General features: G+C 60.8%; 40 protein-coding genes and 1 pseudogene. 17 read left to right on the forward strand and 24 right to left on the reverse strand.

All coding sequences use genetic code 11. From position 1 onward, the window contains the following. From GSQ93_RS27800 to GSQ93_RS27835, 8 genes are all read right to left on the reverse strand, one after another. Window positions 1-825 (reverse strand): proline/glycine betaine ABC transporter permease (locus GSQ93_RS27800; protein WP_158939049.1); only part of this gene is annotated, 825 nt, incomplete at its 3' end. Further along, window positions 818-2,002 (reverse strand): glycine betaine/L-proline ABC transporter ATP-binding protein, encoded by a 1,185-nt coding sequence (locus GSQ93_RS27805; RefSeq protein WP_158938865.1) that lies wholly within the window; start codon window positions 2,000-2,002, stop codon window positions 818-820. The genes GSQ93_RS27800 and GSQ93_RS27805, both read right to left, overlap by 8 nt. Continuing rightward, window positions 1,999-2,355: an NIPSNAP family protein gene (locus tag GSQ93_RS27810; RefSeq protein ID WP_158938866.1), complete on the reverse strand. Its 357-nt coding sequence runs from the start codon at window positions 2,353-2,355 to the stop codon at window positions 1,999-2,001. Before GSQ93_RS27810 ends, GSQ93_RS27805 begins: the two co-directional genes overlap by 4 nt. After that, window positions 2,352-3,221: an alpha/beta fold hydrolase gene (locus tag GSQ93_RS27815; protein ID WP_158938867.1), complete on the reverse strand. Its 870-nt coding sequence runs from the start codon at window positions 3,219-3,221 to the stop codon at window positions 2,352-2,354. Before GSQ93_RS27815 ends, GSQ93_RS27810 begins: the two co-directional genes overlap by 4 nt. Before the next feature lie 3 nt (window positions 3,222-3,224). After that, window positions 3,225-4,325 carry an LLM class flavin-dependent oxidoreductase gene (locus GSQ93_RS27820; RefSeq protein ID WP_158938868.1) on the reverse strand — a complete coding sequence of 367 codons (1,101 nt, stop codon included), beginning with the start codon at window positions 4,323-4,325 and terminating at the stop codon, window positions 3,225-3,227. A 39-nt stretch (window positions 4,326-4,364) separates the two neighbouring features. Further along, the gene (locus GSQ93_RS27825; RefSeq protein WP_158939050.1) at window positions 4,365-5,876 is read right to left on the reverse strand and encodes an aldehyde dehydrogenase; all 1,512 of its coding nucleotides are present in this window, start codon (window positions 5,874-5,876) and stop codon (window positions 4,365-4,367) included. 16 nt (window positions 5,877-5,892) lie between these two features. Next, entirely contained in the window at window positions 5,893-6,873 is a 981-nt protein-coding gene (locus tag GSQ93_RS27830) for a flavin reductase family protein (RefSeq protein ID WP_158938869.1), read from the reverse strand. A 92-nt stretch (window positions 6,874-6,965) separates the two neighbouring features. Beyond that, window positions 6,966-8,795, reverse strand: coding sequence for a helix-turn-helix domain-containing protein (locus tag GSQ93_RS27835; RefSeq protein ID WP_158938870.1), 1,830 nt, complete (start codon window positions 8,793-8,795; stop codon window positions 6,966-6,968). Between the two features lie 167 nt (window positions 8,796-8,962). Here GSQ93_RS27835 and GSQ93_RS27840 point away from each other — a divergent pair, with 167 nt between their 5' ends. From GSQ93_RS27840 to proX, 5 genes are all read left to right on the forward strand, one after another. Beyond that, window positions 8,963-9,553, forward strand: coding sequence for an amino acid synthesis family protein (locus GSQ93_RS27840; RefSeq protein WP_158938871.1), 591 nt, complete (start codon window positions 8,963-8,965; stop codon window positions 9,551-9,553). 91 nt (window positions 9,554-9,644) lie between these two features. Then, entirely contained in the window at window positions 9,645-10,589 is a 945-nt protein-coding gene (locus GSQ93_RS27845; RefSeq protein WP_158938872.1) for a glyoxylate/hydroxypyruvate reductase A, read from the forward strand. A 29-nt stretch (window positions 10,590-10,618) separates the two neighbouring features. Then, window positions 10,619-10,765, forward strand: a complete 147-nt coding sequence (locus GSQ93_RS27850) for a hypothetical protein (RefSeq protein ID WP_158938873.1) — start codon at window positions 10,619-10,621, stop codon at window positions 10,763-10,765. Between the two features lie 2 nt (window positions 10,766-10,767). Next, window positions 10,768-11,238, forward strand: a complete 471-nt coding sequence (locus GSQ93_RS27855; protein WP_158938874.1) for an Lrp/AsnC family transcriptional regulator — start codon at window positions 10,768-10,770, stop codon at window positions 11,236-11,238. Window positions 11,239-11,651: 413 nt separating this feature from the next. Next, window positions 11,652-12,680 carry a glycine betaine/L-proline ABC transporter substrate-binding protein ProX gene (gene proX, locus GSQ93_RS27860; protein WP_158938875.1) on the forward strand — a complete coding sequence of 343 codons (1,029 nt, stop codon included), beginning with the start codon at window positions 11,652-11,654 and terminating at the stop codon, window positions 12,678-12,680. A 215-nt stretch (window positions 12,681-12,895) separates the two neighbouring features. Here proX and GSQ93_RS27865 read toward each other — a convergent pair whose 3' ends face one another. The 11 genes from GSQ93_RS27865 to GSQ93_RS27915 form a co-directional block, all read right to left on the reverse strand. Further along, window positions 12,896-13,315, reverse strand: coding sequence for a helix-turn-helix domain-containing protein (locus GSQ93_RS27865; protein ID WP_158938876.1), 420 nt, complete (start codon window positions 13,313-13,315; stop codon window positions 12,896-12,898). Next, window positions 13,312-14,502, reverse strand: a complete 1,191-nt coding sequence (locus GSQ93_RS27870; RefSeq protein ID WP_158938877.1) for an FAD-binding oxidoreductase — start codon at window positions 14,500-14,502, stop codon at window positions 13,312-13,314. Before GSQ93_RS27870 ends, GSQ93_RS27865 begins: the two co-directional genes overlap by 4 nt. Beyond that, entirely contained in the window at window positions 14,499-15,881 is a 1,383-nt protein-coding gene (locus tag GSQ93_RS27875; RefSeq protein WP_158938878.1) for an NAD(P)/FAD-dependent oxidoreductase, read from the reverse strand. The genes GSQ93_RS27870 and GSQ93_RS27875 overlap by 4 nt, the downstream gene beginning before the upstream one ends. Continuing rightward, a complete protein-coding gene (locus GSQ93_RS27880) occupies window positions 15,866-16,180 on the reverse strand; it encodes a (2Fe-2S)-binding protein (RefSeq protein WP_158938879.1) in 315 nt (104 codons plus the stop codon). Before GSQ93_RS27880 ends, GSQ93_RS27875 begins: the two co-directional genes overlap by 16 nt. Next, complete coding sequence (locus GSQ93_RS27885) at window positions 16,177-18,027, reverse strand: ABC transporter ATP-binding protein (protein ID WP_158938880.1); 1,851 nt, start codon at window positions 18,025-18,027, stop codon at window positions 16,177-16,179. The genes GSQ93_RS27880 and GSQ93_RS27885 overlap by 4 nt, the downstream gene beginning before the upstream one ends. Beyond that, entirely contained in the window at window positions 18,024-18,980 is a 957-nt protein-coding gene (locus GSQ93_RS27890) for an ABC transporter permease (protein WP_174254685.1), read from the reverse strand. The genes GSQ93_RS27885 and GSQ93_RS27890 overlap by 4 nt, the downstream gene beginning before the upstream one ends. Further along, on the reverse strand, window positions 18,977-19,933 hold the full coding sequence (locus GSQ93_RS27895) for an ABC transporter permease (RefSeq protein WP_158938881.1): 957 nt from the start codon (window positions 19,931-19,933) through the stop codon (window positions 18,977-18,979). The genes GSQ93_RS27890 and GSQ93_RS27895 overlap by 4 nt, the downstream gene beginning before the upstream one ends. Before the next feature lie 90 nt (window positions 19,934-20,023). After that, window positions 20,024-21,649: an ABC transporter substrate-binding protein gene (locus GSQ93_RS27900; RefSeq protein WP_158938882.1), complete on the reverse strand. Its 1,626-nt coding sequence runs from the start codon at window positions 21,647-21,649 to the stop codon at window positions 20,024-20,026. Window positions 21,650-21,709: 60 nt separating this feature from the next. Continuing rightward, the gene (locus GSQ93_RS27905) at window positions 21,710-22,987 is read right to left on the reverse strand and encodes an FAD-binding oxidoreductase (protein ID WP_158938883.1); all 1,278 of its coding nucleotides are present in this window, start codon (window positions 22,985-22,987) and stop codon (window positions 21,710-21,712) included. Window positions 22,988-23,042: 55 nt separating this feature from the next. Then, on the reverse strand, window positions 23,043-23,711 hold the full coding sequence (locus GSQ93_RS27910; protein WP_158938884.1) for a haloacid dehalogenase type II: 669 nt from the start codon (window positions 23,709-23,711) through the stop codon (window positions 23,043-23,045). 266 nt (window positions 23,712-23,977) lie between these two features. Further along, window positions 23,978-25,456, reverse strand: coding sequence for an aldehyde dehydrogenase (locus GSQ93_RS27915; RefSeq protein ID WP_158938885.1), 1,479 nt, complete (start codon window positions 25,454-25,456; stop codon window positions 23,978-23,980). A gap of 360 nt (window positions 25,457-25,816) precedes the next feature. On the opposite strand from GSQ93_RS27915, the gene GSQ93_RS27920 reads away from it, so the two are divergent. The 4 genes from GSQ93_RS27920 (at window position 25,817) to GSQ93_RS27935 (ending at window position 30,966) form a co-directional block, all read left to right on the forward strand. After that, window positions 25,817-26,692, forward strand: a complete 876-nt coding sequence (locus GSQ93_RS27920) for a GNAT family N-acetyltransferase (RefSeq protein WP_158939052.1) — start codon at window positions 25,817-25,819, stop codon at window positions 26,690-26,692. 1,164 nt (window positions 26,693-27,856) lie between these two features. After that, window positions 27,857-28,783, forward strand: a complete 927-nt coding sequence (locus GSQ93_RS27925; RefSeq protein ID WP_158938886.1) for a glyoxylate/hydroxypyruvate reductase A — start codon at window positions 27,857-27,859, stop codon at window positions 28,781-28,783. Between the two features lie 189 nt (window positions 28,784-28,972). Beyond that, the gene (locus GSQ93_RS27930) at window positions 28,973-30,412 is read left to right on the forward strand and encodes an aspartate aminotransferase family protein (protein ID WP_158938887.1); all 1,440 of its coding nucleotides are present in this window, start codon (window positions 28,973-28,975) and stop codon (window positions 30,410-30,412) included. Between the two features lie 56 nt (window positions 30,413-30,468). Continuing rightward, window positions 30,469-30,966 (forward strand): Lrp/AsnC family transcriptional regulator, encoded by a 498-nt coding sequence (locus GSQ93_RS27935; protein WP_062089182.1) that lies wholly within the window; start codon window positions 30,469-30,471, stop codon window positions 30,964-30,966. Window positions 30,967-30,974: 8 nt separating this feature from the next. Here the strand turns inward: GSQ93_RS27935 and GSQ93_RS27940 are convergent, their stop codons facing one another. Next, window positions 30,975-31,895 carry a LysR substrate-binding domain-containing protein gene (locus tag GSQ93_RS27940; protein WP_158939053.1) on the reverse strand — a complete coding sequence of 307 codons (921 nt, stop codon included), beginning with the start codon at window positions 31,893-31,895 and terminating at the stop codon, window positions 30,975-30,977. Between the two features lie 553 nt (window positions 31,896-32,448). Here GSQ93_RS27940 and GSQ93_RS27945 point away from each other — a divergent pair. From GSQ93_RS27945 to GSQ93_RS27965, 5 genes are all read left to right on the forward strand, one after another. Next, window positions 32,449-33,531, forward strand: coding sequence for a tartrate dehydrogenase (locus tag GSQ93_RS27945; protein WP_158938888.1), 1,083 nt, complete (start codon window positions 32,449-32,451; stop codon window positions 33,529-33,531). A 72-nt stretch (window positions 33,532-33,603) separates the two neighbouring features. Then, window positions 33,604-35,076, forward strand: coding sequence for an NAD-dependent succinate-semialdehyde dehydrogenase (locus GSQ93_RS27950; RefSeq protein WP_158938889.1), 1,473 nt, complete (start codon window positions 33,604-33,606; stop codon window positions 35,074-35,076). Next, complete coding sequence (locus GSQ93_RS27955; RefSeq protein ID WP_158938890.1) at window positions 35,073-36,062, forward strand: succinylglutamate desuccinylase/aspartoacylase family protein; 990 nt, start codon at window positions 35,073-35,075, stop codon at window positions 36,060-36,062. The genes GSQ93_RS27950 and GSQ93_RS27955 overlap by 4 nt, the downstream gene beginning before the upstream one ends. A gap of 30 nt (window positions 36,063-36,092) precedes the next feature. Further along, window positions 36,093-36,437: a cupin domain-containing protein gene (locus GSQ93_RS27960; RefSeq protein WP_158938891.1), complete on the forward strand. Its 345-nt coding sequence runs from the start codon at window positions 36,093-36,095 to the stop codon at window positions 36,435-36,437. A gap of 396 nt (window positions 36,438-36,833) precedes the next feature. Further along, window positions 36,834-37,061 carry a DUF2934 domain-containing protein gene (locus tag GSQ93_RS27965; protein WP_158938892.1) on the forward strand — a complete coding sequence of 76 codons (228 nt, stop codon included), beginning with the start codon at window positions 36,834-36,836 and terminating at the stop codon, window positions 37,059-37,061. 856 nt (window positions 37,062-37,917) lie between these two features. Here GSQ93_RS27965 and GSQ93_RS27970 read toward each other — a convergent pair. Beyond that, entirely contained in the window at window positions 37,918-38,223 is a 306-nt protein-coding gene (locus GSQ93_RS27970) for a DUF4148 domain-containing protein (protein ID WP_158938893.1), read from the reverse strand. A 379-nt stretch (window positions 38,224-38,602) separates the two neighbouring features. Between GSQ93_RS27970 and GSQ93_RS27975 the strand changes: the two genes are divergently transcribed. Continuing rightward, complete coding sequence (locus GSQ93_RS27975; RefSeq protein ID WP_158938894.1) at window positions 38,603-39,199, forward strand: undecaprenyl-diphosphatase; 597 nt, start codon at window positions 38,603-38,605, stop codon at window positions 39,197-39,199. A 319-nt stretch (window positions 39,200-39,518) separates the two neighbouring features. After that, the gene (locus GSQ93_RS27980) at window positions 39,519-39,800 is read left to right on the forward strand and encodes a hypothetical protein (protein WP_158938895.1); all 282 of its coding nucleotides are present in this window, start codon (window positions 39,519-39,521) and stop codon (window positions 39,798-39,800) included. A gap of 60 nt (window positions 39,801-39,860) precedes the next feature. On the opposite strand, the gene GSQ93_RS27985 is transcribed toward GSQ93_RS27980, so the two are convergent. From GSQ93_RS27985 to GSQ93_RS27995, 3 genes are all read right to left on the reverse strand, one after another. After that, window positions 39,861-40,406, reverse strand: coding sequence for a cytochrome b (locus GSQ93_RS27985; protein ID WP_158939054.1), 546 nt, complete (start codon window positions 40,404-40,406; stop codon window positions 39,861-39,863). A 187-nt stretch (window positions 40,407-40,593) separates the two neighbouring features. Beyond that, on the reverse strand, window positions 40,594-41,919 hold the full coding sequence (locus GSQ93_RS27990) for an ATP-binding protein (protein WP_158938896.1): 1,326 nt from the start codon (window positions 41,917-41,919) through the stop codon (window positions 40,594-40,596). Beyond that, window positions 41,883-42,557 carry a response regulator transcription factor gene (locus tag GSQ93_RS27995; protein ID WP_158938897.1) on the reverse strand — a complete coding sequence of 225 codons (675 nt, stop codon included), beginning with the start codon at window positions 42,555-42,557 and terminating at the stop codon, window positions 41,883-41,885. The genes GSQ93_RS27990 and GSQ93_RS27995 overlap by 37 nt, the downstream gene beginning before the upstream one ends. 407 nt (window positions 42,558-42,964) lie before the next feature. Here GSQ93_RS27995 and GSQ93_RS38355 point away from each other — a divergent pair. Next, a pseudogene (locus GSQ93_RS38355) lies at window positions 42,965-43,599 on the forward strand (hopanoid biosynthesis associated radical SAM protein HpnJ); the annotation flags it as partial.

Raw genomic sequence — 43,599 nt, forward strand, 5'->3', positions numbered from 1 at the left:
CAGCTTCTGGGTAATGCGATCAAGCATCATGGCGAGCAGCACGATGGCGATACCGCCTATGGCCGCCTGACCGACATCGAGACGTCCGAGCCCTTGAAGGACCACAAGGCCGAGACCTTCCGCACCGATCATCGCGATCACGACGGACATCACCATGGCGGTGAGCACGGTCTGGTTCAGACCGCCGAGGATCGTCGGGATGGCCAGCGGCAACTGAACCTCCCAAAGAAGCTGGCGCTTGTCCGCTCCGAAAGCGAGACCCGCTTCGACAATCTCATGGTCGACCATGCGAATCCCGAGGTGGGTGAAGCGTATAAGCGGCGGCATGGCCGTGATGACGACTGCGACTTCGCCCGGTACCGTACCCACGCCGAAAAGCATTACTACCGGCACGAGATACACAAACGTCGGCGTAGTCTGCATGATGTCCAGCACTGGCCGCACGATCCGCCAGACGCGGTCACTGCGCGCACACCCAATGCCAATCGGAATGCCGATCACCGCGCAGAACACGATTGCGGTTGCGATCAGCGAGAGCGTTGTGATGGCTTGATCCCAGACGCCAAGCATCGCGATAACAATTAGCCCCACTAACGTAAATGCAGCGACCCCAAGGCTCGCCAATCGCCACGCGAGCAGGAACATCAAGATCAGCATGACCGGGAACGGGATAGCGTGGAGCACGCTGTCGTTGAAGTTCAACAACCGCTCAACGGGCCATTTGATGAGCAGGAAGAACGGCCGCAAGTTGAGCGCGATCCATTGCACACCGTGCTGGATCCAATCGCCGACCGGCAGGCCTGCGAGATCATCGGCTTTAAGCAACATGGCGTACTCCTGCGGCGCTCGGAGCGCCAATGCCGGCCAGAATCTGCCCGGCTTCCAGACGGCCTATCAGCCGGCCGGTGTCGTCTGTGACGCCGATTGCGCCGCCGCTGCGATAACTGCCGGCGACATCGACGAGCTTGGTATGGGCCGGCACGCACGTAAAGCGCGTGTCGGGCCGGGGCATCGAGCCGCCGCGCGCGAGTTCGATCTCGGACGCTGTCACGGTGCCGAGGATGCGCTCGTCGGCGTCGAGCATGAAACCCGGTCCCGGTTCGCCGGACGCGTCACCCAGGACGATGCCGTCCGGGCCGCGCAGGATGGTCACGAGCGATGTCATGACCGAAGCTGCATCGAATAGTCTTCCGCGGTCGACTTCACGGGTGAACGCGGCAACGTAATCGCTACCCGGTTCAAGCACGATGGACTGCGGCGTGCCTTCGCGCACGAGCTTCCCCTCCGACATGATGGCGATACGCGAGCCCAGTTTGAGCGCCTCCTGGAAGTCATGCGTGATGAACAGGATGGTCTTGCTTAACGTGCGCTGCAGGCGCAGCAACTCGTCCTGCATCTCGGTGCGGATAAGCGGGTCCAGCGCGCTGAACGCTTCGTCCATGATGAGGATGTCGGCATCGGTGGCGAGCGCACGCGCCAGGCCCACGCGTTGACGCATCCCGCCGCTTAGTTCATGTGGCATATGGTATGCCCAGCGCGCGAGGCCGACGACGCTCAGCACTTCCTCGGCGCGCTTGCGCCGCTGCGGGGCCGACATGCCGCGCAGCTTCAATCCGAACTCAACGTTTTCAATCACACGCCGATTAGGCAGCAACGCGAAATGCTGGAAGACCATGGAAATGCGATTGCGCCGCACGTCGCGCAAACCGGCTTCATCGAGCGTGCAAATGTCCTGGTCATCGAGCAGGATCTTTCCGGCGCTCGGTTCGTTGAGACGATTGATACAACGTGCAAGCGTGGACTTGCCCGACCCCGACAGTCCCATGATCATGTACATCGAACCCGACGGCACGCTCAAGGAGACGTTGTCGAGCCCGACGACCTGACCCAGCGTCTCCTGCACTTCCGACTTGTTTTTGCCGGCGTGCAACATTCCCAGCGCTTTCTCCGGCTTGTCCGTGAACACCTTGTACAAGTGCTCGATCTTCAAGCGCTCGGTCATAGCCTCTTCTCCTCATGAGAGCCCGCGGGATGGGACAGATGCCGCAACGGTGAAAAGTCCGTCGGCACGAGAATCCTGTTTTCCGCCTGCTCGATGTTCTCTGACAGCTTGGGCAGGAAAGCCTGCCATCTTGAATCGTCCGCCAGTTGCTGACGGCGGCGCGCCCGGTCTTGAAGGTCCGCATAAGCCCACAAATGCGTCACCTGACTTAACGGGCCGATCTCGGAAGTGAAATAACCGATGAGACCGCCGAGGATGGGCTGCTGGATCGCCAGTCCCTCCTCCCGTACAAGTTGAAGATAACGGCCCATGCGGCCGTTCCTGATCCGATAGATCCGCTCTTCGACAATCATCGGCCCGTCTCCTCACGCATCTGCTCGCGCATCTCGCCATCTTCGCCCGCCAGAAAACGGCGCATCAGCGTCGCGACAAGATCCGGCGCTTCGATCAGGATCGAATGCCGCAAGCCGGGCAGGATCTCGAGTTGCGAGCCGGGGATGCACCGGTGCATGAAGTGCGCCATGCGCGGATTCGAGCCCTGATCTTCCTCTCCGGTCGCGATCAGAGTCGGCACGCTGATCTGATCGATGAAACCACCGAAGTCCGTCTGCGCCAACACGCGATAAGCCGACGCGTAGCAGTCGGGATCGTTCTCGGCGTTGCGCTGACGCAAGCGCGTGACCAGCTCGGGATTACGCTCCTGAAACGCCTCGGTGAGCCAGCGCGACAACGACGCGTCGTAGTGCGAACCCCGGTCACCGGATTGCAGCGCAGCAAGCCGCGCTGCGACCCGTTCACGTTCCTCGGGCGTACGGCCGGCGACAGTGGCGAGTAGCACGAGCTTTTTCAGGCGCGGCCCATGCGTGAGCGCCAGCCGCTGCGCAATCAGGCCACCGAGCGAGAAGCCGGCGAGGTCGAATTGCCCAAAGCCCACATGATCAGCAAGCGCCAGCACATCTCCCACGAAATCATCGATCTCGTATCGACCCTTGATCAGCGATGAACGTCCGTGACCTCGCAGATCCAGCGTCAGGATGCGGAAGGTATCGCCGAGCTTTGCTGCAACGTTTTCCCATGCTTCGAGACTCGAACCCACGCCGTGAATGCAGACCAGCGCCCGCGAACCCTCACCCTGAAGCCGATAATTCAGCACCACGCCACGGCCGGTGAACGTGAGGTCGCCGGCCGTTTGCGTCGTTGAAGTCCTGGCGGCGTCCATGGGTCAATACCCCGCCGCCGCGACGCTGGGCTCGCCCTGCGGATCGCCTGCATGGGAACCATCGCGGGCAGCAAAATGCGGCATCACTTCATCGATAAAGAGGCGCAGCGTCTTCACCTGCAGCTCGAACGGCAGATTGAACGAGAGGCCCAGGCAGTATTGATCGACACCCTGATCTTCATAAATCTGCAGCTTCCGGATCACTTCGTCGGGCGTGCCGAACATCAGGTTGTCGCGAATATTGGCGGGGTCGTAGTTGGCACGATTTGCGACCGTCTCGTAAGGCACGGGCTCGGGGAAACCGTCCGTGACGGTGCCAATATTCTGCATCAGGTTCTCGAAGGTACGGCCATAGTCCACGCTGTGGCGCACAGCGGTTTCCCAGTCATCAGGGCGATCGTATACGCAGGTGCGCCGCTGCATCATGAAGCGCGGGCGCGCACGCTCGGGATGGTCGGCCACCGCCTTGCGGAATTTCTCGCCCAGCACCGCGACTTCAGCAGGTGGCGCGGACAGCGGGGTAGACAAGATGTTCGCGCCGATACCCACAGCCCAGTCGAAACTGCCGGGGTCGCGCGTGGCAACCCAGATAGGCGGATGCGGCTGCTGCAACGGCTTGGGTACGGACGTCGCAAGGGGGAACTTCCAGTAGTGTCCGTCATGGGCATAGTCGCCTTCCCAGAGCTTCTGGACGGCCGGCACGAGCTCCTTCATATACCCTACGCCCTCCTGCTGAGGAATGCCGCCGGCCATGCGATCGAACTCGTACTGATACGCGCCGCGTGCAATCCCGAACTCGAGGCGCCCGCCGGTCAGGTGGTCGCACATGGCCGCTTCGCCTGCGAGCCGGATCGGCGACCAGTACGGCGCGACCAGCGTTGCCGTTCCGAGCCTGATGCGCTGCGTGTGCTGGGACAACCACGTCAGGATAGCGAACGGATTAGGCGAAACGGTGCATTCAATCGTGTGATGCTCGGCGGTCCAGAGCGTCTCGAACCCGCCTTCATCGGCTATGCGAGCCAGCACCAGCATATTGGACATGGCGGTCGACATTGAATCCGCCGGCGAAAAACGCTCCATGCTGATTGAGATGGCAAATTTCATAATGGGTCTCTGTATCTAGTTTTTGGCAAGGCGCGTGGCTTAGCGCAAACGAATGACGAACGGGTCCTGCATGGCGCCCGAGTAGTCGATCACGACGTTCTTCAGGCGCGAGAACTCACGCATCACTTCGAAGCCGCCGCGACGGCCGTAGCCGCTTCGCTTGGTGCCGCCGTTCGCGGACATATAGGCCGCCGAGCGATAGGTGTTGACCCAGACCGTGCCCGCCTCGATGTCGCGTGCAAAGCGCAACGCGCGGTCGATGTTCTGGGTCCAGATGCCTGCGGCCAAGCCGTATTCGGTATCGTTGGCGAGCGCGATGAGTTCTTCTTCCGTGTTGAACGGAACCACGCCCACGACCGGTCCAAAAATCTCCTCCTGCATGAAGCGCATATCGTTGCGAGCCTGCGTCATGACGGTCGGCTCGAAGTACCAGCCACGCGATAGGGCCGAGTCTTTTGGCTGGCCTCCGCCTACCGCAATCTTCGCGCCTTCGCTCACGCCGGAAGCTACATAACCCACTACTTTGTCGAGTTGACTGGCGAGGGCAAGCGGGCCGATATCGGTGTCGTCGGCCATGGGATGGCCGACCTTGACACGCTTAGTGCGCTCCACCAACGCCTCAACGAAACGCTCATAGACCGGTGCCTCGACGAAGCATCGCGAACCCGCCACACAGGTCTGCCCAGCCGCCGCGAAGATGCCCGACACAACACCGTTCACAGCCCTGTCCACATCGACATCCGAGAACACGACGTGCGGCGACTTGCCCCCCAGTTCCATCTGGCAAGGCACGAGATTTTCTGCCGCGTTGCCAGCGATCTTTCGACCGGTCACCGTGCTGCCGGTGAAGACAAATTTGGCGATGCCGGGATGGCGTGTGAGCGCATCGCCGGTGGTTATGCCGTCGCCGGTGACCACGTTGAACACGCCCGGAGGAAAGCCCGCCTCGATAGCCAGTTCAGCGAGCGCGAGCGTCGAAGCCGTCGCGTGTTCCGAGGGTTTTACAACTATCGTATTGCCTATCGCGAGACACGGCGCAAGCGTACCGGTGAGCATCATCAGCGGCGAATTCCACGGGATGATCATGCACACTACGCCGATCGGTTCACGCAAATTGAAGTTCAGCGTATCGAGCTTGTTGACCGGGATCGTGTCACCTTGAAGCTTGTCGGCCATCCCGGCGAAGTAGAGATACGAGTCAGGAATAGCCCGCATCTGGGCGCGCATTTCCTTGATGAGTTTGCCGTTGTCGCGGCATTCGATCAGCGCCAGTTCGTCCGCGTTCGCGAGGACCAGGTCGGCGAGACGGCGCACCAGTTTGCCGCGATCGGTTTGCGTGATCCGGCGCCATGCCGGGTTCTTCAACGCCGCTTGCGCCGACCGCACGGCAGCGTCCACATCCTCAACATTGGCCTGCGCAAACTGATACCAGGGCGCAGCCGTCGTGGGGTCATAACTCGATACGTACTGGCCGCTACGTGGAGGCGTGAACTCTCCATGGATGAATAGATTCTGTCTCGATCCTTGCAAACTTTCGACTGTCGTTTTCATCATGTCCTTTCCAGATTCAAGGTTGCGAATGCTGCATGTGCGGCTGTGCTGCGCTCACCATCGCGACACGGCCGCCATCGTGTGAATCCATGTAAATGCCGAACCGTCCGCCTGCGCTCTCGCTCACATAGCGCCGCAGCATTCCGCGTATTTCCGTCGTCGGAATGTCGTCATACGGAAGCTGGTCAAGCGGGAAGAAACGGAATTTCTCAGGGATCTCGCAGGCTGCACGCGGCAGCGCCAGCCGGGCGCGATAGATCAGGTAACCGGAATCGCTGCCGGCTGCATCGAAGACGGAATAGAGGAACGTGTCGTCGGGGAGTAGTTCAAGGTCGTCTCCTCCGGCAATAGGAAGCCGGCCATTGACGAGCCGGTGCGGTGCGCTCGGCAACGTCCAGCCGTTCTTGCCATCGCTTGCGAGGAGCAGCGACCCTTCCGCCTCGATGAGATAGCCGACAATCATGTTGTGCGATGAGAGCCAGCCCGGCGGCAACGGATTCTTGACCTGCGCGTAGCGGCCTCGGCAAAAGCCCAGCGGCGCTGAGGGACTGGTTCCAAAGGCCTGAACGCGGCCGATGAGAATCGTGTGGTCGCCTGCATCGACCCGGTCATGGACCGTGCAGTCGAACCACGTCAGGCATTCCGTTAGGACCGGTGCGCCTGTGTGGACGCCGTCGTGACTGACGGCGGCGAATTTATCGGCGGATTTGGAGGCGAACAGATTGGAGACGTCGGTCTGCGCTTCGTGCAGCAGATTGACCGCGAAGTGATCGGTATCCTGGAAGACGGGATAACTCGATGCACCCTTTCCTACGCATACGAGCAGAAGCGGCGGATCAAGCGAGACCGACGTGAACGAGTTTGCCGTCATGCCGCGCGGGCGGCCTTCGGCGTCGCGAGTGGTGATGATCGTCACCCCTGTCACGAAGGTGCCGAACGCTCGGCGCAAGGCAACCGGATCAACGGCGACAGGTTTATCTGAAACTTCGGCTTGCATGTACTTCACCTCGAACGTCGTTACGTTGAGGTCTAAGTTAAGCCATGCAAAAAGCGATTTCTTCCGCTGGACCGAAGGATATCCGAGCCTAATTAACCTCTCATTCGAGGTATCGGCTTCGAGGGTTTCGTGGACGGTATGCTGCTCTCGACCAAGCTATGCAGTTGCAACGCAAGCTCGATCGCGAAACGCTGCTCCGGCGTCTCGACCTGAATGCCAAACAGGTCCGAGATCCGCGACAGACGGTATCTCAAGGTCGTCACGTGAAGCTCCATCGCATCGGCGCAATGCTGACTGCGGCAGCCTGAGCGAACATAGGCAGCGAGCGTTTCGAGGTAAGCCGACTTGTGTTTTTTGTCGTGCTCCACGACCCGTCCTATGGCGCCGTCGATGAAGCTGCGGACATCGGCCGAATCGGCGGCGCCGATCAGCATGGGCAACGGCCCGAAGTCGGGGACGGTCATTGCGCCCCGTCTGCCGAACGTGCGGGCAACCCGGATCATGCGCCAGCAGCGCTCCCATTCCTTCGCGATCGATTCGAGCCCTTCACACGTATCGCCAACCACGACGATAGGTTCACTGCCGAACGAACGGAACAAGGTCTCGGAGACGCGCTGCGCCAATCGCGCGACCCGGTCCAGTTCAACGCCCTCTTCCTGCGGCACGAGACACACCAGCGCCCCGCCAACCGTCACGATGTGCACCGCAACATGGAGCTGCGCGGCAAGCTGCGCGACCGCGCGATGGCCATCGACAGAAAGATCGGCGGACGCATTCGTCCGATCCGGAAAATCGGTCACGATCATGCGCATGGGTGCTACGAGCGACAGCCCGAGGCGGCGCGCGCGGCGCAGCATATCCTGCTCGTCGCGCCAGCGTCGCTCGACAATTTCGAAGAACAGTTCGGTCAGCGTTCGCGTCTCGAAGCGAAAACGGATGACGCTGCGCATCAACTGCACGCTCAGCGCAAACTTCGCACTTTCGATAAGGAGTTTCTGAAGATCATTCGCGTCGGACTTGTCGAAGGTCAGCAATGCGCCGACTGCTTCGTCGTCGACCATGAGCGATTCAATGCGGGCATCGAGCGAGAGCTTGTCGCCAAGGTGAAGCGTGATCGCCTCGGCTCGGCGGGTGGTGACAGCGTCCCGAACCTCGCCAAGGATCTGGCGTCCTGTAGGGCCCTCGAGCATGAGCCGCCACGCGTCGTTGTCATGGACGCCGGGCACCGGTGACGCGGAAGCAAGCAAGCTGCTCGCGAAGAAATCGACAACGAGCACAGGCGCCTTGAGAAGATCGCCAAGCATCGCGGTGAGCGTTTCTGTGGAACCGCCCGCCAGCACTTCCTGCAACAGCGAACCCTGAGCGCCGAGCACGTGGCGCAATTGCTCCGCCGCCGCAAGCTGCGCGCGATGACGATGCGCACGTTCAATCGCAATCGCCCCCAGGTGCACGATGATCGCCATGAACGCGAGGTCATCCGCAGATACATCGACCACTTTGCGCGACGTAACGGCCAACACCATGGGCCGCCCTTCACCATCGACACTCGCCATGGGATAGATCAGCACGGTGCAATAGCCACGCTCATTTGCTTCAAGCCGATACCCGGGAAATTCAACGGACTCACGTGCGTCGCGGATGTACACAGGCTCAAAGCGCTGCAGTGCAATAAGCGCGGGACTGGTCGCCAGTTCCCACCTATCTCCCAGTGGGCGGCGCAGCATGGCGTTGGACTCATAGCGCGCGGTGACCAGCGCGAAACCATGCGCCAGGTCCACGGTCATGATCGAGCCGAGGTCCCAGGAGCCGTGCCTGCATGCCGCCTGGATAAGGTCCCGCAGCAACGTATCAAGGTCGCCGTCCGAGTTGATTTGGCTCGCGACATCACGCAGCGACATGATTCGCGATAGTTGATCTGGCATGTCAAGGCTTCCAAAAGTCTTATTTCAATATACGACATACCGTAGCAAAAAATAAAAGATTCATCCCCCGAAGACGCGGAGGACGCACCCGATTCACATCGTTAGCATTCGTATAGGACGGACCAATAGCCAACCGCTAACCAATCGCTAACCAATGGAGTGCGCAAATGGAAACTGGGATTCGCAAGATCTCGACGTTTATTGAAGAGACTGTTATCGAAGGTGGCCGCAAGGCAGAGCGGCCCATCACGACGGTGATCGTTGCAGCAATCGTTCGCAACCCGTGGGCAGGTCAGGGCTTCGTGGAAGACCTCCGGCCGGAGATCCTGCGTCTAGCCCCTGTGCTGGGCGCTGAGATGACACGGCGGCTTGTGGCCGTCATGCCCGCCGATCGCGTCGAGGCGTATGGCAAGGCGGCGACTGTTGGAGTCAACGGGGAGATCGAGCACGGCTCGGCACTGATCCACACGCTTCGCTTTGGCAACATGTTCCGCGAGGCGGTCAACGGCACCGCATTCCTCAGCTTCACGAACACACGCTCCGCTCCCGGTGCGCTCCTGTCTGTCCCCATGATCCATAAGTCGGAAACCGGCAAGCGGTCGCACTTCATCACGGCAACGTTCCAGGTCGCGGATGCTCCCGGCCCCGACGAAATCCTGATCGCGATCGGAGCGGCAGACGGCGGGCGCGCTCATCCGCGCATTGCCGACCGCTTTCAGGACATGGCGGAGATGGAAGCCGAAAAAGCGGGCGCTTAAAGCAGGACGTGCCGGCGATCATGGCCCGGGTCGGCACTGTGGAGAGGCTTGATCCGGATTCGCACTTCACCTCCATGCCGTTGGAGTTTTCATGTCAGACCCGATCGCTCTGATCAGCAACATACGCTCCGATTACGAAGCAAGTTATCTGTCAGCGCTTGCTTCGGCGATGCCTGCTGAAAGGGTCGTCCCGTTTCGCGAAATAAGCGAAGAGCAGCGCGCAAGTGTCCAGGTCGCGATAGTCGCAAACCCTGATCCCGCCGATATCGCTGCGTTGCCTCGTCTTGTCTGGGTGCAAAGCCTATGGGCAGGCGTGGAGCAGCTCGTTACCAGGCTACCTGCGGACGGGCCGCCGATCGTGCGCATGCTCGACCCCGAAATGTCCAGGACCATGGCGGAAGCGGTGCTTGCATGGACGTACTATTTGCAGCGCGACATGCCGGCCTACTTACGCCAGCAGAGGCAAGCGCTCTGGCGCCAGCATGCCTATCGCAAGCCTTCCTCTCTGACGGTCGGAATACTCGGACTCGGTTCGCTCGGCACGGCGGCAGCCGCTCGCCTTGGAGAAGCTGGATTCAAGCTCGCCGGATGGAGCCGGTCGGCAAAACAGCTCCCCGGCGTCCAGACGTTTTCAAAGGACGACGGGCTCGTCGCCCTGCTGCGCGTCAGCGATATCGTCGTCTGTCTCGTGCCGCTGACAACCGAAACGCGAGGCTTGCTGCATGCCGGCCTGCTTGCCGTGATGAAACCGGGAGCGAGCCTTATCAATTTCGCTCGGGGACCCGTCGTCGTGACAGACGATCTGCTCGCTGCGCTCGACAGCGGGCATCTGTCACACGCGGTTCTCGATGTCTTCGATGAAGAACCGTTGGCTCCTGATTCGCGCCTGTGGCAACATCCGCAAGTGAGCGTGCTTCCCCATATCTCCGCACCCACCGACTTCGAGACCACAGCGGCTGTTATCGCGGCAAACATAGGTGCTTACCGGGCAAACGGCGCTTTGCCTGACAGCGTGGATCTCGTGCTCGGTTACTAACGTTGTTCGTTGTTCGTGAAGGAGCAGTCATGCGTGTTTTACCCGTTGCGCCAGCCGTGCCGTTTAGTGGTCACACGCGCGGCCACGATCGCGTGCTCCCGAGCGCACTGTCGACCCGGGCCTCGACGCCCCAGGCTAGTGACGTGATCAAGCGCAATACCCCGGTGGCCGCCTGACAGTGATCAAGCTCGACCGCTACGACATCGCCATCCTGCGCGTTCTCGCGCGCGATGGCCGTATCACGAAATCAAAGCTTGCCGAAGAGGTGAACCTCTCGATCTCACCCACCTGGGAGCGCGTGCGCAAGCTCGAGGAGAGCGGCGTCATCAAGGGTTATCGTGCGGAACTCGACTGGGTGGGGACCCTCAACGCGAGCCGGATCGTGGTGGAAGTCACGCTCGCACGGCATACGGAGCGAGACATGCGGCGCTTCGAGGAGGCCATGCAGGCCGCGCCGGAAGTGGTGCAGTGCTATGCAACAGGCGGAGGCGTGGATTACGTGCTGCATGTAGTGTCGCGCGATATCTACCACTACCAGCGCTTCATCGACACCTTGCTGATAGATGAAATCGGCATTGAACGGTACTTTACTTATATCGTTACGAAGATCGTGAAGAGCATGCCTGACAGCGTGCCAGAGTGGGAGTGAAGCACGCTTGTGGATGGGGCGCATCCCGATCCTTACTGCGCCGATGATGTCCCCTACCCTCGCAAGACACCACCGAATGCTCGCTCCCAGACACGCAATAGAGCGCCTTCCAGCATGACCTCCAGCTCACCCCAGCCAACGATGCGCAGCGTTGGGGCCACCGCTACCACCGCCTCACTTGCGCTCCCGCCGCATCTTCAAGCTACTGCCCGCGACGAAGCCCCCGTGCCAACACCCTACGTTGATCAATAGGCCATCTTGCCGCCACCGTCCTTCCTTTCGATGGAAGACGCATTTTTTAGCGTCAAGTAACTTATATCCCATCTGCACGACGGCGAACCCGGTCACCACATCGATAAGTCGCCGCAGCGGTAGTACACCAAACCTTAATATCACACAGGGAGATGACCTTCATGAATGCAATGATGCGAGCGGCAACGGTCGCGGCATGCGTAGCACTGGCAACGCCCGCAATGGCCGCGTCCCCGCAGGCAATGCCAGGCGCGGGCAAGACCATTCACTATGCGCAGACCGACAGCCTGGGCGCCAATTACGTCGCCGTACAGATTGTGAAGAAGGCACTCACGTCGCTGGGCTACGAGGTGAATTTGAGCACGATGGGAACGGTGCTGTTCTTTCAAGCGGTTGCGCAAGGCGACGTCGACATGGAGACCGACGTCAATTTTCCGCAGAGCGAGCCTGATTTTCGTGTGGTGCAGAACCAGGCGGAAATGGTGGGCGGCGGTGAGATCATTGGCGGCGGTATCAATGGCTACCTGATCGACAAGAAGACCGCGGTGGCACACAACATCACCAGTCTCGAACAAATGAAGGACCCGAAAATTGCCGCGCTGTTCGGTGACGATAACAAGGCGCAACTGATCAGTTGTGATCCTGGCTGGAGTTGCGGTGACGTCGTCAACTATCAGTTGGACAAGTTCGGACTCCGTCAGACAGTGCATCCCGTGAGCGGCAAATACGAGGCGCTGATGGCGGACGTCGTGACACGCGTCAAGGAAGGCAAGCCGGCGTTCTTCTATGCGTGGAGTCCGTCATGGACGGTCAACGTGCTGGTTCCGGGTAAGGACGTCGTGTGGTTGCCAACGCCCACCGACGCGTTGCCGCCGAACGTGCCGAACCACGGCTCGGCGCTCGTGAATGGTGTCGAAGGATGTGCGGGCGGCGCTAATCCGTGCCGTATGGCGATGGCATCCTGGAACTACGGTGCGGTCGCGAACAAGCAATTTATCGCGGCTAACCCGGTCGTCAAGAAGCTGGTTGAGCAGATCCGTTTCCCATCGGCGACATGGTCAGCCTGGGAACTTGCGATCAGCAAGGGCAACGGCGCAACGACGGTCGTCTCGACGCTGGCAGATCAGTGGTTAGCCGCGAACAAAACGCAGTTCGACGGCTGGGTTGATACGGCTCGGAATGCACACTAAGGGACACTAAAGGTTCAGGACGGCGACCGAGCGGCTCCCGCATCTTCGTGTGGAACGGCGTCTGCGATCTTCAATCGCAGACGTAACAAAGCCGACCCGATGTCGGCTTTTTTGCAAAGCATGCGCTGCGGCTGCAGCGTCCGGTTGTAGAGTCGTCAGGCAGGGCGTTTCAGAGGGGTAGACGTTTCTTTGATAGCTCTTGTTTAAACGCTCATTCACGCCGTTTCGCTGCAGAGCGTTCGCTGCTCCGTTGAATCAGCTCCACTACAAGCACCCCGCAACAACCCGCTGCTTCCCTGTAATGAACAACGAGCACGGGAGCGCTTCAAATACATGCTTGGTGTCATGCCACAAAAACGCTTGAAATGCCGCGCAAAATGGCTCTGGTCGAAGAACCCGACTTCAGCCGCCACCACGGATCCCGGCACGCCCGCCAGCAGCAACGCTTGCGCGCGCTCAATCCGAAGCCCGCATAAATACCGGTAGGGTGAAGAACCAAATTGCTGGCGGAACGCGGTCGCGAATCGCGACACGCTAAGCGCCGACAACTCGGCAAGTTGCGCAAGCGTGACGGGTTCATCGAAGTGCGCCTCGATGAACGCCCGTGCTTCGGTCAACGGCATGGCTTGTTTCATGGCGTCGCCGCAACAGGTTGAGCTTGCGATGAAGATGCAAACGCCGCGAACCGGCCGATCGAAAACGGATCGAGTGGAATCGATGTACTACCGGTATCGATCAATTCAGCCATTGTCTCGCCCACACCCGGGCCAATCTGGAACCCTGAACCGCTGAAGCCGAACGCGTAAAACAGACCGTCGGTTGTCGAGCTGCGGCCGATCACCGGCTCGCCGTCAGGCAGGTAGCCCTCCACGCCGCTCCAGACCCGGATCACGTGCAGCGGAGCCATCGCGGGGACCAGGCGGCGCAGTTGCGCGATCTGGCGCACGGTGTTGATCGGCAGCACGGACGCGCGTCGCGTGAGGGCATCGGCGGGACCCGGGGGACCACCGCCTATGATGATGTTGCCGCGCGGAATCTGGCGGAAGTAGATACCCTCCTGCTTGATCGATGTGAACACCCCCATCGACGACTTGAACACATACGGCACAGGTTCCGTGACGGACATTTGCGGTCCGCTTGCGCGCAGCGGCACGGGCTCGCCGAACTGCTCGGTGAGCTGGCTTGCCCACGCGCCCGCACAAATCACGAGCTGCGCGGCCCGATACACCACGCCTGCCACCGTCTCCACGCGAAAGCCATCGCCGTCCTTTTCCACGCGTACGATCTCCGTATTCTCCATCACCTCTGCGCCAAGGCGCGCCGCCGCCCGGCCGAAGGCCGGCGCGGCGAGGCGGGGGTTTCCATGTCCGTCGAGCGGCGAGATGGACGCGGCCAGCACTTCGCGTCCGAGAAAAGGGAAACGATCGAACATCGCACGGCCGTGCAGCACTTCTAGTTCAAGGCCGTAAGCGCGGGCATCGGCGGCATAGCGGTCGAAGGTATCCGCATCGTGCGCGTGATAACAGACCCGTGTATGCCCCGACGGCAGGAACTCAACGTCCTCGCCCAGCAGTTCTTTCGAACGCCGCCACGTATTGAGCGCGCGGTTCGCCATCGCAAGTTGCGGCAGCGCGCGGCCTTGTCGACGGATGCCGCCAAAGTTGACCCCACTCGCTTGCTGGCCCGTCAGGCCGCGCTCGAGCAGGATCACGGAACAAGCGGGGTTGCGGCGGCGCAGGAAGAACGCGGTGGTCGTGCCCATGATGCCGCCGCCGATCACGATCACATCGGCCCGGCGATTGGCTTGTTGCGACGCGGTCATTCGTTCGCCTCCTCTTCCTGCTTTTCTACCAGGGCCACCGGCAACGGCTTGACGGGTGCTTGTCCGCGTAGCCGTCCAACGGAAGCCAGCGGCACCGATGCCGCGGCCGCGATCACTTCCGCGCCTGCGTGAGCACAAAAGCGTCCCTGGCATCGACCCATGCCCACGCGAGAAAACGCCTTGGCACGATTCGCTTCCTTCGCGCCGGTTTCGCGGACCACGCGACGTAACTCACCCGCTGTAATGGCCTCGCAGCGGCACACAATAGTCTCGTCCGGCAGCATGCTCGCGAAGCGGGCCGGCCAGGGAAACGCCGCACGCAAGCCGGCCGCGAAGCGGCTGAAAACCTGTAGCTGTTCTCGCAATGCAACTTGGCCCTCCACCTTCAAGCCGCCGTCCTGCATCGCAGCCAGCGCGGCCAGACGGCCCGATCGTTCGGCAGCATCAGCGCCACGGATACGCGCACCGTCGCCCGCCAGATAGACGCCCTTGACGCTGCTGCGGCCGTCTTCATCGGTGGCGGGAAGCCATTGCTGCGAGGCTTCATCGAAGGAAAAATCGCAGCCGGCCAGATCGGCGAGCTGCGTTTCGGGGCGCAAGTGATAACCCAGCGCAACTGCATCGCAGGCAACCTTGAAGGGTATGCCGCTTTGCAGCGCGACTTCGACGTGGCTCACGCCGTGAACGGGCGAGCCACTTATTTCCAGTGGCCGCACGCCGCGATACACCCGCACCCGCGCTTTCCTTAGCACTCCCATCAACGCGATACCTTTTTTCAGCGCGGCGGGAATGGCGAGCAGCTTTGGCAGCGCGCTGAGTCGTTGTAAAAGCGTGGAGGTATCGAAGACGGCGGACACCGCCGCGCCCGCTTTCACATACTGCGCGGCGACAAGGTAAAGCAGCGGCCCTGTACCCATCAGCACGACTCGCGAACCGATCGAGCACCCCTGCGACTTCAGCGCGACCTGCGCGCCCCCGAGGCTATACGTGCCGGCGTAGTGCCAGCCCTTGACCGGCATCAGCCGGTCCGTTGCACCGCTGCAAATGATCAGCGCATCGAAATCGAGTGTCCGGTAGGAGGTGCCGCTGACAAGATGCACGGCATTCGCCGAAATGTTCCAGACGAGCGTCTCAGGCAGGTAGTCGATACGGGTCTTGAGCGCGTCGAAGCTCTGATGCAGCGCGGCCGCCCGCGCACTTTCGGTGCCGTAGAGCGTCTCGTAGGAGCGCGTAAAACCTTCCGGCTGCCGTCGATAAATCTGCCCACCGTCCCTTCGCCCTTCATCTATCACTGTAGGCCGCAGGCCCGCTTCGACCAGCGCCTCGGCTGCCCGCACGCCCGCCGGCCCCGTGCCAATCACGATTACCCGCGCGGCCATACGCCCTCCCCGGCTGTCGCCAGTTGCGTGACGATCGACATGCCCGCGACCGCTGGCGTTGTACATGCACGTAGCCGGTCACCGTCAGCGGTCCAGACCCAGCAATCCTGGCAGGCGCCCATCAGGCAGAAACCCGCACGCCTGCCATCGCCGAATTCGGAGTCGCGCAAGGTCCTCATGCCGGTCAGCAACGCGACCATCAGCGTGTCGCCTTCGGCCGCCTGACGCGCCACGCCATCGACGGTTATCACAAACGTCTTGCGCTCTGTTTCCGTCAGCCGCACGAACCGTCCGCTCATGCTTCAACCGCCTCGATCGTCTGCAGCCGGCTCAGCTCGGCCGTTGAATGGTGGCAAAGAATTTCCGCGCCCGAAGGCAGCTTCTTCATGGAGGGCGGCGTGGCGTTGCATTTACCGTCGATACGAACCGGACAACGCGCCCTGAAGCTGCACAACTCGGCGATGTCGGCACTCTCGCCCATCTGCGGCAACGCGGCGCTGCCGATCAGGCGGCGTGCGTCGAGCCAGCCGGGTTTCAGCGCCGGCACGGAGTCGACCAGCAAGCCGGTGTACGGGTGATACGGCGGCGCTGCGAGCACGTCGCGCTCGCCCGCCTCCACGCGATGCCCCGCGTACAGCACGATCACTTCGTCGCAGATCGAACGCACCGTTGAAATGTCATGGCTGATGAACATGTACGACACACCCAACTCACGGCGCAGTTCTGCAAGCAGGGCAAGAATCGCCGCGCCGACCACGGTGTCGAGCGCTGATGTCACTTCGTCGCAGAGAATCAACGCGGGGTCGGCTGCGAGCGCACGCGCCAGGTTGACACGCTGCTTCTGGCCGCCCGACAAACCGCCCGGCGTGCGCTCTGCAATCGATGCCGGCAGCTTGACGAGATCGAGCAGTTCCATCGTCCGCTTGCGCGCCGCCGCCCCGCGCAGATGATGATAAAAAGCGAGCGGCCGGCTGAGGATATCGGCAATGGTATGGCTCGGGTTCAACGCAGTATCGGCGTTCTGAAACACGATCTGGATCTGCCGATATTGATCAGGAGTACGTTTCGACAGTTGAGCCGGCAGCGGCTTGCCATCGAAGAAAACTTCACCGCGCGCCCGGTCGACCAGACCCGCTACCACGCGCGCCAGCGTCGTCTTGCCCGACCCCGATTCGCCGATCACGCCCAGCGTACTGCCTCGCGCAATTGAAAGGCTCACGTCATCGAGCACACGGACGGCTGGCGCACCATACCGGTCGATCCGTCCATAACCCGCCGCCAGCCCGCGAATTTCGAGCAAGGGAGGAGCGAGTTTCTGCGCCGCCGTCTGCACGGACAACACCGGTTCCGGCCGCCGCGTGGCAGCCAGCAACTGCTGCGTGTACAGGTCAACGGGCGCATCGAGCACTTGCGCCACCAGGCCATTCTCCTTCACCCGGCCGCCATTCAGCACGACAATCCGGTCCGCCATTTGCGCGACCACCGCGAGATCGTGGGACACGTAAACAGCCGTGGTGCCCAACTCGCGAATCACCTTCTTGAACGCCGCTAGCACTTCGATTTGCGTGGTCACATCGAGCGCGGTCGTCGGCTCGTCGAACACCACCACTGCTGGATCCGTGATCAGCGCCATGGCGGCCATCAAGCGCTGCAACTGCCCGCCCGAGACCTGATGCGGATAGCGCTCGCCGATCGTTTCCGGTTCCGGCAACGCCAGCGCACGAAACAACTCGATCGCCTTGCGACGTGCCGCCTCTTTCGTCATCAGGCGATGCAGCAGCGCGGGCTCCGTCACCTGATCGATAATCGTGCGCGCCGGATTGAATCCCGACGATGCACTCTGCGCCACATACGCCACGGTCCGGGCACGTAGCGCCCGGCGGCCTGACTGGTCGAGTTCAAGCACTTCCGTCTCGCCGATCCGCACCGACCCGCCGCTAATGGAACACCCTTGCCGCGCATATCCCAGCAGCGCCAGCGCGATGGTCGTCTTGCCCGATCCCGACTCACCGATCAACGCCAGCACTTCGCCTTTCTTCACCGAAAAGTCGACGCCCTTGACGATCTCGGTCACCGGATCGGGTGCGGCGCCTGCCACCACTCGCAAGCCCTTCACTTGAATCATGTCGATCGTGTCGGCCTTCATTGCGCAGCTCCTTGCCCGCGGCCGCCACGGCGGCGCAGGTTATCGATCAGCAGATTCACGCCAATAGTCAGCGTCGCGATCGCGATGGCCGGCATCATGACGGCAGGCGCCCCTTCAGCCAGTCCGCCGATGTTCTCGCGCACAAGCGAGCCCCAATCGGCATTGGGCGGCTGCACGCCAAGGCCCAGAAAACTCAGGCCGCTGAGCAGCAACACGATGAACACGAAGCGCAGGCCGAAGTCGGCGAGCATCGGATGGATCATGTTGGGCAGCACTTCCACGCGCGCGATGTAAAACAGCCGTTCGCCGCGAGCCCGCGCGACCTGTACGTATTCCAGCGTCATCAGGTTGACCGCGAGCGAGCGCGAGATGCGGAACGCGCCGGGAATGTAAGCGAGCGCCGCGACACCCATCAGCATGGGAATCGACGAACCAAACGCCGCGATCACGACCAGCGCAAGCACCTTGCTCGGAATGGAGATCAACGCGTCGAACAGGCGGCTCAGGATTTCATCGACCCAGCGGCCGGACACGGCGGCGATCAAACCGAAGAACGTGCCGATCAGGCTCGCCGTCAACGCAGCGGCCAATGCCAGCCCGACCGTATAGCGGGTGCCGTAGAGAATCCGGCTCAGCATGTCGCGGCCGAGATAGTCGGTGCCCAGCAGGAACGCATGGCTCGACCCGGCGAATACATCGACGGACGACAGCGCACCGCTTTTATAAGGCGCAATCCACGGGCCGATAACCGCGATGATCAGCCAGAACACGACCAGCACGAGTCCGATCAAACCGAGCACGGAGAAGCGCCGGTGCAGGCGCTTCAGCACGCCGGGTTTCGGCCCTACGAGCGCAGGCTCCGGCACGGCCGGTTCATTGACGACGTCATCGAGGCCCATGTCGTAGAGCTCAGTGCCGGGATGGTGAATGGAGGAGTTGGCGGGTCGATTCATCGTTGACGCAGCCTCGGGTTGGATACGATTTGAGCCAGATCGGCAATCAGCACGAGCAGCAGGTAAGCCGCACAGAACACCATGACGCAGCCCTGTACGAGCGGCATGTCCCGGTTCGTGACGGCGTCGACCATGAGGCTGGCAAGGCCCGGATAATTGAAGATCGATTCGACAATCACCACGCCGCCGAACAGATACGACAAGCTCAGCGCCACCGCATTCGCGATCGGGCCAATGGTGTTCGGCAGTACATGGCGCAGGACCACGCGCATGGGCGAGGCGCCTTTCAGGATCGCCATCTCGACATACGACGCATTGAGCTGGTCGAGCACGGCGGCGCGTGTCATGCGAGCCATCTGCGCAACCAGCACGCAGCACAGCGTCATGACGGGCATGGCGTAGATCCTCAGCAGTCCTCCGAACGACGACACCTCGGATAAATACGACAACGCGGGCAGCCAGCGCAGCTTCACGGCGAACACCAGCACGGCGATGGTCGCGATCAGGAACTCAGGCACTGCGACGGTGGACAGCGTCAGCACGTTGAGTACGCGATCGAGCAGCGAGCCGCGAAACATGGCCGACGAAATGCCGATGACCAGCGCGACCGGGACGGACACCAGCGCCGTCAATCCGGCCAGCATGAGCGAGTTAGGCAAGCGTGTGGCGATCAGTTGGCTCACCGGCAAGCTATTCGACAACGACGTGCCGAAGTTACCGCTGACGACCAGGTAGAGCCACTCGAAGTAGCGCTGCAAGGCCGGCTGGTCGAGCCCGAACTGGTGCCGTAACGCTGTGACCGCTTCGGGTGTGGCCGCCTGCCCGAGCGCCTGCTGCGCGGCGTCCCCGGGGAGCAGCCCCGTGATGCCGAACACAACTGCCGAGACAATCAGCAGCGTGAGCAGTGCGAGGCCCAGGCGAGCAGCGATAAGTCGTGACGCGTGTGCTTTCATAATCCGCCTCCGGGGTTGAAACGGCACGCCCCGCGCGAGCGGCGTGCCCTACTGCTTTACTGCCTGATTACAGAACCATCTGGACCTGCTTCAGCTTTCGAGCCAGACATGCTCGGCGAACATGAAGCCCATCAGGCCGGCCAGCGGTATCGAACCCAGGCCCTTGAGCTTGGTCGTGTAGCCGTCGATCGAACTCTGGAACATCGGAATGCCGACACCGCCGCTCTCGTGCACCAGCACCTGCATGTCGCCGTAAATCTGCTTGCGCTTGGCGTCGTCCGGTTCGCCGCGCGCCGCCAGCAGCATCTGGTCGAACTTCGGACTCTTCCAGTTCGCTTCATTCCATGGCGCATCCGACTTGAAGAACTGGGTGAACAGCACGTCGGCGCTTGGACGGGCATTTATATTGCCGAAACCCAGCGGATGTTTCATCCAGTGGTTCGACCAGTACCCGTCGGCGGGCACACGCGTGACCTGCAAGTTCAGGCCCGCTGCGGGCGCGGCCTGCTGCAACAACACCGCCATTTCAACCGAGCCGTCAGCCGCCGGCGATGCAAAGATCTGCACGGGTGCGCTGCCCACTTTCGCCTTCTGAAAGTAAAACTTCGCTTTGTCCGGATCGTAGGGACGTTGGGGAATACCGGGCATGTAGTACTTGTTGGTCGGATCGATCGGCTGGTCGTTGGCGATCGTGCCGAAACCCTGGAACACGGCGCGGCGAATCTGTTCGCGGTCCATGAGGTAGAACATACCCCGACGAAAATCATCGTTGCCGGAAATCCCGCCGTCGTCGCGAACAATCAGGTCCGTGTACTGGCCCGTCTTCGTCTCCAGCACCGTGAACCCCGGCGTGCCCTTGATGCGGCCCGTCGAGCGCGGGCTGATCGCGTTGATCAGCTGCACGTCGCCGGAAAGCAGCGCATTCACGCGGGCGGATTCGTCGCCAATACCAATCAGCTCGACTTCGTCCAGGTGCGGCATGCCCGGCTTCCAGTACTTCTCGTTCTTCACGACAACGGTGCGCACGCCCGGCGAGAAGTCCTTGACCTTGAAGGGACCGGTGCCAACAGCCGTCTTGAAGTCGGTCGTGCCGTCCTTGATGATGAGAAAATGCGAGGTCGCCAGGATCACCGGCAAATCGGCATTCGCGCCTTCCAGCGTGATGGTGACTTCATTCGGGCCCGTGGCTTTCGCTTCCTTGATCTGGTCGGCGAGCGTCTTGGCCTTCGATGCCGTTGCCGGGTCCTTATGGCGCAGCAGCGAATAGATCACGTCGGCGGGCGTAAGCGATTTGCCGTCGTGGAATTGCACGCCGCTACGCAGCTTCACGATCCACACGGTCGCGTCTTTTGTTTCCAGCGATTCCGCCAGCGCCATCTTCGCGCCCAGATGCGAATCCAGTTCGGTCAGCCCGCTGTAGACCATGAATGCACGAACATAATCCGTGCCGAGCGCGCCCTTGGCCGGATCCAGCGTATCTGCGGCGGATGCGGACTGCGTCGCCACGCGGATCTTCCCACCCTGCTTCGGCTTCGCCTGCGCGAACGCAGCGCCGCTCGCGGTGAGCAACCCTGCTCCGGCAATCGAAGCCATGCCGGCCGCCGTTAGCGCACGCAACACCTCGCGCCGTGACGCTCCCCGGCGCGTCAGGCGCTCGAGTTCGGTCACTTCAGTCCCGGCTGGGGCATCGGCGTGTTGCAGATTTTCTTTATTCATTGAGACTTCTCCGCGAGGGTGGCTGGGGTTGGTTTTGGTTTATTTCAGCGTGGGTACAAATCAATAAAACACGTCCTTGATGCGGTAGTACGTGCCGACCAGCGGCAGGAACCAGGGCTTGCCCGTGTGGCCGGGAATCGCTGGCCACCCGAATTCACGCCACGGATTCGCACTCTCGCGGCCGTCGATAACATCGGCCATGACCTGCCCCATGTGCGTCGACATCTGCGTGCCGTGGCCGCTGTAACCCATCGAAAAATAGATGCCTTCGTGCTGACCTGCACGCGGCAGCCGGTCCGCGGTGATATCGACGAGACCACCCCAGCAATAGTCGATGCGCGCCTGCGCCAGAGCCGGGAACATCTTCGCGAGGCCGTCCTGCAGGATGCGTCCGCTCTTCGCGTCCGAGGGCTGCTCGGACGCCGTGAAACGTGCCCGGCCGCCGTATAGCAAACGCAAATCGGGCGTGATACGGAAATAGTTGTGCATCAGGCGCGACGTCGTGTATGCACGGAGATTCGGAAAGACTTCGTGCACCAGCTCCGGAGCCAAACGCTCAGTCACCACAATGAAAGAACCCACTGGCGCAAGGCGTCGCCGGTACCAGCCGAAGGGCCCTTGCCGCGACGGACCGGTCGCGATCAACACTTGCTTTGCACGAACTTCGCCACGTTCGGACACGATCCGATAACCTTGATTGCCGGCCTTTTCTATCGATGTCACGGGCGCATTCTCATAGAGCTTCGCGCCGTGACGCGCGGCGGCGTCCGCCAGACCGACGGTGAATTTGCCCATGTGCATCTGGCCGCCATGACGCTGCAGCAGGCCGCCGAAAAAGCTGTCCGACTGAACTTCGGTCGAGATGCGGTCGCGGCCGATGATCTCGATATCGGCATCGACCTCACGCCGGATCACCTCCGCCGTCTTCTCCAGATGCGCGAGATGATGGGGTTTCGACGCGAGCTTCAGCTTGCCCGATGCAAGGTAATCGCAATCAATCTTCTCTTCGCGGATCAGGCGTTCAACGGTATCGACCGCAGCCGAATACGCCCGATAACACCCGCGCGCCTTCTCGACTCCAAGCTGTTGGACCAGCGCAGCGAAATCCTGCGCGACGCCGGTGTTGACCTGACCGCCGTTGCGTCCCGACGCACCGCCGCCGATTCGCCCCGCGTCCAGCACCGCCACCGACGCACCGCGCTTGCTCAACGCCAGCGCCGCCGACAAGCCCGTGAAGCCCGCTCCGACCACAGCCACGTCGACTTGACCGTCGACCGGGCCATCGCTCGTTGAAAGCAGCGGCGGCGCGGTGTCGAGCCAGTAGGAGTCGAGCTTCATACGTTGAATCCCTGAGGCAGAAAGCGTTGGAACTGGAACCACTGACAACAACCGCTTACAGCCCAAGCATGGTGGCGAGATGCGGGATGTCGTCGACTTCGGTGTACTCGTAATACGGCGTCGACGGTTCATGGCCGCGCTTGACGAATGCCTTGTGCTTCACACCCATGTCGTGCGCGGTCATCAGGTCATAGCGCAGGCTCGACGACACGTGCAGCACGTCTTCCGGGTTGCAGTTCAGCTGGTCGAACATGTACTCGAAGCCCTGCATGCGCGGCTTGTACGACTGCGCCTGCTCGGCCGTGAAGACAGCATGGAACGGCGCGCCGAGCTTGTCGACATTGCTCTGGATCTGGTTGTTCGATGCGTTCGACAAGATCACCAGTTTGTACTTCTTAGCCAGCCGCGAGAGACCTTCCGGCACGTCCGGATGCGGACCCCAGGTCGGCACAGCGGTGTAGAACGTCTCGGCCTTGGCTTCGTCGAATTCGACGTTCATGCGTTTGCAGGCCCGTTTGAACGCGTTCACGATCACGTCGCGATACGGCTTCCATGCACCGAGCACCTCATCGCGCCGATACCCCGAGAAGAAGGCGATCAGCTTGTCCATGTCCGGGCCGCTCAGCACGTCGCCGTACATTTCGCGCGTCATGTCGGCGAGGCGGAATTTGGTCAGAGTGCCGTAGCAATCGAAGGTGATGTACTTCGGTTCGAATTCGATCATGGTGTTAGTCCTATCGTTTGTATCGTTGATATGAACCCGCGCGGGGTTCAGTGGCGAAAACAGGAAAGCGCATTCCTGTTAGAGATTTAATCAGCGCAAAAACAAAGATGCCCCTGATTCGCGCAATCCAAAAACATAAAACATGCGTTTTTCACGGGTGTCGGCAGCAGAGTCTGCGGTTAGGGTTTCCGCCCCTTGTGCAGCCCGGTTTCGGGCTCAGGGTTTGCCCTTCTTTCCAGTGCCCGCGCAGGCTCGGCGGCCCGGATCTATTCACGCAGATCGATCAGCACGCTCTTGAAGCGAAGGTTCGCTTCGTAAGCCTGCCGGCCCAGGTCCTTGCCGATACCCGAGCGCTTGTATCCGCCGGTCGGGATCATGAAATCGGACGTCCTGCCGTAGCGGTTGACCCATACCGTGCCTGCTTCCAGACCGCGGACCAGCCGCAGCGCACGGCCCAGGTCTGCCGTGTGCACACCGGCGGCCAGGCCATAGTCGGGATGCTGCGCGAGCGCAAGCGCTTCTTCTTCCATGTCGAAGGTCTGCAGGGTCAGCACCGGCCCGAACACTTCCTCGTGAACCGCTTCCGATTGCTGGGTCACGCCGCTTAGCAGGGTCGGCGCATAGAACGCGCCAGCACCGCCGCCGTCGGCCCGCAGGCCGCCGCAACGCAACACGGCGCCGCCAGCAAGCGTCCGCCCGACGATCGCTTCGATACGCGCCGCCTGCGGTTCAGAGATGATCGGCGAGAGCGTCGTGCCGGGCGTCCAGGTCGCACCCGCTTTCAGTTCGCTGAAAACAGCCTGGATGCGTTCGGCCAGCGGCTCCGCGAGCGAGCGCTCGACCAGCAGCCGCGAACCCGCGACGCACACCTGGCCTGCGTTACCCGAGATTGCCCCGGCGATACGGCGTGCGACGGCGTCCAGGCGCGGTGCATCGGCGAAAACGATTTGCGGGCTTTTGCCGCCCAGTTCCAGCGTGACCGGCTTGGTTCCCGTTTCGGCGCATGCGGCCATGATGGCGGCGCCTGTGCGCGTGGAACCGGTGAACGTGACCTTGGAGATTTTCGGATGACGCACGAGTGCGTCGCCGGTCGTGCGGCCATCGCCTTGAACGACGTTGAAAATGCCCGCCGGGATGCCCGCGCGGACAGCCAGTTCGGCGAGCCGCAGCACGGAAAACGGCGTCATTTCGGAGGGTTTTAGCACCACGGCATTGCCTGCAGCGAGCGCCGGCGCGATCTTCCATGACGCCATGACCAGCGGAAAATTCCACGGGGCGATAGCGCCGATCACGCCGTACGGTTCTGCGATCGTCATGCCCAGGTGATCGTGATCGGTTGCGGCCACATCGCCGCCGATCTTGTCTGCAAACTCCGCGTAAAAACGGATTCCTTCGGCGGTGAAAGGAACGTCCCAGCCGGTTGCATCGCGAATCGGGCGGGTCGAACCCAGCGCTTCCAGGGGACCTAGTGTGTCGACATCGGCGGCGATGAGATCGGCAAAACGGCGCAGAATCCGTGCGCGTTCGCGCGGCGGCATGGTTCGCCAGCCGCTGGTGCGAAATGCCTGCCATGCGTTCTCGACCGCGCGATCGATCATTTCCGCGTCCGCGAGCGGCACCGATGCATACACCACGCCGTCCGACGGGCGCGCGACCTCGATGCGGCGCCCGCCTTCATCCACATAGTCGCCGCCGATAAAATGGCCGCTGCGCACGGTGACGCCGGCGGGGTCGAAGCTATCCATATGAAGGTCCCTTTCAGTAGCAGTAGCAGTACCAGTAGCAGCCGCGGATGCTGCGCGACCTTATGAAATCGTAGAGCTAGCGGGGCAGCATTTATCGTCGACAAAAACAGCGGCTCAGCAGATCACACGCGTTATGAGGGCGCCGACATGCTGTTTTGCATCGAAGTTCGTGTGGCGCAGCTTCAGCGTCCTTTCATGAAAAGATCGTCCTAGCCACGTTGTTTGTGGGATGCGAGAGTGGCGGCGTGAAACCTGGGCTTGATTTGAGCTTGACTAAAAAGACCCGATGAGTGGGTTGCTGAGCGGCTGAAGTGAAAGCCATCGAGGGAGGTCGGCGTGTCCGAGCAAGTCAACGAACGAATTACCGAACACATTACCTATAGAGCTTTTACCGGCGACGATATTGCAGCGGCGCATGCGTTGACCGTTGAACTGAAGTGGCCTCATCGGGCGGACGACTGGCGTTTCGTGGTGCAGGCGGGCGCGGGCTTTGTCGCCGAGGCGGCGGAGGGGGTGATTGGCACGGCGTTGTACTGGACGTACGGGACTGAGCGCGCGTCGTTGGGGATGGTGATTGTGTCGCCGGCGTGGCAGGGCCGGGGGATTGGCAAGCGGCTGATGGAACTGGTGCTTGAGCAACTGGGTGAGCGCGTTACGTTTTTGCACGCGACGGCTGCAGGACAGCCGCTGTATGAGAAGTTGGGTTTCCGGGCGGCAGGCACGCTTGACCAGCATCAGGGAGCGGCGTTCCAGCCGCCTTTGGTGTCGTTACCGCCGGGTGAGCGGTTGCGGCCGCTGGGTTCCAACGATACGCCTCGGTTGATTGCGCTGGCTTCGCGGGCGTGCGGGCTGGATCGGAGTGAGGTGTTGCCGGCGTTGCTTGAGAGTGCGGATGGCATTGCGCTGGATCACGATGGCGAGTTGCTTGGATTTGCTTTGTTCAGGCGTTTTGGGCGTGGATTTGCGATTGGGCCGGTGGTGGCGCCGGATGCGCCTGATTCGAGCCGTGCGAAGGCGTTGATCAGTCATTGGCTCGCGTTGAACGAGGGGGTGTTTGTTCGCATCGATACCCCCGGGGATAGTGGGTTGACCCAGTGGTTGGATGGGCTGGGATTACCGAGGGTCGATACGGTCGTCAAGATGGTTTTGAATGGGCCTAAGGGGTTGGTCGCGCCGTTTCCTTGCACTGATGCGGACTTTAAACAGTTTGGGATTATTAATCAGGCCATGATGTAAGACCACCGGAGGGTCGTTCGCACTTTCGGGTTTTGGGTGACTGAGGTTTTGGGGTTGGTGGTCGGGGTTGGTGGTCGGGGTTGGTGCCGAGTTGCCAGGTTCTAGCGCTAGCGGTCGGAGTCATTGTTGGGTTGCTGCTTTCAGTGTTAGTGGTCTGCGTGAGTCGGATTTTCTCTTTATCACTATTAGCCACTGTGCGTGGCGGCACGTCATTTCTTGGTCCTTAGCGACAAAGAAACGAAGCAAAGAAAACGCTTTTAACCGCACTACCCTAAGTGTCCACAGCGTGCAGTTTTCATTCATAGGTGCCCCAAAAGCACGGTGCTCGCAAGAGCCGCGGATGTTTGAAACCCTCCTTCTCGCGAATCCCGACATAGGCACGCTTCGCCACCAGCGCTCTCGGGCAAGCACGATTCACCAAGGAACCTGCCCGGCCTCACTCATATTTGAGGCTTCATTTTTTAGTCGGTCGACTGAACAGTCTGCATGGTCTGCGTGGTCTGCGTGGTCTGCGTGGTCTGCGTGGTCTGCGTGGTCTGCGTGGTCTGCGTGGTCTGCGTGGTCTGCGTGGCTAGTTTAGTCGGCCATAAGGCTGAACATATATTTACGGCTTAATTTTTACGGCTTAATTTTTTTGATTGAATTGGCTGCGTGGGGTGCATGGTCGTTTTCATGAAATACGGTTCACGCATAATTGCGGCTTCGTTGCTTGGTCGCTTAGTGGGTTGGCGAAGTGGTTCGTCGTGCGTATTGATTTTATGGGTGGTTCACGCGGATAGCGCGGGGTGTTCCTTGGGCAGGTTCAATCACTGGTGGCGAAGCGTGTCAGAACTCGGGTTCGGAGAAGGAGGGTTTCACACATCCTGCGCTCTGGCGAGCACCGTGCTTTTGGGGCACCTATGAATCAAAACTGCACGCTGTGGACACTTAGGGTAGAGCGGTGAAAGCGTTTTCTTTGCTTCGTTTCTTTGTCGCTTTGGACAAAGAAATGACGTGCCGCCACGCACAGTGGCTAACAGTGATAAAGAGAAAATCCGACTCACGCAGACCACTAACACTGAAAGCAGCAACCCGGCATAGCCCCTGACCGCTAACCCCGAAACCTAACACCCCGGCATCACCCCCAACCTCCCCCTAAAACCCCCGTCCACCGGCGCGAGCAAAATGAGCTTTCTCTATAAAGGCAGTCCCGACCGCGGAGCCCAATGGGCACGGCTGTTTGCCCAAAAAGCCCCTGATACGCCATTTCACATATGGCCAGAAACCGGCGATCCCGCGAAGGTCCGCTACCTCGCCGCCTGGCAACCACCCGAAGACCCCGCCCGCACCCTGCCGAACCTCGAAGTCGTCTTCTCGGTCGGTGCAGGCGTCGATCAGTTCGACCTCTCCGGCGTGCCCGAACACATCCCGGTAGTCCGCATGATCGAACCCGGCATCGTCGAAGGAATGGTCGAATACGTCACCCACGCCGTACTCACCATCCACCGCGACCTCGTCGACTACCAACTGCAGCAGCAACAAAAAACATGGGACCCCCAGCCAGTACGCGCAGCGTCATCCCGACGCATCGGCGTGCTCGGCCTCGGCGTCCTGGGTACCGCCGTGCTCGAACGGCTGAAACTATTCGGCTTCCCGTGCGCCGGCTGGAGCCGCTCAGGCCGGGACATTGAAGGCGTCGAATGCTACGCCGGCGCCAGCACGCTCGACGCGTTCCTCGCCCGCACCGACATCCTGATCTGCCTGCTCCCCCTCACCGACGCCACCCGCGGCATGCTGAACACCGCGCTATTCAACAAGCTGCCACGCGGCGCGTCGCTGATTCAAACCGGCCGCGGCCCGCATCTCAATCAGGACGACCTGCTCGCAGCACTCGCGAGCGGCCAGCTGCAAAACGCCATCCTCGACGTCACCGACCCCGAACCTCTCCCGCAAACCCATCCGCTATGGATACACCCGCGCGTTCGGATCACGCCTCATATCGCCAGCGAAACACGGCCGGACAGCGCCGTGGAAGTCGTGCTTGAAAATCTGCGGCGCCATCGCGAAGGCCTGCCGATGATCGGACAAATCGATCGCAGCCGCGGTTACTGAATCTGGCCCCTCGCCCCGGCGAATCTCAGCAAACCACCGTTTTTACGCGCCCGTGGCAGAAAATGCTGTGGGCGCGCTGCAAAACGCGGCATCCGCGCTATTTCAGGAATTGTTTAGGGCCTCGGCCCCTACCCGCCTTCTCTAGTATGGAACGGTCATCAGCCCCTTTCCGCGACGAGAAAAATCCCCATGTCGATTCAATCGCTCATCGAAGCCGACCGTAAGCATTTGATTCATCCGGTCATCAACTACCGCGCCCACGAAGCCCGCGGCGTCACCGTCCTCGACTCCGCCAGCGGCGCATTCCTGCGTGACGCCGAAGGCAACGAACTCCTCGACGCCTTCTCCGGCCTCTGGTGCGTCAACGTAGGCTACGGCCAGCCAAGCATCGTAAAGGTAGCAGCCGAACAAATGGCCCGGCTGCCCTACGCGACCAGCTATTTCCACTTCGGCAACGCACCCGCGATCGAACTGGCCGAGAAACTGGTCGAACTGTCGCCCGCCTCCTTGCAGCACGTGTATTTCACGCTGGGCGGATCGGACGCGGTCGACTCAGCAGTGCGCTTCATCACGCACTACTTCAACGCGACCGGCCGGCCGTCGAAGAAGCACATCATCGCGCTCGAACGCGGTTACCACGGGTCATCGTCGGTCGGCGCAGGACTCACCGCACTGCCGGCGTTCCATCGCAACTTCGACTTGCCGCTGCCGAACCAGCATCACATCCCGTCGCCGTATGCGTATCGCAACAATTTCGCCGACGATGCCGCGCTTATCGCCGCGTCGGTTGCCGCACTCGAAGCGAAAGTCACCGAACTCGGCGCAGGCAATGTCGCGGCGTTTTTCTGCGAGCCGATCCAGGGCTCGGGCGGCGTGATCGTGCCGCCGTTCGGCTGGCTGAAAGCCATGAGCGAAGCGTGCCGGAAGCTGGATATCCTGTTCGTCGCCGACGAAGTCATCACCGGTTTCGGCCGTACCGGCCCGCTGTTCGCCTGCCAGGCCGAAGATGTCGCACCGGACCTGATGACGGTCGCCAAGGGCCTGACGGCCGGTTATGCGCCGATGGGCGCGGTGTTGATGTCGGACGCTGTGTACCAGGGCATCGCCAACGGCGACGCCGCCGCGATCGTCGGGCATGGTCATACGTATTCGGCGCATCCGGTCAGCGCGGCCATCGGCCTAGAAGTGCTGCGGCTCTATCACGAAGGCGGCCTGCTTGCGAACGGCGTTCGTCACGCCGAGCGGTTCGCACGCGGCCTCGACGCGCTGCTGGCGCATCCGCTGGTCGGCGATTCACGCCATCGCGGATTGCTGGGTGCGCTTGAACTTGTCTCCGATAAAGAAACCAAACAAGGCTTCGACGCATCGCTTCATTTGTCGGACCGGATCACGGCCGCCGCGTACCGGAACCGCCTGGTGTTCCGCGCGTTCGGCGACAACATCCTGGGTTTTGCGCCCGCTCTCAGCTACACGGAAGCAGAGTTCGACCTGATGTTCGAGCGCCTTGAGAAGACGCTTGACGACGTGCTCGCCGAACCCGAAGTCCGCGCTGCGCTGAAGCTGAACAAGGCCCCGGGCGGCGCCGAAGCAGGCGTCAAAGTCGAGATGAAAGCCCACGTAGCTGCGTGATAAGATCAAACGGCAAAATTGAGACGATCCCACGCAACTGGAGAGACCCCCTGACGATGAGCAGCGAAGGCAAGCTTGACCGCATAGATCTGCGCATCCTTTCGCAATTGCAGAAGAAAGGCCGCATCACGAATGTCGAGCTGGCCGACGCGGTCGGGCTCTCGCCGAGCCCGTGCCTGATCCGCGTGAAGCGGCTGGAGAAGGCGGGGTATATCGTTGGTTATGGCGCGCAGATCCAGTTGGAAAAGCTCGGCGACGTACAGATTGTTTTCACTGAAGTTACGCTTGCCGATCATCGCCGCGAGGACTTCATCAAGTTCGTCGCGGCGATCAAGGACGTGGATGAAATCGTGGAGTGCCATCTGGCAAGCGGCGGATATGACTATCTGCTGAAGTTCGTCACGCGCAGCGTCAGTCATTACCAAAGCATTATTGAAGGCTTGCTCGAACGCGATATTGGCATTGAGAAGTACTTCAGCTTCATCATCATCAAGTCGCCGTTCGTGAAGAATCACTACCCGCTCGAAAGCCTGTTTTCACAGAATCACAGTTAGGGAGTTAGCTAATCTTGGGGAACCGACGGCAAGTTCCATTGCGCGAACTCGTCGGCGAGAAAGTCCACGCACACCCGCACTTTCGCCGAAGCCGCCAGCCGCGCCGGGTACACCGCCCAGACGTTGGCGGGCTGCGTGACCTCAGGCAGCACTTGCAGTAACTTCTCGCTCTCAAGCAACGGGCGAACGTCCCACAGCGAGCGCAGCACGATCCCGCGCCCGGCCAGCGCCCATTGCACTGCGACTTCGCCGTGATTTGTCGATAACGGCCCGGTCACCTTGATCGAAACCGGTTCGCCACGCACATGCAAGCGCCACAAACCGAACGGATGATCGCGCTCCTTGATTGCAAGGCACGCATGGCTCGCGAGATCGGCCAATTGCTTCGGTGCACCATGACGTTCGACATAGTCCGGCGATGCGCACAGCACCCGATGATTCGACGCCAGCCGCTTCGCAATCAAATGCGCCGCGATCTCGTCGCCAATCCGGATATCCAGATCGAAACCTTCCCCCGCTACGTCCACCAGCCGGTCGAACAGATCCAGGCGCACACTCAGTTGCGGATGTTGGTCAGAGAGCCGCGCCAGCGCGGGCGCCACGATATGCCGTCCAAAACCAAAGCTGCTGGAAATGCGCAGCGTGCCGCGCGGAATGCGGCGCGTGGTGGACACGTCTTCGACGAGGTGATCGACGTCATCGAGGATCTTCTCGGCCCACGCGTAAACCCGTTCGCCGGCCTCGGTAATGGCGACGCGGCGAGTGGATCGATGCAGCAGGCGAGTGCCGAGGTCGGTTTCGAGCACGCTCACGCGCTTGCTGACGTACGCCGCGGAGACCGACAGGACCTCCGCCGCCGCGCTGAAGCTGGATTTGCGGGCGACTGTGCAGAAGACGCGGAGATCATCGAGGTTCGGGGAAGTAGTGATAGTCATTATTCACGCTTCGTGCACAGTGGCTTAACCAAAACGCTGATTTTAAGCCTTGCAGAGCGGAATAAAATAATAGTCGCAAGCCCCGCCCATGCTTACGGCTTTGCACCTTGGTGGGTTAGCGCCGTGGTTCGACGAGCATACAAATTCGGAGGGGTTTATCCGCGGATAGCGCGGGGTGAACCTTGGGCGGGTTCAGTCACTGGTGGCGAAGCGAGTCAGAACCTGTGTTCGGAGAAGGAGGGTTTCACACATCCTCCGCTCTGGCGAGCACCGTGCTTTTGGGGCACCTATGAATGGGAACTGCACGCTGTGGACACTTAGGGTAGCGTGGTTGAAAGCGTTTTCTTTGCTTCGTTTCTTTGTCGCTTTGGACAAAGAAATGACGTGCCGCCACGCACAGTGGCTAATAGTGATAAAGAGAAAATCCGACTCACGCAGACCACCAACACCGAAAAGTAGCAACCCGGCAATAACTCAGACCGCTAACGCAAGAACCCAACAATCCCGCCCCCCCGAGTGCGAACGAAACCCTTAACAGGACCCAACCATGACGAAGACCTACAAAATCGCAATCATCCCAGGCGATGGTATCGGCACAGAAGTGATGCCCGAAGCCATCCGCGTCCTGGATGCAGCGACAAAGCGCTTTGGCATTTCCATCGAATACAAGCACATAGAATGGGCCAGCTGCGACTACTACCAGAAACACGGCCAAATGATGCCCGACGACTGGAAAGCGCAACTGCAGGACTGCAACGCCATCCTCTTCGGCGCGGTAGGCTGGCCCGACACCGTCCCCGACCACATCTCCCTGTGGGGTTCGCTCCTTAAATTCCGCCGCGAGTTCGACCAATACATCAACCTGCGCCCCGCGCGTTTATTCGAAGGCGTGCCATCGCCGCTAGCGAACCGCAAAGCCGGTGACATCGATTTCTGGATCGTGCGCGAAAACACCGAAGGCGAATATTCATCGGTGGGCGGCGTGATGTTCGAAGGCACAGACCGCGAATTCGTCTTGCAAGAATCCGTGTTCACGCGCCACGGCAGCGAACGCGTGCTGAAATTCGCATTCGATCTCGCCCAACGCCGTGAGAAGAAAAAGATCACCGTCGCCACGAAAAGCAATGGCATTGCCATCAGCATGCCGTGGTGGGACCAGCGTGCCGCCGAAGTCGCCGCGCTCTATCCGGACGTGAAATGGGACAAGCAGCACATTGACATCCTGTGCGCCCGCTTCGTCCTGAATCCGGACCGCTTCGACGTGGTCGTGGCGACCAACCTGTTCGGCGATATCCTCTCCGACCTCGGCCCGGCGTGCACCGGCACCATCGGGCTCGCGCCGTCGGGCAACCTGAACCCCGAACGCAAATTCCCATCGCTGTTTGAACCGGTGCATGGATCGGCGCCGGACATCGCGGGTAAGAACATTGCGAACCCGGTCGCCATGATCTGGTCGGCGGCCATGATGCTCGAGTTCCTCGGTGACTTCAAAGGCCCGGAAAAAGACGCGCACGACGCGATCCTCGCTGCTATCGAGGCGACGCTCAAGCAAGGCCCGCACACCGGCGACCTCGGCGGCAAAGCGAACACCACGGAAGTCGGTCAGGCAATTGCTGCGCGGCTGGCTTGAACAGCGGGCTTGAACCAGCACGCTTGAAACATTGCGCTTAAATTAGTTGGCTTAAATCAGGAGCATGGACTTATGACACGCCAATTCGAACTGAAGGAGTTGATCCGCTCGGACAATTTCATCGATGGCCAATGGCGCGCCGCCGCTGACGGTGCGCGCTTCGCCGTCACCGATCCGGCCACCGGCACGATCATCACGCAAGTCGCCGACAGCAGCCCCGCCGACGCACGCGCCGCCACCGACGCAGCCGCTCGCGCGCTGCCTGCATGGCGCGACTTGCTGCCGAAAGAACGCGCGACGATCCTGCATAAATGGAACGCGCTGATCATGGCGAACCAGGACGCGCTCGGCGCGCTGATCTCGCTGGAACAAGGCAAGCCGCTGGCCGAAGGCCGGGGCGAAGTGGCGTATGGCGCGTCGTATGTCGCCTGGTTCGCCGACGAAGCCACGCGCATCTACGGTGACATCATTCCGCAGCAGCAACGCGGCAAGCGCATGACGGCGGTGAAGGAACCCATCGGCATTGTCGCTGCCATCACGCCGTGGAATTTCCCGCTCGCGATGATCGCGCGCAAGATCGCGCCAGCGCTCGCGGCCGGTTGTACGGTGGTGGCCAAGCCTGCGGAAGACACGCCGCTGACTGCCTCGGCATTGGTGCTGCTGGCACACGAGGCCGGCGTACCGGCGGGCGTGCTGAACCTCATCACGGCCTCGCGGGATCACGCGGTGGCGACCGTCGCCGATTGGCTTGAAGATTCGCGCGTACGGAAAATCACGTTCACCGGATCGACGCCAGTAGGCAAGTACCTGGCGCGTGAATCGGCGGGGACGCTGAAGAAGTTATCGCTGGAACTGGGTGGCAATGCGCCGTTCATTGTCTTCGATGACGCCGATCTCGACGCCGCCGTCTCGGGCCTTCTCGCCGCCAAGTTCCGCAATGGCGGACAGACTTGCGTGTGCCCGAACCGCGTCTATGTGCAAGCGGGCGTGTACGATAAATTCGCCGACATGCTGAGCCGCCGCGTTGCCGAACTGAAGGTGGCACCGGCCACCGACCCCGACGCGCAAATCGGTCCGATGATCAACAGCCGCGCAATCGACAAGATCGCGCGCCACGTAGACGATGCCCTCGCGCATGGTGCGCGCGTGCTCGCCGGCGGCAAGCGCCTGCCCGAACTCGGCCCGCATTACTACGCGCCGACCGTGCTCGCCGATGCCACCGACGAGATGCTCCTGTGCGGCGAAGAGACCTTCGGACCGGTCGCGGCGCTATTCCGTTTCGACGATGAAGCCGAAGCCGTCGAAGCCGCCAACAACACGCCGTTTGGCCTCGCTTCGTATTTCTATAGCCAGGATGTGCGGCGTATCGATCGGGTGTCGCGCGCGCTGCAAGCGGGCATTGTCGGGATCAACGAAGGCGCGCTGGCCAGCGAAGCGGCGCCCTTTGGCGGCGTAAAAGAATCGGGTTATGGCCGCGAAGGATCGAAGTACGGCCTCGACGACTACCTTTCCATCAAGTACCTCTGCCAGGGGAATCTCGCATGAGCACGCCAGCCGAACACTATCCGATCGAGGTCACGTTCCCCGATATCTCCGTGCATGCTGAGTCCGAATCGGGCGTTGCGTACGTGCACACGTTCGACTCCGGTGTGCCGGGACCGCACGTGATGATCAACGCGTTGACGCATGGCAATGAGGTGTGCGGCGCGATTGTGGTCGACGCGTTGCTGCGTTTGAAATTGCGGCCACGGCGCGGCCGCCTGACGCTCTCGTTCGCTAATGTCGCGGCATATGCGAGCTTTGATCCATCGAAGCCCGATGCCGCCCGTTTCGTCGATCAGGACTTCAACCGCGTGTGGACCAGCAAGGTACTCGACGACACATCGCGTACGTCCAGCGAGCTTGCACGGGCTCGCGAGATGCGGCCGGTCATCGATACCGTGGACGCTTTGCTCGACCTCCATTCAATGCACGAACGCAGCAAGCCGCTGATTGTTGCGGGTCCGCTGGACAAGGGCATCGACTTGTCGTTGCAACTCGGCACGCCGGCCACGGTGATCTGCGATGAAGGCCATCCCGAAGGGCGCCGGATGCGCGATTACGAGGGTTTCGGCGACGCCGGCAGCCCGAAGAATGCGTTACTGATCGAATGCGGACAGCACTGGGAACGCAGCGCCGTTACGGTCGCCCGCGATACCACCGCGCGTTTCCTGCTGCTATCCGGCGTGGTCGACAACGAAGACTTGCCCGGCGACTGGCTGAGCCCTCTGCCGCAGACCATGCACGTTGTGCGCGTGACGCAACCGGTCGTGGCGGAGAGCATGGATTTTCGCTTTGCCGCGCCTTACACGGGTCTGGAGATTTTCCCCGAAGCGGGAAGCCTGATCGGCTGGTCGAACGGCGAGCCGATCCACACGCCCTATGACAACTGCATGCTCGTGATGCCTTCATTGCGGCAGTTACGCCCCGGCGTAACCGTCGTGCGCCTGGGCAAGATCGAACGAACGGTAGAGCGGGATACCGCGGTCTGACGTTACAAATAACGAATCAATAAGGTCCACATGAAGGTTCAGCAAATCAAGCAGAGCGTCAGCCTGCAAAATCTCGAGGATTGGGGCAGCGCCGGTTTGCCCGAGACGACGCCGATTAAAGTCTCAGGCGTGCAGCGCGTGATCAAAGGCAGCGAAGCCGTTGATACCGGTATTTTCGAATGCACAGCGGGGACGTATCGGCGCTCGGTAAAGCAGGCGGAAGTCATGCATTTCCTGACGGGTCGCGGTCGCTTTACGGCGGACGGCGAAGACACGGTTCACTTCACCGGCGGCGACACGCTGTTTTTTGAAGCGAACACCGAAGGATTGTGGGAAGTGGAGGAAGCCATGCGCAAGGTGTATGTGATTTTTTAGTGTCAGAAGTTTCCGGGTGATAAACCGCCCCGGCGTGATCAAGATGAGTAATAACGGCCGCTTGCGAACGGCGGCCGTATTGAAGCGCTTTTTATGACCTGTTTGTGCGCGGACCGGTCCGTGCCAACGCGACAAAGACTGGGCGCCCTGCCCCCAGTTCGCAAGCCTCCTATAGCAGTTCATTCCTCATACATTCTTTGCGGTTTTTACCGCCTCGTCGCTGCTCGGCAAGTGTCTCAGCTCGCCCGTCCCTGCTCTCACCCGCGCCTCAGTCCAGATATTCGGGTGTCACGAAAATTGCTGCCGATATCGATAAGCTCAGGCGAGCTTGGCGCGGTCACGCTTTGCGTTGACCGACGTTTCTCGGGTCAGATATTTACTTTTACGGGGCAGACTATGGACGTCCAAATGTCGGAAGAGCAGATTCGCACGCTCGCGTTTCATCTTTGGGAGCAAGACGGCAGTCCCGAAGGACGCGCAGAGGAGTATTGGGAGAAAGCCCGGCAACAATTAGGTCTCGACGGTGCGACGCAGGATGGGAAGCTAGCGGATGAGGGCGAGACGGAGACAGCAGGATTTGGCGTCGAACCTGAGGCGACTTTGAACCGTCCCCTGGCAGAATAAAGGCCGCTAAGAGAGCGCGATTCGGCTTTGAGATCACGCGCAGCCATCGACGCAATCCAGGCTTTCGTTTGCCCCACGTCATACGCTTAGCGGGACCGTAGCACCTTCGGAAAAGCAGCACACCACGTATGCATCGCGCGTGACACCGCATCGCTGTTCACGTGGTCATTCTTGTAACGTGCTCACCCCGGCAACTCGACTTCGGGCGGTGACGTCGCGCAACCTTAGCCTCGGCCGGGAAAGGGAACATCCGTTTCCGGCTAAACCCTGGCATTCGCAGTGCTCCCCATCGAACGCCTCCCCGTCGCGCTAGCGCTTGCGACGCTTCAATACTGTTGCCCTAAACATACGCTTAACTCGACGCAGGCCTAGCCGGCAAGGGTCTGTGCGCCTGCATTGGTAACACTACCAATGTCCTGAACCGGGCAGTTGGCGCCTACTGGAAGAACACGAACTGCGGCGTCCGGTGTCTAGTCTCGGGATCGCGCTATCAGGAGGCGCATACGTCTACCGGGCGACGCCGTTGTTTTTGCCGATAACTAAACGAAGTGGTGTTCAATATGAAGACGTTCAATCATCTCAATGCCTCGGCCTCGTCGCTTGCAGGAAGCCGTAGCAAGGTATCCAAGGCAGCAGCCAAAACCGAAAAACAATGCTCCTCGTATGTATCGATGCTTCAGGCGCCCATGAGCGTGCTCGCCTGCAACGTGTCCGATCGTGCCGACATTACCGCAGTTGCAATACTTGGATATAACTAGTCCCGCTGTTGCAACGGCGTTCCTCTCCAAGCTGCAAGGAGTAGGCCGCATCGACCGGATCGATGCGGCCAGCGACCCTCTTGGCCGTTTGCCCGGTCCTAGTTCGCCGCATCAACGCGCGGTGACGCCGTAGCCGCTGCTGCCGCTGCTACTACCACGCTGCTTCCTTGTCCACCGCTCTCCGATGCATACGCATCATTGCTCGCTTGCACGCGTTGTTCGGCAGCTTGTATCTCATCGGGATAGTGAATTTGCTTGGCTCCGGGCCGATAGCCCGCATGCTCCAACTGAACAAGTTCGGCGTGTACTTCGGCTCGCGTGACGGGACCATTGCTGGTTTGCGCGAACGACACGGCCGGAATAATCAAAACGGCAGTCAGCAATGCGCAAATAAGCTTTTTCATGATAAGCATACCTCTATAAATATGGCTTCAGTCACCATGATTGAAGCCCGTGACTCCTCGCCGTGAAACGACGAGGAGCAGGACTCCATTCTGTGCAACGAGCGATGACCGCACCCTGACGCGACCATTACAAGCTTGTTATCTGCGTGTTCGAGTCGTGCCGCGATCGACCGCGCGAGGGAGCGGGCTGACTTGCCGCTTGCGCCGGACGTCGCGGTCCTTCCGAACGGAGGGAACCCAGGGCTCAGGGCTGGTTCCCTGTTCGTAGCCACGCATGTCCTGCGACAAAATTAAACTTTTATTACCGCTTCCATAAGCGTCAGCTAAGCCTGCGAGGATAAGCTCGCCGATCATCCTCTTATCTATCCTATCGCCGGCTATGGAAGCACTGAATCACACTCTCTTTTTGCTGATCAACGCGTCGGCTCAGCCAGGCTCTGTCGTCGTGGCATTGGCCATGCTGTTCGGCGAATACGCTATCTGGCTCGTGCCTGCCACACTGGTCGTCCGATGGCTGCGCAGCAACGACGTCGTGCGGCAGCGACTGATCGAAGCAAGCGCGTCGGCGCTGCTCGCCTTGCTGGCGGCGCAGATTATTGGCGTCATGTGGCCACATCCGCGGCCTTTCATGATCGGGCTTGGACATACGCTGATTGTGCACGGCGCGGATTCGTCGTTTCCCAGCGACCATCTGACGTTCTTGTGGGCGGTCGCCTTCAGCCTGCTGATGCACCCCGAAGCACGTCGCGCGGGATGCGTACTCGCCCTTCTTGGCCTGCCGATGGCATGGGCGCGGATCTATATCGGCGTGCATTTCCCCTTCGACATAGCGGGCGCGGCACTCGTGTCGGAAATCAGCGCGTGGCTTTGTGCTCTTACGGGCCGCTGGTTTGCAGCCCCGGTCGTGCGGACCGCGATGCTTGCGTACCGGCCGTTGTTCGGACCGCTGATCCGGCGCGGCTGGGTGGCACGATAAAACGCGATACCCTGATAACGTTCCGATAACGTTCCGATACCTCGCTGCAACAGCGGGTCGCCAACAGGCTCGGCAGGCATAACAAACCAATGCTTAAGGCTTGCTTACGCCAATTATCAATCGGCTAGTTTTTTATCCGACAATCTATTCGTTATCCAAATCATTGACCCTTGGTTGCAATAACACATCAGCTCCAACATTTGCTTAAGGCTTGCTTAGGCGAAGCCAATAATAAAAAAATATACCGCTCAATAAGAAGCCGAAACCGCCGATAGACCGAGTGTATTACCGGAACTTACCTACCCAGGAGAATCGCTAAATGAACGTCAACCCACTCAGCCAGCCCGCGTCGTCGCCGGCAACTGCCGCTGTTTCAACGGCATCTGCACCCTCGGGCACCTCGACGACCGAAGCCAGCAAGACCACCGCAGCGAGCGCGGCAGCTCCGCAGGCGTCGTCCACGGTCAGCATCAGCAACGCGGCGCACGCTGCACTGGCGGAAGCCACTGAATCAGCCGCGACCACAGCGAAAGAAGCCGGCGGCGGCGATCGGCAAGCGCAAAGACTGCTGGCCAAGGAAGCCGCGATGAAGATCGGCTAAGTGGCGGGGGGCACCTTCGAGGCTGCCGGAGAGCGGCCTCGTCTTGATGATTCCGATCTCTCAGCGCATCTTGCGCACGCTGGGCAGCATCCTGCTCAGCGTGCCATCACGGATGACGAACTGATGGAACAACGCGGCAGCAATGTGCAGTCCAATGAGCCCCAGCAGGACCCAGGCGGTGAGCTTATGGACGTCGCCAAGCGTATGCCCGAGCGCTGAACCCGTGGCGGCAAGTGCGGGCAGCGGTACGACATGGAACAGCGACACGGCCCACCCCCTTGCCGAAGCGTTCGCCCATCCCATCAACGGCAGCGCAATAAGCAACGCATAAAGCAAGCCGTGAGTGGCCTTGGCGGCCAATCTCATCGACGGCGGCAGCACGCTCGATTCGGCGGGTGGCTTGTGACTGAAACGCCACGCGAGCCGTACGAGTACCAGTAACACGATCGTTGCGCCGAAAGAGAGATGCAGCCCGATCAAACCAATAGGCTGCGTATCGTGATGGACATCAGGCATCAACCAGCCGATCGCGTACTGCACGGCTAGCAACAGCACGGTAAGCCAGTGAAAGAGCCTGGCGGGTGCGCCGAAGGCAGGGGTTTCAATTGTTTGCATCGAGGAGAGGATAAGAAGAATGTTTGTTGGGGGATGGCAGTTCAAGTGGTTTGCCCACGTTGCGGCCTGCAAGAGCGAACGGAATCCGTACTGTCTATTAATAGAACGGGTGCCTTAGCGCAGACTTAGCGCAGGTTAATGAAACGTCCTATCCTGGCAGCCCAGCCGTCAATGCACGCTAAAGCAAATGATAATAAGTCGCATGGAAACCATCACCGGCGTTCTGCAGCACCAAGCGTCCGCCGTTGCGCCGGGCGATCTCGGACACGATAGAAAGACCGAGCCCGCTGCCGCTGGACATCGTCCCCGGCACGCGATAAAACCGCTCGGTCACGCGAACGAGCTGGTCATCGGGAACGCCTCGTCCCGAGTCCTTGACGCTGCAAACGAGATAGCCCTCGCGGTTCACTACGGCAACGTCCACCTTGCCGCCTTCCGGCACATACCTCACCGCATTGTCGACCAGGTTGCGCAACGCAATAGTGACCGCTGACGCGTCCAGGTCGACCTGGATGTCGTCCACCTGCTTGAGTCCGAGATCCACATTTTTCGCATTGGCTACGTTGACCGCGTCCTGGATCGCATCCGTGGCAAGCCGATGAAGCGACACAAGCGAACGCACGGGGGCCACGGCATGCTGTGAACGGGCCAACGCGAGCAGTTGTTCAACAAGCCTCGCGGTGCGATGCACGGCCGCCTGCAAGGCCATCAGCCGCCCGCGTGCGTCCTCCGGATCGGTCGCCGCCGTCAGACTCTCGGCCTGCAACGTCAGCGCCGCCAGCGGCGAGCGCAGTTCGTGCGCAGCGTCGGCGATAAACCGCCGCTGCTGAGCCATTGCGTCTTTCAGCCTGCTGATCAGGCGATTGATCGAGCGGATGAAAGGCAGCAACTCCTTTGGAATTCCCCCCTCCGACAACGCGTCGAGCGTGACCTCGTCTTGCCCGTCCACGATGGCTGCAAGGCGGCGTACCGGCGCCAGTGCGCCACGAGCAATCAGCACGATGACAACCAGCAGCAGCGGCGTCAGCGCGAGCATGGGCAACAGGGTTCGCAGCGAGCCGTCATGGGCGATCTCGTCCCGGATAGTCGAGCGTTCCGCCACCAGGAGGCGGTCGCCGCCTTGCAGCGTCTGCACATTGACGCGCCAGCGCCTGCCTTCGAAGTCGACGTTCTGGAACCCGTCAGCAAGGGTTTCAAGTGGCGGCAGAGGCACATTGATACCGGTTTCGGGCGCACCCGGAATCACGCGTGAAATGATCATGGACATACCGTTGCCATGCGCGTCGGGCCACGTCACGGTGGGGGCCGCGAGCATGAGCTTGCCGCTGTTGATCAAGACGCCGATGTCATGCAAATGGTTGTCCTGCAGCCGGCTCGCCTCGCGGTACCCGCCCGCGAATGACAGCGCACCGCCCATCACCGCAAACACCACAATGATGCCGATGATTGACCACGTCAGTTGCCTTGTCAGCGAGCGTGGTTTTCGTCCCGGTCGACCATCCATCCCACACCTCGTATGTTGCGAATCGCGCTATGCCCGATCTTCTTGCGGATTGTATGGATCAGGTATTCGATGGCGTTGCTGTCGACCTGCTCGTTCCAGCCGTAGACCCGGTTCTCGAGCTCGCTCCTCGACAAGATGATGCCGGGACGCGAGAGCAACGCCCTCAGCACCGCGAACTCGCGACCCGACAGGCGGCACTCGACGTTGTTATACACCGCGACCAGCGTGCGCGGATCGAGCGACAGCTTGCCGCTTGAAAGCGTCGCGTCCGGATGATGACCGAGCTTGCGTGTTGCAGCGCGCAGCCGTGCCAGCATTTCGTTCAGGTTGAACGGCTTGACCAGGTAATCATCTGCCCCGCTGTCAAGCCCTTCAATACGATCATCCACCCCGTCACGCGCGGTCATGATGAGGACTGGCGTGTCCGCGTCACGCTTGCGAAGATCGCGCAGGATGCTCAGGCCGTCTCCCTGAGGGAGATTCAGGTCGAGCAGCACGGCGTCATGTTCGCGGCCGAGCAACGCGCCTCTTGCCGATGGCGCGTCCATCACCCAGTCCGCGACATAGGCCGCATCGTGCAGTGCGCGAGCAATCGCGGTACCGATCAGCTCGTCGTCCTCTACCACCAGGATGCGCATGCGAGTGTCTTCCGTTGACGAGATTACAAACGATTCAGGTTGCCTAACTATCGGCTAAGTTTGGCGGTTTATTTTACTTCGACGATCCGCACCACGACACTTATTGCGTGCTTGCGATCAACATTTTCCTGTCTGTCACGCCGTCGACTTGTTCGCCAGGCGTGAGGGGCTTTGTGCGCCTTTCGTCAGGAGCGCGACTCGATAGAAATCACTAAAGGCTATCGGCTAACTTTCATTTCTATTTGAAAAACAGTTGTCGATCCCTTTCCCAATACCGGTGTTAACCCCGCCGTCCGCCACACATCGACTCCGTCTGAAATGGGCAAGCCTTTCACGACATCGCGGTTCTGTTCGTTCCGTGGGACCGGTCCCTGCATTTACACACATTGCGTCTTCCCGGAGTACCCATGAAAACACTGTTCCTTCAAGCACCTTCGTTCGACGGCTTTGATGGCGGGGCGGGTTCGCGCTACCAGACCAAGCGCGAAATCCGATCATTCTGGTATCCCACCTGGCTCGCCCAGCCCGCCGCCTTGATCGAAGATAGCCGCGTGCTGGACGCTCCTGCAGATGGCCTATCCGTGGAGGCCTCGCTCGACATCGCGGAACAATACGAGCTCGTCATCATTCATACGAGCACGCCGTCGTTCCCAACCGACGCGCTGTTCGCCGAGCATTTGAAAAACCGCTCGCCCACGATTCTTGTCGGGATGGTCGGCGCAAAGGTTGCCGTCGATCCGCACGGTTCGCTCGGAGCCAGCAACGCGATCGACTTTGTGTGCCGAGAGGAATTTGACTTCACCTGCCGGGACATTGCGCAAGGCTTGCCGTTCGAATCCATTCTCGGCCTCAGCTATCGCCTGCCCGATGGCGCAATCACGCACAACGACGCCCGGCCGATCCTCGAAAACATGGACGAGTTGCCGTTCGTCGCGCCGGTATACAAGCGCGATCTGAAGATCGAGAACTATTTCAGCGGCTACCTCAAGCATCCGTATGTATCGATCTATACCGGTCGTGGTTGCCGATCGAAGTGCACCTT

Source organism: Burkholderia sp. S171 (genome assembly GCF_009766085.1).
Classification (GTDB): domain Bacteria; phylum Pseudomonadota; class Gammaproteobacteria; order Burkholderiales; family Burkholderiaceae; genus Caballeronia.

Excerpts from the sequence above, each read along its gene's own strand:
- GSQ93_RS27805 (WP_158938865.1), bottom strand. The coding sequence starts at position 2,002 with ATGACCGAGCGCTTGAAGATCGAGCACTTGTACAAGGTGTTCACGGAC.
- GSQ93_RS27810 (WP_158938866.1), bottom strand. The coding sequence starts at position 2,355 with ATGATTGTCGAAGAGCGGATCTATCGGATCAGGAACGGCCGCATGGGC.
- GSQ93_RS27815 (WP_158938867.1), bottom strand. The coding sequence starts at position 3,221 with ATGGACGCCGCCAGGACTTCAACGACGCAAACGGCCGGCGACCTCACG.
- GSQ93_RS27820 (WP_158938868.1), bottom strand. The coding sequence starts at position 4,325 with ATGAAATTTGCCATCTCAATCAGCATGGAGCGTTTTTCGCCGGCGGAT.
- GSQ93_RS27825 (WP_158939050.1), bottom strand. The coding sequence starts at position 5,876 with ATGAAAACGACAGTCGAAAGTTTGCAAGGATCGAGACAGAATCTATTC.
- GSQ93_RS27830 (WP_158938869.1), bottom strand. The coding sequence starts at position 6,873 with ATGCAAGCCGAAGTTTCAGATAAACCTGTCGCCGTTGATCCGGTTGCC.
- GSQ93_RS27835 (WP_158938870.1), bottom strand. The coding sequence starts at position 8,795 with ATGCCAGATCAACTATCGCGAATCATGTCGCTGCGTGATGTCGCGAGC.
- GSQ93_RS27840 (WP_158938871.1), top strand. The coding sequence starts at position 8,963 with ATGGAAACTGGGATTCGCAAGATCTCGACGTTTATTGAAGAGACTGTT.
- GSQ93_RS27845 (WP_158938872.1), top strand. The coding sequence starts at position 9,645 with ATGTCAGACCCGATCGCTCTGATCAGCAACATACGCTCCGATTACGAA.
- GSQ93_RS27850 (WP_158938873.1), top strand. The coding sequence starts at position 10,619 with ATGCGTGTTTTACCCGTTGCGCCAGCCGTGCCGTTTAGTGGTCACACG.
- proX (WP_158938875.1), top strand. The coding sequence starts at position 11,652 with ATGAATGCAATGATGCGAGCGGCAACGGTCGCGGCATGCGTAGCACTG.
- GSQ93_RS27865 (WP_158938876.1), bottom strand. The coding sequence starts at position 13,315 with ATGAAACAAGCCATGCCGTTGACCGAAGCACGGGCGTTCATCGAGGCG.
- GSQ93_RS27870 (WP_158938877.1), bottom strand. The coding sequence starts at position 14,502 with ATGACCGCGTCGCAACAAGCCAATCGCCGGGCCGATGTGATCGTGATC.
- GSQ93_RS27875 (WP_158938878.1), bottom strand. The coding sequence starts at position 15,881 with ATGGCCGCGCGGGTAATCGTGATTGGCACGGGGCCGGCGGGCGTGCGG.
- GSQ93_RS27880 (WP_158938879.1), bottom strand. The coding sequence starts at position 16,180 with ATGAGCGGACGGTTCGTGCGGCTGACGGAAACAGAGCGCAAGACGTTT.
- GSQ93_RS27885 (WP_158938880.1), bottom strand. The coding sequence starts at position 18,027 with ATGAAGGCCGACACGATCGACATGATTCAAGTGAAGGGCTTGCGAGTG.
- GSQ93_RS27890 (WP_174254685.1), bottom strand. The coding sequence starts at position 18,980 with ATGAATCGACCCGCCAACTCCTCCATTCACCATCCCGGCACTGAGCTC.
- GSQ93_RS27895 (WP_158938881.1), bottom strand. The coding sequence starts at position 19,933 with ATGAAAGCACACGCGTCACGACTTATCGCTGCTCGCCTGGGCCTCGCA.
- GSQ93_RS27900 (WP_158938882.1), bottom strand. The coding sequence starts at position 21,649 with ATGAATAAAGAAAATCTGCAACACGCCGATGCCCCAGCCGGGACTGAA.
- GSQ93_RS27905 (WP_158938883.1), bottom strand. The coding sequence starts at position 22,987 with ATGAAGCTCGACTCCTACTGGCTCGACACCGCGCCGCCGCTGCTTTCA.
- GSQ93_RS27910 (WP_158938884.1), bottom strand. The coding sequence starts at position 23,711 with ATGATCGAATTCGAACCGAAGTACATCACCTTCGATTGCTACGGCACT.
- GSQ93_RS27915 (WP_158938885.1), bottom strand. The coding sequence starts at position 25,456 with ATGGATAGCTTCGACCCCGCCGGCGTCACCGTGCGCAGCGGCCATTTT.
- GSQ93_RS27925 (WP_158938886.1), top strand. The coding sequence starts at position 27,857 with ATGAGCTTTCTCTATAAAGGCAGTCCCGACCGCGGAGCCCAATGGGCA.
- GSQ93_RS27930 (WP_158938887.1), top strand. The coding sequence starts at position 28,973 with ATGTCGATTCAATCGCTCATCGAAGCCGACCGTAAGCATTTGATTCAT.
- GSQ93_RS27935 (WP_062089182.1), top strand. The coding sequence starts at position 30,469 with ATGAGCAGCGAAGGCAAGCTTGACCGCATAGATCTGCGCATCCTTTCG.
- GSQ93_RS27945 (WP_158938888.1), top strand. The coding sequence starts at position 32,449 with ATGACGAAGACCTACAAAATCGCAATCATCCCAGGCGATGGTATCGGC.
- GSQ93_RS27950 (WP_158938889.1), top strand. The coding sequence starts at position 33,604 with ATGACACGCCAATTCGAACTGAAGGAGTTGATCCGCTCGGACAATTTC.
- GSQ93_RS27955 (WP_158938890.1), top strand. The coding sequence starts at position 35,073 with ATGAGCACGCCAGCCGAACACTATCCGATCGAGGTCACGTTCCCCGAT.
- GSQ93_RS27960 (WP_158938891.1), top strand. The coding sequence starts at position 36,093 with ATGAAGGTTCAGCAAATCAAGCAGAGCGTCAGCCTGCAAAATCTCGAG.
- GSQ93_RS27965 (WP_158938892.1), top strand. The coding sequence starts at position 36,834 with ATGGACGTCCAAATGTCGGAAGAGCAGATTCGCACGCTCGCGTTTCAT.
- GSQ93_RS27970 (WP_158938893.1), bottom strand. The coding sequence starts at position 38,223 with ATGAAAAAGCTTATTTGCGCATTGCTGACTGCCGTTTTGATTATTCCG.
- GSQ93_RS27975 (WP_158938894.1), top strand. The coding sequence starts at position 38,603 with ATGGAAGCACTGAATCACACTCTCTTTTTGCTGATCAACGCGTCGGCT.
- GSQ93_RS27980 (WP_158938895.1), top strand. The coding sequence starts at position 39,519 with ATGAACGTCAACCCACTCAGCCAGCCCGCGTCGTCGCCGGCAACTGCC.
- GSQ93_RS27990 (WP_158938896.1), bottom strand. The coding sequence starts at position 41,919 with ATGGATGGTCGACCGGGACGAAAACCACGCTCGCTGACAAGGCAACTG.
- GSQ93_RS27995 (WP_158938897.1), bottom strand. The coding sequence starts at position 42,557 with ATGCGCATCCTGGTGGTAGAGGACGACGAGCTGATCGGTACCGCGATT.